This is a genomic window from Pseudomonas fragi (assembly GCF_900105835.1).
Classification (GTDB): Bacteria; Pseudomonadota; Gammaproteobacteria; order Pseudomonadales; family Pseudomonadaceae; genus Aquipseudomonas; species Aquipseudomonas fragi.
Window position 1 is genome coordinate 2,592,003 of sequence record NZ_LT629783.1, and the last position, 57,671, is coordinate 2,649,673.

Here is a 57,671-nt window from a genome sequence, read left to right on the forward strand (position 1 = left end):
TTCGGGAGAGGGTTGGGGTGAGGGCAGGCTTTGCGGCTACAATCGCGCTCCCCAAAGGAGCCTGCATGTCATCTTCCCTTCTAGCCGACTGGCGCGACCGCCCGACCCATCGCCGGGTGTGGGCGCTGGCGGCACCCATGATCCTGTCCAATATCTCCGTGCCGCTAGTCGCGTTGGTCGACAGTACCGTCATCGGCCATTTGCCCCATGCCCACCAGTTGGGTGCCGTTGCCGTGGGCGCCAGCCTGTATATCTTCCTGGCCTGGATGATGGGCTTTTTGCGCATGGGCACCACCGGCTTCGCCGCGCAAGCCGCCGGGCGCGGTGATGGCACCGCTCTGCGCCAGATTCTCCTGCAGGGCCTGTTGCTCAGCGTGCTGCTATCGATGCTGCTGGGGGCCATCGCGATTCCTTTCAGCGGCGTGGCCCTGAGCCTGATGCAGCCTTCCACCGAACTGCATGCCCTGACCCTGGAGTTCTTCCACATCCGGCTGTTTGGCCTGCCCGCTGCCCTGGCCAGCTACGCATTGGTGGGCTGGTTTCTGGGGACGCAAAACGCCCGCGCACCACTGGCGATTTTGCTCACCACCAATCTGGTCAATATCGCCCTGAACCTGTGGTTCGTCCTCGGCCTGGACTGGGGCGTGGCCGGCTCGGCCCGGGCCTCGGTGATTGCCGAATGGAGCGGTGCCCTGCTCGGCCTGTGGCTGACCCGCGGTGCGCTGCGCCGATTCCCCGGCACACTGGTATGGGCCGCCTTGCGCGCCTGGCATAACTGGCAACCGCTGCTGGGGGTCAATCGCGATATTTTTATCCGCAGCCTGATGCTGCAACTGGTGTTTTTCTCCATCACCCTGCAAGGCGCCCGCCTGGGCGATGCCACGGTGGCGGCCAATGCGCTGTTGCTCAACGGCCTGCTACTGGCGGCCCATGCCCTGGACGGTCTGGCCCATGCTGTCGAGGCGCTGTGCGGGCATGCCATCGGCGCCCGTGACCGTGAGGCCTTGCGCCGTTCGATGGTGGTGGCCTGCGGCTGGTCGCTGCTGGCCAGCCTGGGGTTTGCGTTGCTGTTCATGTTCGGCGGGCATCTGTTTGTACAAATGCAGACCGATATCCCCAGCGTGCGCGAAACCGCATTCCAGTACCTGCCGTATCTGGCCCTGCTGCCGCTGATTGCGGTGTGGAGCTACTTGCTCGACGGCCTGTTTATCGGTGCCACCCGCGCCCGGGAAATGCGCGATGCGATGGTCATCAGCGTGGTCATCGCCTTCCCCGCCGCCTGGGCCCTGCACGGCTATGGCAACCACGGCCTGTGGATAAGTTTCCTGCTGTTTATGGTGCTGCGCAGCCTGACCCTGGCCGTGTATGCATGGCGCATGCAGCGCAAGGACCAGTGGTTCGGCGCCTGATCCTGCGGCCAAAAAAAACGCCGGCGCGTGCAATGCACGCGCCGGCGTTTTTCAGTCAGCACTGAGGCCCGGAGGCGATCAGTGGCTCGACAGGTACGACGAGCGGGTCAGGCCCAGGCGCAGTGCGTCAAGGTACTGGGTACGCTCCTTGGCACTGATGCTGGCGCTGGCCACTTTGTCACGGTAGTGGTTCATCAACTCCTCGGGCGACAAGTGCACGTAGCGCAGCATGTCTTCGATGGTGTCGTGGGTCTCGATACCGGCGTGGTACACGCTGCCGTCTTCGTTCTGGTAGATGTTCACCGAGTCGGTATCACCGAACAGGTTGTGCATGTCACCCAGGATTTCCTGGTACGCGCCCACCAGGAAGATACCCAGCAGGTAGTCTTCGCCTTCGTTGAGCCCGTGAACCGGCAGGCTGGTCTCGATGCTCTGCTCGTCGACGTATTGCTTGATCTTGCCGTCGGAGTCGCAGGTCAGGTCTTGCAGCACGGCACGACGCAGCGGCTCTTCGTTGAGACGATGCAGCGGCAGGATCGGCAGTACCTGGCCAATCGCCCAGGTATCCGGCAGGCTCTGGAATACCGAGAAGTTGCAGATGTACTTGTCGGCCAGCTTGTCGTTGAGCTCGTCCAGCACCTGACGATGAGAGCGCTGACGCGCTTTCAGCGAGTTGTGCAGGCGACGGCACACGGCAAAGTAGCACTGTTCGGCCAGGGCTTTTTCCGCCAGGGTGATTTTGCCATCGGCGTACTGGGCAGCGATGTCGCTCATGTAGTGCGTGGCGCGCCAGTAGGTTTCGGTGACCATCTCAATGTCGGTCGGACCCAGCAGGTCCACCAGCCACTGCACGGTTTCTGGCAGGCTTTCCTTGTTTTCGATGACCGGCACGTCGTCGTTGTGTTTCTCGACGTCAGTCACTTGCACCACCAGCATGGCGTGGTGCGCAGTCAGGGAACGGCCGCTTTCGGAGAAGATATGCGGGTGCGGCAGGCTCTGCGCGTCGCAGAATTCCTTGAGCATGCCCACAACCACACCGGCGTAGTCGTCCATGTCGTAGTTGATCGAACTGGCGTTGCGCGAGTGGGTACCGTCGTAGTCCACACCCAGGCCGCCGCCCACGTCGATATGGTCAACCGGCAGGCCGAGGTTGCGCAGTTCGCCGTAGTAGCGGATCGCTTCCTTGAAGCCGTGCTGGTAGTCCGCCAGGTTGGCGATCTGCGAGCCCATATGGAAGTGCAGCAGGCGGATGCCCTGATCCAGGCCCGCCGCACGGAAGCGCTCAACAACCGACAGCAGTTGCGCGGCCGACAGACCGAACTTGGATTTTTCACCGCCGGTGTCAGCCCACTTGCTCGACGCCAGGGACGACAGGCGCACGCGCAGGCCGACCTGCGGCTTGACCTTGAGCGAGGCCGCTTCTTCGATCACCAGGTCTACTTCGGATTCTTTCTCGATCACGATAAAGACGTTGTGACCCAGCTTCTGGCCCATCAGCGCCAGGCGGATAAACTCGCGGTCCTTGTAACCGTTGCAGACAATGGTGCCGCCCTTGGGTGCCAGGGCCAGTACGGCCAGCAGCTCGGGCTTGGAACCAGCTTCAAGACCGATCGACACGTTCTTGGTGGCGATGATGTTTTCGATCACCGCTTCCTGCTGATTAACCTTGATCGGGTAGAGGGCGGTGTACTGGCTCTGGTAGTCCAGGCGCGCGATGTTGGCATCGAACGCGCCGGTCAACTGGCGTACACGGTCTTGCAGGATATCCGGGAAACGCACCAGCAACGGCAAGGACAAACCGCTGGTCTTGCGCAGTTCGTCGACCTGCTCGTACAGATCGATGGGCGAGCTGTTCGGGCCGTTCGGACGGACTTCTACGCGACCGGCTTCATTGATCGCGAAATACCCGGCCCCCCAATGGCGAATCCCGTAAACACTGCGGCTGTCCGCAACTGTCCATTGGCTGCCATCGTCTTTGCGTGTGCGTCGTACGGACATCGAAGTCCCCTATAAATAAGTCAAATAGCCCAGCCTGAAAGCAGGCTGGTGCAGTCTAAAGTGTGAAAGTGACGATTAGTCAGACCCTGACAACAGCGCCGAGTTTAGAAACCGGTGATAACAGGCTCTGTGAAAACCATGGCAAGCGCGCCCTGGCCAGCCCGCGAGGGGCGCCGGAGCGGCGTTGCGGTGGCTTTCACAGAGGCTGCTAGCCGCCGGACTTCTTGGCCTTGAAACCGTGCTTGACCAGTTCGGCCAGCAGCAGCTCGACGTGATCGCCCTGGATCTCGATGATGCCGTCTTTCAACGCGCCACCGGTGCCACAGCGTTTTTTCAACGTCGTGGCCAGTTCCTTGAGTGCGTCTTCAGCCAGCGGCACGCCGGTGATGGTGGTCACCGTCTTGCCGCCACGGCCTTTGCTTTCGCGGCGCACGCGGGCGATGCCATCACCTTCGGGGATCAGGGTTTGTTTGCAGGTACAGGCGTCCACCGGCTGGCGACAGTCCGGACAGTGACGACCTGCGTCGGTGGAAAATACCAGGCCACCCAGGGCGGCGAAGGATGCGGCTTTTTTGGCCACCGGCAATCCTCATTCGGAGGACAAATAATTGGCCGGTGCCTGACGCTGTTGCGCCAAGGTGTACCGACCGCGAAGCCCCACTCTGGCAGGGGCAGCGCAACTCAGGGGGAAACCCGCCTGAGCCTGAAAAAGGTCGCGCAGTGTAACGACAAAATCGCTGCATCCCAATAGCCAATCGGCGGCATTTTCTAAAGCGCCAGCCACGAACTTGTGGGAGCGGGCTTGCTCGCGATGGGATCGCAGCGGTGCAACTGAAAAACCGGGTCGCCTGAATCGCGAGCAAGCCCGCTCCCACAGGGGGAATCAACGTCAGCCCTGGGCCAGATAGCGCTTGAGCGCATCCAGTGAGTCAGGGCAGTAGTCCCGTTGCATACTCAGGCGCAGCGCCTCGGCCACCGGCATAAAACACGCTTGCTGGACTTCTTCAGGCTGCACCTGCAACGGACCATCCCACACCGCTGAAAACACTGCGCACCACAGATGGTTTTGCGGAGCCTCGAAGTAAAAGCGCTCATGGGCCGTCAGCGGCACACCACGCACACCCAGTTCTTCGGCCAACTCACGGGCCGCCGATTCGGCGTAGGTTTCATCCACCCCGACCATGCCGCCCGCCGCCACATCCCAGAACCCCGGGTACAGCGCTTTGCTCAGGGTGCGTTGATGCACGCACAGCTCCCCGGCAGAGTTGAACAATAAAATGAAAGTGCCGCGCCCAATCAGGCCGCGCTCGCGCAGTTCATGGCGGGGCAGGCCGCCCAGCAAGCGATCATCGCGATCGACCCAGGCAACTTGTTCGACATCAGAGGCCGCACGGTGCGCAGCCTCCAAAGCTGAGATAACCATCGCTTAGCCTTGCGACAGCAGTTGGCGCAGGTCCATGACCGCGGCGTTGGCGCGGGAAATGTAGTTGGCCATGACCAGCGAGTGGTTGGCCAGCACGCCATAGCCGCTGCCGTTAAGGATCATCGGGCTCCAGACCGGTTCCTGCGCTGCTTCCAGCTCGCGAATGATCTGACGCACGCTCACCGTGGCGTTTTTCTTGGCCAGTACATCGGCAAAATCCACTTCGATGGCACGCAGCAGGTGCGACAGAGCCCAGGCCTGACCGCGTGCTTCATAGAACACGTTGTCGATCTGCATCCACGGGGTTTCGACCACTTCCTCGTCCACCACCGGCACCTGGCCCGGTTGCAGGCTTTCGGTTTTCAGCGCGCTGTTGAGCTTGACCCGGCCCACGCTGGCCGACAGGCGTTGCGACAGGGAGCCCAGACGGGTACCCACATCGCCCAGCCAGTTGTTCAGGTTATCGGCGCGGGCATAGAACAGGGCGTTTTTCTGATTCGGGTCAGACAGGCGCGCCTGATAACGGCTCAGGGAATTGATGCCTTCCTGGTATTCGGATTCGCTGGACGGCAGCATCCAGCTCTTGTTGTCGAAATTGAAACGCGGTTCGGCCTTGGCCAGATCCGCATCTTCAGCCGACTGTGACTGCGAACGGGCGAAGTCTTTGCGCAGGGCACGGGTCAGGTCGCGCACCTGTACCAGCACGCCGTATTCCCAGCTCGGGATGTTGTCCAGGAAGATGCCCGGCGGAAAACGGTCATTGGACAGGTAGCCGCCCGGCTTGTTGAGCAAGGTACCGGCAACGGTCTTGAGGGTTTCGACGGTGGTGAAGCCCGGCACCATTTGCTTGCCTTCTTTCTCGGCCGCCAATTGTGCGTTTTGCTGCACCGGGAACAGGTCAGGTTCCTGGCTCCAGTACCAGCCCAGGCCCAGGTTGACCACGATAAAAATCGCCACCAGCACCGCGATGGAGCGGCTCAGCAGGATGCTTTTGAAATAGCCACGCGACTGTGTTTTGGGCTCTTTGACCGATTCGCGGGCTGTGCCCTCACGTTTTTTCCAGTCCAGCATGGCTATATCCTTTCATCTGCTTGATTCAACGGTTCGACCACAACCCTAACCCATCGTGCCTTGCATGCACGCTTTTTATCTCAGGGGGCCACTACGCCCGGCACTATAGAACAAGCGCGCAGGTGATGGGCAATATGGCTGCCCCACAGTTAATTTCAAGGAGAAACTCGTACATTTGCAATGAGCTGCTAGCATAGAGCCATCATTCGACTTCAGCATGCTTCACTACCCAGCAGCCAGGTTATGACCGAGCAAGAAGACCCCAGTCGCGAGCGCCTGAAAAACCACTTTGCCCAGCGTGTCACCCACCAGGCTCGCCAGATTCTTGAGATCTGGCAGCGCCTGCAGACCAATCAATGGTCGCCTGCCGGCCTGGCCGAGCTTGATGACGCCAACCTGCGCCTGCTGCGTTTTGCCGAGCGCTTCGAGCAGCCGGAGCACTCCGAGCTGGCGCGGGCCATCGACCTGACGCTACGCGACATGGCCGCCAACCAGAGCCGCTTGAACAGCCCGATCATCACTGAACTCAACCGCCTGATGCAGCGCCTGTCACGCACCGGCCTGCGCCAGGGTGACCTGGCAGCCAATATCAGCCTGCCCCCCCTGCGCAAGCCGGTGTATATCCTGCTCCAGGACCTGGAGCGCGCCGACCGGCTGGCCCGCCAGCTGGAGTTTTTCGAACTCAGCGCCCAGGCCTTCAGCAGCCCTGCCGGGTTTCGCCTGGCCATGACCGAGCGCCACCCGGCCGCCATTGTCATGGACGTGGACTTCGCCGGGGCCGGCGTTGGCCTGACGCTGGCCGCAGAAGCCCAGATCGGTCTTGAGCAAAAACTGCCGCTGCTGTTTTTCAGCCTCCATGAGGCCGATACCCCTACCCGGCTGGCGGCCGTGCGCGCAGGCGGGCAAGGTTTTTTGACCGGCACCCTCGAAGCCTCAAGCTTGATGGAAAAAATCGAGGTGCTGACCTGTGTCGCCCAGTACGAACCCTTCAAAGTGCTGATCATTGACGACTCCCGGGCCCAGGCCCTGCATGCCGAGCGCCTGCTCAATGGCGCCGGGATTGTCACCCGCACCCTGATCGACCCGATTCAGGCCATGACCGAGCTGGCGGAATTCCAGCCCGACCTGATTATCCTCGACATGTATATGCCGGGCTGCACCGGCACCGAGCTGGCCAAGGTGATCCGCCACAACGACCGCTATGTCAGCGTGCCGATCATTTACCTGTCGGCCGAAGACGATATGGACAAGCAGCTCGATGCCATGAGCGAGGGCGGCGATGACTTCCTCACCAAGCCGATCCAGCCGCGCCACCTGATCACCACCGTGCGCAATCGTGCAGCCCGCGCCCGCCATCTCAAGGCGCGGATGGTGCGTGACAGCCTGACCGGGCTGTACAACCACACCCATATCCTGCAATTGCTCGAAGACTGCACCTTTCGCGCTCGCCGCGAGAACCGCCCCCTGAGCTTTGCCATGCTCGACCTCGATCACTTCAAGCACGTCAATGATGGCTATGGTCACCCGATGGGCGACCGGGTGATCAAGAGCCTGGCGCTGTTCCTCAAGCAACGCCTGCGCAAAACCGACTTTATTGGCCGCTACGGCGGTGAAGAATTTGCCATTGTCATGCCCGACACCGACCAGGAGTCGGCCCACAAAGTGCTCAATCAGATTCGTCAGCGCTTTGCCGAAATCCACTACCCGGCACAACCCGTGGACCTGTCGTGCTCCTTCAGCGCGGGCGTGGTGCAGATGCATGGCGATGCCGACAGTCTGTTGATGGCCTCCCAGGCCGACGAAGCCCTGTACCGCGCCAAGAACAGCGGGCGTAATCAGGTACACGGCTTTCACCAGACAAGGCCAATTGCCACTATTTGTTCGTAACCCGTCTTTCCGTCACACCGCTGTAACTTAAGTGCAATAACTTTTGCCGCTTCTGACTGTGTAGTAGGCAAAATCCCACATGCGCCTGAAGCTGCTAACCAACCTCAACACCCTGTTGCTGGTCGCCGTATGCCTGGCCCTGGGGGCAACCCTGTGGTGGTCGCAACAAGCCCTGGAGCGGCCGTTTCTGTTAATGGAGCGCTACTTGAGCCTGTCGCAGCAGTTCCAGAACAACGTGGCGCGCAATATCGAGGACTATCTCGCCAGTGGCGACGCCCTGCGTCTGAGCGATGCCAACAGTGCGCTGGACAGCCTCAAAAGCGAACTAGGCCCTTTGCCCCCCGCACTGGCCGATACGCTGCGCCCCAGCCTGGAAAACCTGAGCACCTACAGCAATACCGAACTGCTGGCCGCCGGCAAACTGGCCGGCGACCCCCAGGCCTTGCTGCTGCAGGCCGAGCGCGAGCTGGGTGCCAGCTTGGAACAACTGGGCCAATACGCCAGCGACGCCTCTTCCAACGAGGCCCGCGCCTACCTGCCCTTGCTGCTCAGCGCCTCGCAACACCTGGCCAAGCTGTCCCTGGCCCGGGACAAACTGGTGAGCAGCGGGCGCAGTGAACTGGCCGGCGACGTCGAGCGCGAACTGGACAGCATTGCGCTTCAGGCCAGGCAAATCGACGCCCTGCCCCTGCTCGGCGTGAACAGCACAAGCGCCTCGGGCACTGACGATTTTGCCGCGATGATGGGCCTTGATGCCACCGACACCGCCAAGGCCGAAGATGCTGGAATTGGCCTCAAGCGCGAACTCAACAGCCTGCTCAGCCGCTACCCCGCCGAACTCAAGCGCACCCAGAACCAGATCGAACAACGCAGCCAGCTCAGCGCCGCCACCCACCTCAAGCTCGATGCCGTGCAGCAGGCCATCGCCGAACTGGAGCCGGTGGTACGCGCCGAGCACGCGCACATCCAGAATGAAGTGCGGCTGATCCAGGGCCTGATGATTGGCCTGATCCTGCTCATCGCGCTGTTGATCGATACCCTGCAGCGCAAGCTGGCGCGGGTGCTGACCTACCTGGCGCCGCTGCTGTCGACCTGGGCCGAAGGCGACTTCAGCCGCGATATCCAGCTGGGCAAGACCAATCGCGAATTGCGTGACATCGAGTCCTCACTTAACCGCCTGCGCAGCTACCTGGTGAACCTGGTAGGCACCCTGCGCCTGAATGCCGAACAAGTGGCCGGCAGCAGCCAGACCCTGGCCGAGCTGAGCACTGGCCTGCACGGTGGCGCTGAACGCCAGGCCGCAGATACCGCGCAAATCCGCGACGCCCTGGGTGAACTGGAAGCGACCATCTCGCAAGTGGCGGGCGATGCCAGCCAGGCCGCCGATGCCAGCCGCAGCGCCGGGCTGGCGGTGGCCCAGGGGCAACGGGTGATCGGCCAGAGCCTGACCGGGCTGCATGCCCTGGTGGGTGAAGTGCAGGGCAACGCACAGACCATCGAACGCCTGGCCGAAGAGTCGGCCACCATCGGTGGTGTGCTTACGGTGATTCGCTCCATTGCCGACCAGACCAACCTGCTGGCGCTCAACGCCGCCATCGAAGCCGCCCGTGCCGGCGAAATGGGCCGTGGCTTTGCCGTGGTGGCTGAAGAAGTACGCTCGCTGGCCCAGCGTACTGCAGGGGCCACCAACGAGATCCAGACCCTGATCGGCGGGCTGCAACTGGCCGCCCGCCAATCGATGGAAGGCATCCGCGCGCAAGTGACCCACGCCCAGGCCACCGCCCAGCAAGCCCAGGATGCCGACGGCGCGCTGGATGAAATTGTCGGCGCCATTGCCACCATCTCCGATACCGCCGTGCGCATCGCCGATGTGACCGCGCAGCAGACCGGGGCGGTGAGCGAGATTCGCGACCACAGCGAACGCATCCATGTGCTGGGCGACGAAAACCTGCAACGCATCGGCATTGCCCGCGACCAAAGCCAGCAACTGCTGGAGCTGGGTTCGCAGCTCAACACCGCGGTACAGGCCTTCCGGGTGTAACCCCGCACACCCTGTGGGAGCGGGCTTGCCCGTGATTGCATCTGCGCAGTCATGCAGGAAGACCGCGCCGCCTGCATCGCGAGCAAGCCCGCTCCCACCCCCCACCCACGACAGGGGTTGCTGCACCCCATCCATTCACCGCGCTATCATGCCCGCACGTTTGCTTTGCGAGATTCCTATGCGCCGCCTGTTTCTGCTCCTGTGTTTGCTGTTTGCCATGCCTGCCCTGGGCGCGGGGTTGCTGGATAACCGACCCAGTGCAACCCTGGGCGCAATCAATAACAGCAGCGACTTTTTACCGGTACGCGAAGCGTTCAAGCTCAACCTGATCAGCAGCACTCCCGAGTCAATCAAGCTGCGTTTTGTGCCCACCGAAGGCTATTACCTGTATCGGCACCGGTTCGCCTTCAAGACCGAACCCGCCGACATCGCCCTGGGCACCGCGCAACTGCCCCCCGGCGAAGCCAAGCACGATGAATACTTTGGCGATGTCGAGGTCTATCACGGCATTCTCGACGTAGATATCCCGCGCCCGGCCAACGATTCGCGCCCCTTCACCCTGGTGGTCAGCTACCAGGGCTGCGCCGACAAGGGCCTGTGCTACCCGCCTGAGACCGAACGCCTGAGCATTGATGGCACTACCGTCACCAGCACCGGCACGCCGGCAAAAGCGTGGAACTGGCGCGAACTGGCGCTGTTTTTCCTTGCCGGGCTGGGCCTGACCTTTACCCCTTGCGTATTGCCAATGCTGCCGATCCTGTCGGGCGTGGTGCTACGCGGCCAGGTGGGTGGGTTGCGGGGCTTCAGCCTGTCGCTGGCCTATGTGCTGCCAATGGCGGCGTGCTTTGCCCTGCTGGGCGCGTTGATGGGCATGTTCGGTGCCCAGCTCAATCTGCAGGCGCGCCTGCAGTCGGTGTGGGTGCTGGTGCCCTTCGCGCTGTTTTTCGGGATTTTCGCCCTGGCCATGTTCGGCGTATTTGAGCTGAAACTGCCGCAAGCCATCAGCAATCGCCTGGATCGTGTCGCCAACCGCACCCAAGGTGGTTCGCTGTGGGGCGCAGCGGTGCTGGGCGTGGTGTCCAGCCTGCTGGTATCACCGTGCGTATCGGCGCCGCTGGCCGGGGCGCTGCTGTATATCAGCGCCAGTGGCGATGCGTTGGGGGGCGGCCTGAAGCTGTTCGCCCTGGGCCTGGGCATGGGTGCGCCGCTGTTACTAGTAGCCACTGGTGGCGCGGCCTGGCTGCCGAAAAGCGGGCCGTGGCTGGTCAGTGTAAAAAATGCCATCGGCGTGCTGCTGCTCGGCCTGGCCATCGGCCTGCTTAGCCGCGTGCTGCCCGGCCCGGTCACCCTGCTGTTGATCGGCGCACTGGCCGCAGGCGTAAGCCTGTTCCTGGGCACCCTGGAGTTCACCCACAAAGCCCCGCGCCAGCGTCTGGCTCAGCTGCTGGGCCTGTTTTTGCTGGTCTACGCGCTGGCCTGCTGGTACGGCGCCCTGAGCGGGCAAAGCGATCCGTTCAACCCCATCGGCAACGTACAACCGGCTGCCAGCGCAGTAACCGGCAACGCACAACCGGCAGGCCAGTGGCTCACCGTCAGCACCCCGGCCGAACTGGACAGCGCACTGGCCCAGGCCAGGGCTGCTGGCCAGCCACTGTTGCTGGACTGGTACGCCGACTGGTGCATCAGTTGCAAAGTGATCGAGCACGAAGTCCTGAACAACCCCCGCGTGCTGGAGTTGCTCAAGGGTTACCGGCTGGTGCGCTTCGACATCACGGCCAGCAATGCCGAGCAACGTGCCCTGCTCGATCAGTACAAATTGTTCGGCCCGCCAGCCCTGATGTTCTTCGGCAAAAACGGCAGCGAAATAAGTGACCAACGGGTCATCGGCGAGATCAATGCAACGGACTTCGCCGAACGTGTCGCCATCGCGAATGACCAGATCTAGAGCACCAGTCACAAACTTTTCGCGAACATCGGTCATCGTGCTGGCTATTGCAGTTAACTGGACAGCGAATCCGCTTTTCGGCATAGTCGCCCGGCACTGACAACTGCACACAGATAATAAGGAACAGCAGATGGCGACTTTCCTGGTACTGCACGGCCCCAACCTGAACCTGCTCGGCACCCGCGAGCCGGGCGTCTACGGCGCGACAACCCTGGCGCAAATCAATCAGGACCTGGAACAAAGAGCCCGCGATGCCGGCCACCATTTGCTCTACCTGCAAAGCAATGCCGAGTATGAATTGATCGACCGCGTACACGCCGCCCGCAACGAAGGGGTGGATTTTATTCTGATCAACCCGGCGGCTTTTACTCATACCAGCGTGGCATTGCGTGACGCGTTGCTCGCGGTGAGCATCCCATTCATCGAAGTGCATTTGTCCAACGTGTACAAACGCGAACCTTTCCGCCATCACTCCTACTTCTCCGACGTTGCGGTAGGCGTGATCTGCGGCCTTGGCGCCAGCGGTTATCGACTGGCCTTGGAGGCCGCCCTGGAACAGCTTGAACTACAAGCTAAACGCCCCTGACAGACCCATTGGGAGTTGACGATTCATGGATATCCGTAAAGTTAAGAAACTGATCGAACTGCTGGAAGAGTCCGGCATCGACGAGCTGGAAATCAAGGAAGGCGAAGAGTCCGTACGCATCAGCCGCCACAGCAAGACGCCTGCCCAGCAGTACTACGCACCAGCGCCGATGCAAGCGCCTGCTGCAGCGCCGGTTGCTGTTGCTCCGGTTGCCACTGTGACCGAAGCGCCTGCCGCGCCAAAACTGAACGGTTTTGTGGTCAAGTCGCCAATGGTCGGTACGTTCTACCGCACTCCGTCGCCAACTTCGCCTGCCTTCGTTGAAGTGGGCCAGAGCGTCAAGGTCGGCGACACCATTTGCATCGTTGAAGCGATGAAAATGATGAACCACATCACGGCCGAAAAAGCCGGTGTTATCGAATCCATCCTGGTAGAAAACGGTCAGCCGGTTGAATTCGACCAACCGCTGTTCACCATCGTTTGAACCACGGGGAGCCAACGATGTTGAAGCCTCAGAAGCTGGAAAAAGTCCTGATCGCCAACCGTGGCGAGATTGCTTTGCGCATCCTGCGGGCGTGCAAGGAAATGGGGATCAAGACTGTCGCGGTGTACTCCACTGCCGACAAAGAGCTGATGCACCTGGGCCTGGCAGACGAAACCGTCTGCATCGGTCCGGCACCGGCCAACCTGTCTTACCTGCACATTCCGGCCATCATCGCGGCCGCGGAAGTGACCGGTGCCACGGCGATTCACCCGGGCTACGGCTTTTTGGCTGAAAACGCCGATTTCGCCGAACAGGTCGAAAAATCCGGTTTTGCCTTCATCGGCCCGAAAGCTGACACCATTCGCCTGATGGGCGACAAGGTTTCGGCCAAGCACGCCATGATCGCAGCTGGTGTTCCGACCGTTCCAGGTTCTGACGGCCCGCTGCCGGAAGATCCTGAAACCGCCCTGCGCATTGGCCGTGAAGTCGGCTACCCGGTGATCATCAAGGCCGCTGGCGGCGGCGGTGGTCGCGGCATGCGCGTGGTCAACCGTGAAGAAGACCTGATCGAAGCTGCCAAGCAGACCCGCGAAGAAGCCGGCGCCTGGTTCAGCAACCCGATGGTCTACCTGGAAAAATACCTGACCAACCCGCGTCATGTGGAAGTTCAGGTTCTTTCCGACGGCCAGGGCAATGCGATCCATCTGGGCGACCGCGACTGCTCGCTGCAACGTCGTCACCAGAAAGTACTGGAAGAAGCGCCAGCACCGGGCATCGACGAAACCGCACGCGCCGAAGTTCTGGCCCGTTGCGTACAGGCCTGCGTGGACATCAACTACCGCGGCGCGGGTACTTTCGAGTTCCTGTACGAGAACGGTCGCTTCTACTTCATCGAGATGAACACTCGTGTGCAAGTAGAGCACCCGGTATCCGAGATGGTCACTGGCATCGACATCCTCAAAGAGATGTTGAGCATTGCCGCCGGCAACAAGCTGTCCTTCACCCAGGCGGACGTGAACATTCACGGTCACTCGCTGGAGTGCCGGATCAACGCTGAAGATCCGGCGACGTTCATGCCAAGCCCTGGCATGGTCAAGCACTTCCACGCTCCGGGCGGCAACGGCGTTCGCGTCGATTCGCACCTGTACAGCGGCTACAAGGTTCCGTCCAACTACGACTCCCTGATCGGCAAGCTGATCACCTGGGGCTCGACCCGTGACGAAGCCATGGCGCGCATGCGCAATGCCCTGGACGAAATCGTGGTCGACGGCATCAAGACCAACATCCCGCTGCACCGCGACCTGGTGAATGACGAAGGCTTCTGCGAAGGCGGCGTCAACATTCACTACCTGGAACACAAACTGGCTAACAAGTAAGTTTGTAATTCCGTCAACAAAGCCGCTTTCGAGCGGCTTTGTTGTTTCTGCAAGCCAGGCAACTGCCCTTGTGGGAGCGGGCTTGCTCGCGATGGCATCACACGGGCCAACCTGCCAGACCAGGTCGCCTGTATCGCGAGCAAGCCCGCTCCCACCAGGGATCCGTTGCATTCATCGCTTTTTGATTACCCGCCAAGCCCCTGCTCGCGTAAACTTGCGCGCTTCTCGCAGCCCCCCTCGGCTGCACACTCCTATTTTTCAAAGGTGCCCGCCATGCCTTGGCTGCAAGTACGCCTCGCCATCAGCCCGGAACAAGCCGAAACCTACGAAGACGCGTTCCTCGAAGTCGGTGCTGTCTCGGTTACGTTCATGGACGCCGAAGACCAACCGATCTTCGAACCTGAACTCAACACCACCCCGCTGTGGTCGCACACCCACTTGCTGGCACTGTTCGAAGGCGGCACCGAAGCCGAACTCGTACTGTCCCATCTGGAACTGCTGACCGGTTCGCCACTGCCTGAACATCATGCCGAAGTGATCGAAGACCAGGATTGGGAACGCAGCTGGATGGACAACTTCCACCCGATGCGTTTCGGCCAGCGCCTGTGGATCGTGCCAAGCTGGCACGCAGCGCCCGAGCCGGATGCCGTCAACCTGCTGCTGGACCCGGGCCTGGCCTTCGGCACCGGCACTCACCCGACCACCGCGCTGTGCCTGGAATGGCTGGACGGCCAGGACCTGAAAGACTGCACCGTGCTGGACTTCGGCTGCGGCTCGGGCATTCTGGCCATCGCCGCCATGCTGCTTGGCGCCAAGCACGCGGTGGGCACCGACATCGACGTCCAGGCGCTGGAAGCCTCGCGCGACAACGCCAACCGCAACGGCGTCGATCCGCAGCTGTTCCCGCTGTACTTGCCTGAAGACATGCCACAAGTGCAGGCCGACGTCGTAGTCGCCAACATCCTCGCCGGCCCGCTGGTTTCCCTGGCCCCGCAACTGTCCAGCCTGGTCAAGCCGGGTGGTCGCCTGGCACTGTCGGGCATCCTCGCCGAACAGGGCGAAGAAGTGGCGGCAGCTTACGCCCAGGACTTCGATCTGGACCCGATTGCCAATCGCGATGGCTGGGTACGCATCAGCGGCCGTCGGCGCTAGAATAAAACCATGCCCAATCCGGATGGCCGCATGAGCGATAGCTTCGTTACCCAGTGCCCACATTGCCAGACCAGCTTTCGCGTCAGCCACGCCCAGTTGGGCATGGCACGCGGCGTGGTGCGCTGTGGCGCCTGCCTGCAAGTGTTCAATGCCGCCCAGCAACTGCTGAACCAGAGCACTGAAACAGGGCAGCCGCCCGCCGTGGATGCGCCTGCCGTCACCACGCCCGAAGCGAGCGAACCGGCACCCGTCGAGGCAACCGCCCCGGCCGTACCGGTCAGCCCGCCAGCGTGGCAGGCACACACGATCGACCTCGACCATCTGGATCTGGACGAAGAACTGGCCAAGCTCGAAGAGCGTGAAATCCAGCCCAGCAAAAGCTTCGGCCAACCGCACACGCCAAAAAGCACGTCCCTGAGCGCTCGACGCGAAACCTCTGATGCCGAAGAAGGTGAATGGTCTGACAGCCTGTTCAGTGACTCTGCCGCAGACCGCGCCGAACACGCCAAGGTTGCCGAAGGCGCTGCCGAGCTGGCTGAAACCGGGCGTACCGAGCCGTCGCTGTCACTGGACCTCGACGAACCGGACGACACCCCGCCGCTCCAGCTGTCCCTGGACGACGACCTCGAACCACCGCTGGCGGGCGAACGCCTGTCTGCCACCGATGACGAGGACGACGAACTCCCTGAGCTTGCGCCCGTGAGCAAGGACAGGCGCAAGCGCAGCGAGCCGGCCATGCGCGAAGACCCGCTGCTGGATCTGGTGGACGACCCGCTGCAACTGGACTGGCAAAAGCGCCGCACCCCCTGGGGCAAGCGCCTGCTCTGGACGCTGCTGGTGCTGCTGGCTGCCGCAGCCCTGGCCGGGCAGTACATCGCCAATCACTTCGATGAGCTGGCGCGCCAGGACCAGTACCGCCCGATCTTCCAGCAGTTATGCCCGCAGATCGGCTGTACGGTGCCGTCCAAGGTTGATATCGACCGGATCAAGAGCAGCAACCTGGTGGTGCGCAGCCACCCCGAATTTGCCGGAGCGCTGGTGGTGGATGCCATCCTCTACAACCGCGCGCCGTTCTCCCAGCCCTTTCCGCTACTGGAACTGCGCTTTGCCGACCTCAACGGCAAAATGATCGCCAGTCGTCGGTTCAAACCCGGTGAATACCTCAGCGGCGATATGGCCAAAGCCGAAATGCCGCCGCAAACCCCTATCCATATAGCCCTGGACATCCTCGACCCAGGCCCGAAGGCCGTGAACTACAGCCTGAGTTTTCATTCTCCTGAATAAGCGCGCTACGCTTTAGCGACACGTTGGCCGCTAAACGCAGCTTTTTTGCGCTCTGCAGCTTGTCGCATGGCACTTGCAACTGACTGCAAGCCTCAATTGTTCAAAAATCATCCAATTGCGACTTTAACCAGTCATCGAGAGCGGGTATCATGCCAACCCTTTTTCGAACTCCCCAGATCCGGCCCCACAACAGGGAAGTCCTATGTCGGCGGTACGCATCGGCCCATATACATTGCACAACGGTTTGATTCTCGCCCCTATGGCGGGTGTCACCGACCAGCCCTTTCGTCAGCTTTGCCGACGCATGGGCGCAGGCCTGGTTGTTTCGGAAATGGTCACCAGTGACATGAGTCTCTGGAACAGCCGCAAATCGCGCCTGCGCATGATTCACGACGGTGATCCCGAGCCACGCTCGGTACAGATCGCCGGAGGCGATGCGCAAATGCTGGCAGACGCCGCCAGGGCCAATGTGGAACTGGGCGCACAGATTATTGATATCAACATGGGGTGCCCGGCAAAGAAGGTCTGCAACAAGGCCGCCGGCTCCGCGTTGCTGAAAGACGAAGCACTGGTAAACGAGATCCTGCAGGCCGTCGTGGCTGCGGTTGATGTGCCGGTTACCCTGAAGATCCGCACCGGCTGGGACCGGGACAACAAGAACGGCATCACGGTGGCAAAGATCGCCGAACAAGCCGGGATTACCGCCCTGGCGGTGCACGGCAGAACCCGCGCCGACCTGTACACCGGTGAAGCCGAGTACGACACCATTGCCGCGATCAAGCAGGCCGTGTCGATACCGGTGTTTGCCAACGGCGATATCGATTCACCCCACAAGGCCCTGCACGTGTTGAACGCGACCGGGGCCGACGGGCTGTTGATTGGCAGGGCGGCCCAGGGGCGGCCCTGGATTTTCCGCGAAGTCGATCACTTTCTGCGTACCGGGCAGCTGTTGCCGGCACCGGAGATGGTCGAAGTGGAACGTATTCTGCTAGAGCATCTGGCTGCATTGCATACCTTCTATGGGGAGGTACTGGGCGTACGCATTGCCCGCAAGCATGTCGGGTGGTATCTGGCAACCTTGCCGGGCGCCAAGGAGTTTCGCGCCCACTTCAATCGTTTAGAAGATACGGAAGCACAATGCGCCAACGTTCAGGCGTTTTTCGCCGAACGACACAAGAGCCTGGTAACAGGGGACGAAGGATGGGTGGCCGCATGACGATGATGACCGAGACATTAGTGAGTGGAACAACGCCCGTGAGCGACAACGTCAACTTGAAACAGCACCTCAATACACCGAGCGAAGAAGGTCAGACCCTTCGCGGGAGTGTCGAAAAGGCGCTGCACAATTATTTCGCCCACCTGGAGGGCGCTGAAGTCACGGACGTCTACAACCTGGTACTTTCCGAAGTCGAGGCTCCCCTTCTCGAGTGCGTCATGAACTACGTCAAGGGCAACCAGACCAAGGCCTCCGAGCTGCTGGGCCTCAATCGCGGCACCTTGCGCAAAAAGCTCAAACAGTACGATCTGCTGTAAGCATTCAATCAAACCTGAAAGGCGTCCTGGTAAAACGGGCCGCCTTTTTTGCTGACTCCTTTGCTTTTGATGGAAATCGAGATGACCGATCAGACTACCCGCCTGCCGATCCGCCGCGCTCTAATCAGCGTTTCCGACAAAACCGGAATCCTTGATTTCGCCCGTGAACTGGAAGCCCTCGGCGTCGAGATCCTGTCCACTGGCGGTACGTTCAAGCTGCTGCAAGACAACGGCGTTGCCGCTGTTGAAGTCGCGGACTACACCGGCTTTGCAGAAATGATGGACGGTCGGGTGAAAACCCTGCACCCGAAAATCCACGGTGGCATCCTGGGCCGTCGCGGCATTGACGATGACATCATGAGCGAGCACGGCATCAAGCCGATCGACCTGGTCGCGGTTAACCTCTACCCGTTCGAAGCCACCATCTCCAAGCCGGGTTGCGACCTGCCGACCGCCATCGAGAACATCGATATCGGCGGCCCGACCATGGTTCGCTCGGCAGCGAAAAACCACAAAGACGTGGCCATCGTGGTCAATGCCAGCGATTACGCCAACGTGCTGGAAAACCTCAAGGCCGGTGGCCTGACCTACGCACAGCGTTTCGACCTGATGCTTAAGGCGTTTGAACACACCGCCGCCTACGACGGCATGATCGCCAACTACCTGGGCACCGTGAACCAGGCCGCTGAAACACTGAGCACCGAAGACCGCGGCCTGTTCCCGCGCACCTTCAACAGCCAGTTCATCAAGGCCCAGGAAATGCGCTACGGCGAGAACCCGCACCAGAAAGCGGCGTTCTATGTTGAAGCCAAGCCGACCGAAGTCAGCATCGCGACGGCAACCCAGCTGCAAGGCAAGGAACTGTCGTTCAACAACGTGGCCGACACCGACGCCGCGCTGGAATGCGTAAAAAGCTTCGTCAAGCCAGCCTGCGTCATCGTCAAGCACGCTAACCCGTGCGGCGTGGCCGTAAGCCCGGACGCCGAAGGCGGCATCCGCCAGGCCTACGAGCTGGCGTACGCCACTGATACCGAATCGGCATTCGGCGGCATCATCGCCTTCAACCGTGAACTGGACGCCGAAACGGCCAAGGCCATCGTTGAGCGCCAGTTCGTTGAAGTGATCATCGCCCCATCGGTTAGCGAAGAAGCTCGCGCCATTGTGGCTGCCAAAGCCAATGTGCGCCTGCTGGCCTGTGGCGAGTGGAGCGCAGAGCGCACCCCGGCCTGGGACTTCAAACGCGTTAATGGCGGTTTGCTGGTTCAAAGCCGCGACATCGAAATGATCGGCAGCGAAGACCTCAAAGTCGTGACCAAGCGTGCCCCGACCGAGCAAGAGATCAACGACCTGATCTTTGCCTGGAAAGTAGCCAAGTACGTCAAGTCCAACGCCATTGTCTACGCCAAGGGCCGTCAGACCATCGGTGTCGGCGCAGGCCAGATGAGCCGCGTAAACTCGGCCCGTATCGCTGCGATCAAGGCTGAACACGCCGGCCTGCAAGTGCAGGGCGCTGTGATGGCATCGGACGCATTCTTCCCGTTCCGTGACGGCATCGACAACGCCGCCAAGGCCGGTATCACTGCTGTGATCCAGCCGGGCGGCTCGATGCGTGACAACGAAGTGATTGCTGCCGCTGACGAAGCCGGCATTGCGATGGTGTTCACCGGCATGCGCCACTTCCGTCACTAACAGCACGATCCCATGTAGGCACCGGCTTTTGTGGGAGCTGGCTTGCCTGCGACAGCAACACTTCGGTAGGTATGAAACCCCGAGGTGCCTGTATCGCGGGCAAGCCCGGCTCCCACAAAAGCCCGGCCTTCAGGCACCTCAGCGGTGCTTATCAGAATTCAGCGTCATCCGAGGTTTTTGAAATGAATGTTTTGATCATTGGCAGCGGTGGCCGCGAACACGCACTGGCCTGGAAAGTAGCTCAGGACCCACGTGTCGCCAAAGTATTCGTTGCCCCGGGCAACGCCGGCACCGCCATTGAAGCCAAGTGCGAAAACGTCGCCATCGACGTGCTGGCCCTTGAGCAACTGGCGGACTTCGCCGAGAAGAACGTTTCCCTGACCATCGTCGGCCCGGAAGTGCCGCTGGTTGCCGGTGTGGTTGACCTGTTCCGCGCCCGTGGCCTGGACTGCTTCGGCCCGACCGCTGGCGCCGCCCAGCTGGAAGGCTCCAAGGCGTTCACCAAGGACTTCCTGGCGCGTCACAAGATCCCGACCGCCGACTACCAGAACTTCACCGAAATCGAACCGGCCCTGGCTTACCTGCAGAAAGTCGGCGCGCCGATCGTGATCAAGGCTGATGGCCTGGCTGCCGGCAAAGGCGTAATTGTCGCCATGACCCTGGGAGAAGCCGAAGACGCCGTGCGTGACATGCTCGCAGGCAATGCCTTTGGCGAAGCCGGTTCGCGCGTAGTGATCGAAGAGTTCCTCGACGGCGAAGAAGCCAGCTTTATCGTAATGGTCGACGGCAAGAACGTATTGCCGATGGCTACCAGCCAGGACCACAAGCGCGTCGGCGACGGCGATAGCGGCCCGAACACCGGCGGCATGGGTGCTTACTCCCCTGCCCCGGTGGTCACCGCTGACGTTCACCAGCGCGTGATGGACCTGGTGATCTGGCCAACCGTGCGCGGCATGGCTGAAGAAGGCAACGTCTACACCGGCTTCCTGTACGCAGGGCTGATGATCGACAAGGCCGGCAACCCGAAGGTCATCGAGTTCAACTGCCGCTTTGGCGACCCGGAAACCCAACCAGTAATGCTGCGTCTGCAATCGAGCCTGGTGCTGCTGGTTGAAGCGGCATTGGCTCAAGCGCTGGACAAGGTTGAAGCGCAATGGGACCCACGCCCGAGCCTGGGCATTGTCCTGGCTGCTGGTGGCTACCCTGGCGACTACGCCAAGGGCGCGGTGATCCACGGCCTGGATGCAGCGGCCAAGCTGGAAGGCAAGGTGTTCCACGCAGGTACCGCACTCAACACCGCGGGTGAAGTCGTTACCTCTGGTGGCCGCGTACTGTGCGCAACCGCTATGGGCGACACCGTTGAAGCGGCTCAGCACAAGGCTTACGAGCTGGCCAAGGCGATTGAATGGGACGGTTGCTTCTACCGTAACGACATTGGTTACCGCGCCATTGCACGCGAACGCGGTGATAACCAGGAATAAGCACTCCACACGGATAGGCGGGGCCCCTCGGGCCTTGCCTAATTATTCCAGGCCCGCGCATAGTTAACCTCAGGCTTCACTTTACGAAGGGATTTCGCCGTGCGCTGGCTCAGGATCGCCATAGCTTTTACCGCTGCCTTACTGGCCACTGTGCTTGGCATGATGCCTGCGCAAGCCGCTCCGTCTACCAGTTGGTCGGTCTTGTCAGACCCGCAGGCCACGCTGGAACTGAGTGATGTCCGTTCCCCCCGCCTGTCCAGCCAGTTCAGCCCGGTCGACCTTGGCCGCATAGGGGCTGCTGAACCCGGCGAGGCCCTGTGGTTGCGAGTACACCTGCAACCCGACAAGCACGAACAGGTACTGCGGCTATTCGCCCCCGACCTGGCGCGCCTGGACATGTATGTGTTCGATGATCAAAAACTGATCAGCGAAATCAACACCGGCTCAGCATTACCCACCAATAACAAACCGGTGCCCAGCAGTGACTACCTGCTACCCCTGCCCCAAAGCGGCAAACCGCTGGATGTTTACCTGCGCATGGTCTCTGACCACCAACTGCGCCCGCACATTACCCTCGACACTGCCGTGATGCTGGCCGCCAGCCAGAGCAAACCCCTGCTCTATGGCCTGTTGCTGGGCTGCATGACGATGCTGTTGCTGCACAACCTTGTACGCTTTGCCTTTAGCCGTTCGCCCAGCAGCCTGTGGCTGGCGATCTGCGAAGCCCTGCTGATGGCCAGTTCAGTGCTGTTCCTGAATCTGCTCGACCCCTGGCTGGGCCAGTGGCACGGCATGCAAACCCCGGGGGCCTACCTGACCCTGCTGCTGACCGCACCTTGCGGGCTGATGTTCACCTATACCTTTTTCGCCAGTCGCGGCGCCCATCGGCTGCTCAAACTGCTGTTGCTGGACATCCTGATCATCGGCCTGGGCGGCCTGTTGCTGCTGTTTATCGACAACCTGCCGCTGAACCTCATCACCTACGCTCTGGTCGGGCTGGCAAGCGTCAGCATCCTGGCCGTATCGGTCTACCACTGGCAAAAGGGCTACAAGCCAGCGCGCATGTTTGTCATGGCGATGGTGATTTTCAATATCGGTACCCTGGTGATTCTCCCGGCACTGCTGGGCCTGACCCTGATCGCGCCACAGGAACTGGTGCTGGCGCTGATGTGTGTGGTGTGTATCAGCGGCTTGCTGATGAGCTTTGCCCTGAGCGAGCGCAACCGCAGCATCACCCAGGCGCAGTTCAGCATCAGCCGCGAGCTGGCGGCCAGCACGGCCGAGGTCAATGCCAAGGCCGAGTTCCTGGCCAAGATCAGCCACGAAATCCGCACCCCCATGAACGGTGTGCTGGGCATGACCGAATTGCTGCTGGGCACGCCACTGTCGGTCAAGCAGCGCGACTATGTGCAGACCATTCACAGCGCGGGCAATGAACTGCTGACCCTGATCAACGAAATTCTCGACATTTCCAAGCTTGAATCCGGGCAAATCGAGCTGGATGACGTGCAGTTCGACCTCAATGCCCTGATCGAAGATTGCCTGAGCATCTTCCGCACCAAGGCCGAACAGCAAAACGTCGAACTCATCAGCTTTATCCAGCCGCAAGTACCGCGGGTGATCAGCGGTGACCCGACCCGCTTGCGACAGACCCTGCTCAGCCTGCTTGAAAGCTCCCTGAAAAAGACCGACGAGGGCGAGATCCTGATTGTCGTGGCCCTTGAGGAACGCAGTGGCCCGCCGCGCCTGCGCATTGCCATCCAGGACTCCGGCCAGCCGATGGACGAACAGGAGCGCGACGCCCTGTTGCATGCCGAACTGCACAGCAAGAACTTCCTAGCCGCCACCCGCCTTGGCGGCCATTTGGGCCTGGTGATTGCTCGCCAGCTGATCATGCTGATGGGCGGCGAATTTGGCATAAAACCGGGGCAAACCACCGGCAGCAACCTGTGGCTGACCCTGCCCCTGGACCCGCAGCACCTGGAACACCCGACCTCGGACCTGGACAGCCCGCTCAAAGGCGCACGGGTGCTGGTGGTCGACGACAACGATACCTGCCGCAAAGTGCTGGTGCAGCAATGCTCCGCCTGGGGCTTGAACGTCAGCGCCGCCGCCTCGGGCAAGGAAGCCCTGGCCCTGCTGCGTACCAAGGCGCACTTGCGTGACTACTTCGACATCGTGTTGCTGGACCAGAACATGCCCGGCATGACCGGCATGCAACTGGCCGCCAAGATCAAGGAAGACCCGAGCCTGAACCACGACATCCTGCTGGTGATGCTCACCGGCATCAGCAACGCGCCGAGCAAGATCATTGCGCGCAATTGCGGCATCAAGCGCATCCTCGCCAAGCCGGTGGCCGGCTACACCCTCAAGACCACCCTGGCCGACGAGCTGACCCAACGTAACAAGGGCCATGCCACTGCACACACCTCGGCCAATGGCCCCGCCGTCGTGCCGGTGTCAGTGCCGGGCGACTTCCGCATTCTGGTGGCCGAAGACAACAACATCTCGACCAAAGTGATTCGCGGCATGCTGGGCAAGCTCAATTTGCACCCGGACACCGCCTGCAATGGCGCCGAAGCGCTCAAGGCGATGAAAACCCAGCGTTACGACCTGGTGCTGATGGACTGTGAGATGCCGGTACTCGACGGGTTTTCCGCCACCGAGCAACTGCGCGCCTGGGAAGTCAGCCATCAGCGCGTGCGCACTCCGGTGGTCGCGTTGACCGCGCATATCCTCACCGAACACAAGGAACGTGCGCGGCAGGCCGGTATGGACGGGCATATGTCCAAACCCGTGGAGCTGTCACAACTGCGTGAGCTGGTGGAATATTGGGTCGAACAACGTGAGTTGCGTCAATCCAGGACACAACTGTCCTAACAGACCGCCAATCCCCCTGATAGACTTTCGGCGCCTCCCTCGATGTGAGCTCAGACCATGCTCCATATGCTGTTCAGTGTGTACTTGAAGATGCTGGTGCTCTACAGCCCGTTTTTCGTGCTGTCGTGTTTTATCAGCCTGACCCGGGGTTACTCGAACAAGGAACGCCGCCGCCTGGCCTGGAAAGTGGCCCTGGCCACGCTGATCTCCAGCGTGTTGCTGTACCTGTTCGGGCGCATGATTTTCAGCGTCTTCGGCATCACCGTCGATGCGTTCCGCATCGGTGCCGGCAGCGTGCTGTTTATCTCGGCGCTGGGCATGGCCCAGGGCAAATCTGCGGTGCAAACCGACAATGTGCAGCAGGACGTGACCATCGTGCCACTGACCATTCCCCTGACTGTAGGCCCCGGCACCATCGGTGCGTTGCTGGTCATGGGCGTCAGCCAGCCGCACTGGGATGACAAGCTGATGGCGATTGTGAGTATTGCCCTGGCCAGCCTGACGGTGGGCGTGGTGCTTTACCTGTCCAACCGCATTGAGCGGATTCTCGGCGAGCAGGGTTTGCAGATCGTCAGCCGCCTGATGGGTCTGTTTGTCTGCGCCCTTGCAGCGCAGATTATCTTTACCGGGATCAGGGGCTATCTGATCCCCTGATCAACAACTGCGGCTGGCAGGCCTGTGTGGGAGCGGGCTTGCTCGCGATACAGGCGATGCGGTTTGCCTGCCTGACTGCGGCGATGCCTTCGCAGGCAAGCCTGCTCCCACAGGCCATGTGCACTCCCTGAAATCAGCAGCTGGCAAGCCAGCTCCCCCAACAGTCAGGGCTCAAGGCTTTTCGCCATACCAGCGCGGCGTGTACACCCATTGAGTCCCGTCGACACGCGGGAAAGTGCATGTGGTCGACGACCCCACCAGCACCATGGTGCGCATATCCACCTGCTCCGGGGTCAAATCACCCAGGGTCATTGTGCGCAGGGTCTGGCCCGGGCGCCCGATATCACGCCCCAGCACCACCGGCGTTTGCGGCGTGCGATGACGCCTGACGATATCCAGCGCAACGCCCAGTTGCCACGGCCTTGAGCGGGAAATCGGGTTATAGAACGCCAACGCCAGATCCGCTTCGCAAGCCAGGTCCAGCCGCTTTTCAATGATGCTCCACGGCTTGAGGTTGTCCGACAGCGACATCACGCAGAAGTCATGCCCCAGCGGCGCCCCAGCCTGCGCGGCGGTTGCCAGCGAGGCCGACACACCCGGCAGGATTTCCAGATCGACACTGTGCCACTGCGGGTCCACAGACTCATGCAACGCTTCCAGCACGGCGGCAGCCATGGCAAAAACTCCAGGGTCCCCTGAAGACACCACCACCACCGAGCGACCTAGCGCCGCCAGCTCGAAGGCGTGACGGGCGCGCTGCATCTCTTCGCGGTTATCGGTGCAATGCATCACCTGATCGTCGCGGAACGGGCCGGCCATGCGCACATAGGTTTCGTAACCCAGTACATCATTGGCCCGTGCCAGTTCGGCCTTGACCGCAGGCACCATCAGCTCGGCAGCACCGGGGCCCAGGCCGATCACGGCCAGGCGACCACGGGCCCGGCCAATCTGCTCAGGCGCCAATGGCGTGGAGGCCACGCCCAGCGCCACGCCATTGCCCGGCTCACGCCAGGCTACGGGCAGCAGGGCATCATCGCCGCCGACAAACCGCAGCGGCACAGCCAGTTCAAGGGCCGTTTCACGCAACGGCGCACTGGCCATCAAGGTATCGGGCGCAACCACGCAAGCCAGGGACTGGCGAGCCAGCCCAGCCTGCTGCAATGCTTCGAGGATCGTCTGCGGCGAAACCTCGGCACACACCTGTGCCAGTACATTGCGCGGATAAATCAATAACTCGTCAGCGGCAGGCGCACGCTCGGCGTTGCCCACATGAATTGCCAGACGCGCCTGTGCATGTTCGGGCAACTGCGCCCGCGCCAGCCACGGTGCATCGCCTTCGATACGCACTGATTCGCCGGCCAGCAGGTCCGAAACAAAGCGCTTGCCCAGTTCCAGATCGCCCAGGGCATAGCCCGCAGGCGGGTTCAGCAGGCACGTACCAAAGCGCAGTTCGCCGCTGGTGGTGATCGCCGGAGCAATCCCCAGACCCGCCGCAATGACCCGCGCCAGATCATTCACCCCGCCCAGCCCGCCCAGCAGCGGCACCACCGCGCTGGCGTCTTCGGCAACCGCCAGTACCGGCGGCTCGGCGCCTTTTTCCAGCAACAACGGCGCCAACGTGCGGATCACAATACCCGCAGCGCACAGCGCAATAATCGGCGTGTCCTGCTGATAAAGCTGACGCACAGTGTCGCCGAAATCGCTGTAACTACGATCCGCGCCGTCTACCCGCCCTGCCAGCCCAAGGACCGAAGCGCCGGGCAGCAACTGCTGGATACGGCGTGCGGTGTCCAGGCTGCCATTGCCCAGAATGACAATGGCCGGTGCCGGGCGACTCAACCCTGCCACCGTTCGCCAGGGACGATAATCAGCGAGAAATAGGGTGAAGACATCGGTTCCACTTCATTGAGCGGCACGATCTTCTGATTGCTCATGGTGGCGCGCTCGACATACAACGCCCGCTCGGCCAGCCCCAGCTCGCCCAGCACCTCGCGCACTTTATGAAAGTTGCGCCCCAGCTTCATGATCACCGCCGCATCGGCAACTGCCAGGCGCGACTTGAGTTCCTCGTGGGGCAGCACACCCGAGAGCACCGACAGGCTCTGGTTGCGATACACCAACGGCACGCCCAGCACCGAAGCGCCGCCCAGCATCGAGCACACACCTGGTACCACTTGCGCTTCAAAACGCTGGGCCAGACGGTCGTGCAGGTACATATAGGAGCCATAGAAGAACGGATCACCTTCGCAGATCACCGCCACATCGCGACCGGCGTCCAGATGCACGGCCACTTCAACGGCAGCCTGATCGTAGAAGTCGCTGATCACCTGTTCGTACGACAAGGGTTCTGGCAACACCTCGGTGGTCACCGGGTACACCAGCGGCATCTGGGTTTGCGCCTCTTGCAGATGGGCCTCGATGATGCCGAACGCATTGCCCTTCTTGCCCTTGGCCACGAAATACGCCACCACCGGCGATTCACGCAGCAGGCGCAGGGCTTTAACCGTGATCAGCTCGGGGTCGCCGGGGCCTACGCCCAGACCGATCAAACGTCCTGGTTGCGCCATTATTCGATCTCCGTGGCCAGGGCGTTGACGGCGGCTGCCGCCATCGCGCTACCGCCACGGCGGCCTTGCATGATCACAAACGGTACACCACGGCTGTCTGCCGCGAGCATGGCCTTGGATTCGGCAGCGCCGACAAAGCCTACCGGGAAGCCCAGGATCAACGCCGGTTTTGGCGCGCCAGCATCGATCATTTCCAGCAGATAGAACAACGCGGTAGGCGCGTTGCCGATCACCACCACACTGCCTTCCAGGTACGGGCGCCAATGCTCAAGGGCCACCGCCGAACGGGTGTTGCCTTTCTCCAGCGCCAGTTCGGGTACGCCTTCTTCACGCAGGGTACAGATCACCGGGTTGTTGGCCGGCAAACGGGTACGGGTCACGCCTTCGGACACCATGCGCGCATCACACAAAATCGCCGCACCTGCCGCCAGAGCGTCGCGCCCGGCCTTGCCGGCACCCGGCGAAAAGCGCAGGTCTTCGATGGCATCGACCATGCCGCAGGCGTGGATCACCCGCACCGCGAGTTTTTCCAGGTCCGCCGGGATGCTGTCGAGGTTGGCCTCGGCACGAATAATGGCGAAGGAATTGCGATAGATCTCTTGACCATCGCGGATGTAATCAATCATCGGTGTTGCTCCATTGGCGGGCCTCAAACCAGGCACTCGCCGCTTCAATTGTAAGATTGCGCTCGCGCAGAACACCGAAACCGGCATGTTCAGGGCTGCGTAAATAGAGGTCGTAGTGACCGGGCGCCACGGCCAGCAAGGTGACCGGCGCAATGTGGGCTGCCGCGCAGGAGCGCTGGCAGCCGGTCAGGTGAATAGTCATGGGTTTTGGCAGCAACGAGGCCAACTGACGAGCATCCTGCTTGGTGTCCGCCAGCCCTTTGGCACAGGCACTGGAGCCGGTACAGGCGACCAGGTGCGCCAGCGGGCTGCCTGCGTCGCAGATCAAGCCGAGCGCCATCAAGTCGCCCATCAACGCGCTGGCCTGAGCCGTCGCGACGTTGGGCAGCAATACGCTCTGCCACGCGGTGAAACGCAGAGTGCCGTCGCCGAAGCGCTCGGCCAGCCCGGCCAACCCCGCGAGCATCGTTGCATCCAGCCGCCCCAGCGGCGGGGCGGCGCCGACATAAACCCGGCCAGAGGCATGCTGCGGCCAGATGCCGAGGTGCATGGACGCCGAAGCGGCACCCCGTTGCCAGTCGCGAACAGGCAGCAGTGGCACGCTGAGCCGCTGCCCCAACTGCCCGACAAACGACGCAGCGCTGACTTCTTCCAACAGATGGCGCATACGGATGTGCTCGGGCCGGGCCAGATCCAGAAACTGCATCAGCACCGCCATCACCAGTTCATGCCCGTATTCGGCAGGCACGGCAGCCAGTGCCGGATCGTGCGCGGGGCACCCGGCCAGGCCAAAAGCCAGCAGCGTCTGGCCATCGCGCCGGAACGCCGACAACCACAGGTCGTGCGGATGTTCCAGCATGGCCAGGGCTTCGCCGCCGTCCAGTTGCACGGCGAACTTGGCCGACAGCTCGGCGAACCGCGGCGTGCTTTGCAGGCTGGCCAGTATCTGCCGGGCAAGCGGCCAGGTATCGATATGCATCTGCGGGTCGATGCCGGCACTCGGGCTGAGCATCAAGTTGCGCACATCGTCACTGGCCGCCGTGGCAGGCCCGAGCCCGGCCGCCAGCAACGGCTCAATCAGCGCCCGATGCTGTGGCCCGACACCACGGATCTGCAGGTTGCCACGGTTGGTCGCCTCGATCACGCCACTGGCATAGCGTTGAGCCACATCGGCCACCGCACGCGCCTGTAGGGCCGTCATCGAGCCACCGTCCAGCTTGACCCGGCAGATCCCGCCATCCATCGCCTGGACGATACGCAGTAACCCCGGGCAAGCCGAAGGGCGCACAGGCGTCGTGACAGAAAGTTCAGGTGGCAAGGTCAAGGGGCTATCCAGGGCAGGCAATTCGCTATTGCAGGTGGCGCATTATGCCTGCTTTGGGCGAGCGCATGAAAAGCCTGCCGGACGGAATGACTACTCGCTCACCCTCTCCTGCGGCAGCGCAGGCTCAACCCGGCCCAGTCGGGTGAGCAACAACACCACGGTATCAGCATTGGCCAGCATCATATCAATGCGTTTACGCGGATCATTCCTGAAGATCCGCCGCGCCTGGTCCAGGGTCTTTACACCGGCAATGGCTTTGACTTTTGCCTTGCCGGGGCTGGCGGGCATATCCGCCCAGGTTTGAGCTTCAGGGTCGAATTCCTGGAACAGGTGCTCTGTCGGTATTTGCGGTGAGTGGCACCTCTGGACAATCCGGTTGAATGACTTGATATGGCTGCCCAGCGGGGTGCTGTCATCGAGCAGGTCCTCATAGGGAAAGCCGGGGTTCAGGTAGTTGATGTCTTCGGTGCTCAGTACCTGATGGGTCAGCTCGTGCAACAGGAACGTTGCCCGATAATGCACGTTGGTCCTGAAGGGTGGCAGCACGGTTTTCACAAACGACTGGCTCAAGGCATAGGGCGTGTCAAAGATCGTGCTGAAAAAACGGTCGCTCAGGTACACACGCCTGCCCGTGTCCCAGCGGTGTATCCAGGCAACGGCGTCGTCCCTGTAGCGGGCACGACACACCACATACTTGCCCGAGGTCTGAGGTGACAGGTCGGGATGCAGGAGCCGGGTCAGCAGTGGCTCGACCGTTTCGCCCAAACGCTCCAGCAAGGGCTGGCTGACCTCCTCCACATCAAAAAACCCGGCGACGAGCGCCCGGTTGCGGGCATTTTCAGGGCCGGGTCCAAGCAGCCCATGCAGGGCACTCTGGCAGCGCTGCAGGTAGGTCACGGCCTGTGCATGGGCCTCGCGAATGGCCAGCGCCTTGTCGGGAAAGCGTCGCTCGATGTTGACCATGCCCACAGCCTGGATTTCATGGGTCAAGTGGTCGGCCACCCGCGCCGTGACCGACAGCACCGGGCCGCCTCCCAGCAGCGGCTCCTTGAGGTCGAGGGCCCACTGCCCGTCCTCATTGAGCCTGACCAACGGCCCTTCACGCTGCTCGCCGAGATAAATCCGCCAGCGCTCACGCCATGCCTGCACCCGAAATACATGCCCCGCCAGCAGCACATACTGGCGGCCCGTACCGGGGTGGAGGTACAGCCGGGTCGAAGGGGCCAGTTCCAGATCCTGCAAGGCCACATCATGGGTTTGAAAGGGCTGCAGTCCGGCCTCCTGCTCAGGTGTAAGCCGTACCCGGGACCGGACTTCAGGCTGGTGCAGGGCTGCAGGCTCGATGCGCGGCGTGCGATAACCTGTTCCGATCTGCGCCAGTGACGACGCAAAGCCGGCCACGGCCTCCCCCCAATCGCCCTTTAGCGCAGATTCAACCCCCTGTTGCAGGCTGCCCAGCGACTGCCAGACCACCATCGGGATGCTTAACCTGGCAGGCAAGAACATCAGCGCCGTCGACGCAATCAGCGAGAACAGGTACTTGAACGACTCCCAGTCGGCCTCGGCCGTGGTCCTGGACTGTGCAGCGGCCATATCGAGCAACAGGTGGTAGTTGTCGGTGTACAACTGCTCGAACAGATTACCCGCGATCGGCGACAGGCCCAGGGTTGGGGGTGCAGGCCTGGGCACATAGCCACCTGGCGAAGCATCGACATAACGGGGCACATGGGGTTCGGTAAAACCGCCGTAGTTGTAGGTTTTGCGTGCCTCGGGCTCAAGGCGCTGCAGCACCAGAGCCTGAAACGGGGTCGAGACGCGCAAGTCTTCGAGCAAGGCAGGCTCATCGCTATAGGCCCTGAACGTATAGTGCTCGCTGTAGCTGACCCACAGCACCTGCGGCCCGCCGCCGGAGTGCGCCGGGCCAATGAGATACAGGCCCCGGGCACGATCGGGGGCGGCATCCGGTTCGGCCAGCAGCTCAAACGGGCGGACAATGATGGCCTGCCCGTTCAATGGCAGCCGGGCCGCACCATCGGGCATGCTGATCACATGTTTCACATAACCACAGGCCAGCTCCTTGCCCGGCTCCATCAGTTTTTCCCGCAGCACCTGCTCCATGACCTGAACCGATAACAGTTCGGCAAACTGCTGTTGGCGCTCGGCAACCCCCGTGTTACCAGGGGTCAGCTTGTCCTGCAACAAGGCCCGGTAATGCGCGCCGATATCCAGCTGACGCGTGACTCGCCGCACATAGGTGGCGTTGAGGGCCTCGGGCAACGGAGTAGCGTTGCTGGCCCGTAGCGAGAGAACCCCGTCATTGAGCCGATAGAAGCCATTGAGCGAAAACTGCGTCAGGGTCTGGACTGTGCGGGTGGTTGCCGCCGGCAAATATGAGGGCGTGTTGCCCACCGGTACCGTCGAGGCCAGGTAGGTATCGATCACCACCTCAATGGCGTCCGGGCCAGGTACCAGGCCCGGGAAGTCGAGTTCCAGACGCAACGTCAGCATGCTGCGGGCATAGTTGATGATGGGCGGGATGTCATGCAGGTAGTTCTGCGCTGCCTGCCCGGCATGTTGATAGCGTTGCAGCAGGCCGGCGTAGGCCAGTTGATCGGCGGCCGGGGCGCTTTTCAGCCAGGGCGCCAACGAGGCTTTGAACCGTTGCAGGTGAACCGCTTCAAGCGCAAGCTCCGGCGTCACTCCGGCGTGGCCATGAACCAGCGCACTCTGCACCAGGTTCTCAAACGCCTGCGCTGACAAGGGTATGGCCCGGGCCTGACGACAAGCCTCACCAGCGTCGGCCAGCACTTTGGCAATCACCCGCTGCTGGGCCTCGCGGGTGAAGTCGTGCTCGTAGCGCTCAAAAAACAGCCATCGGTTCTGCTCTCCGGGCATTCTGTCCAGCCAGGCGCTCGTCTGCGGCTGCGCAGCCAGGCTGACGTGGGCCAGCAGCTCCCAGCGCAGTGCCTTGTCCATCAGGTGCGCTTGCAACCAGGCCCGGCATGCGTCCAGCGAGGCGAAACCTTCAAAACCTGAGCCCGGGCTCCAGAAGATGGCGCGGCCGGCGTTTACCGACTCCAGCCCGCCGCGCTGGGTAAACAGCAGGCAATTGACCATATCCACCGCCCCCTGGACCCCGGGGATCGACAGCGCAACACCGAACACGTCGGGTACAAAATGTTGCCAGGCAGGTCGCCGGGCGCTGATCGGCTGCCCGAGCACGGTGGTGAGCACCGCCATGTCCGTCGCCTCAAGCGGATGATCCTGTTGCCTCAAGTGCAACTGGGCACGCAGCAGCGCAAGCCTCAGGGTGCCCAGCCTGTCGATCCGGGTATCGGGCCGCGACAGGGCCAGCGAAGCATGGAAAAACTCGCTGAGATGGGCAACAAACCCCGGAAAGAAATCCGACGCCGCTTGCTCCAGCAGGTTGAGCAGCTTGGTCCCCGGCAGCGATCTCTGTGGTTTCCAGTCACCGCTCCCATAGCCGTACAGGCCCGCTTCGATCTGCTGCGGATCACGCGGCAGCGGCAGGTACCCGGTAGCATGCTGCAGCAGCCCCGCGACCAGCGTGACCGGCTCCCGGGCACCGGGGTGGCGCAGCAGGATGCGCTCGATATCCAGCGCCTCATGGCCGGCCCGGGCCAGCGCTTCCAGCAGGCGCAAGCGCGCATACGACAACGGCGCAGGCCACGCCCGCAACAGCTCGTCACGCTGGGCTGCGACACTCGCCAACCTCGCCGCCAGCCTGTCGATCGGCCAGCCATTGACCGGGGCCACAGGAGGACGGGCGTGGGGTTCGTAGCGGCTGCTCCAGCGTCCGCCACTGTCGAGCGCCAGCAAACGCCCGTCCACCAGCAGGCGCACATCCAGCCCGTGATCCGCCGCCGCCAGGGCTACCCCCCGGGCCGGCAACGTGCGCAACAGATAGGCGAAATCATCAGCTTGCTTGCTCAGGATCGAGTCGATACTGGCTGCAAAAGGATCAGAGGACAGGTGCTCGACGCTCAGGTCCAGCTCGACCCTGTCGAGCAGAAATGCCTGTTGCGCCAGCGCCACATGCCGGGCCAGGTGTTCAAACGTCGCCGGTGCCCGCAAGGCCGAAAGCAGCCGCGCCTTGAGCCGTGACCTCGATGAATACTGCTGCAGCCCGTGCGGCCCGCCAAACAGAAATACCGGCCCGTCCTGTTGCACAAAAAACACCCCCAGCAACCCTGCCAGGTTTACCGCGCCGTTGTTTGGATCAAATACCGACAGGCGTAAGACATGCATCTGCCCACCCCCCCCGGCAGCGGAAACCACGCTTTCCAGCAGATCGAACTGCACCGGGGTGACCTGCCTGTCGTAAAGGGCCTGCAGGCACTGCTGGTAATAACGGTCGCCTTGCAGCGCCACGCAGCAGGCATAGGGGCTGGGGCCAGGCCCCAAGGGCGTGTGCCACCATTGCTGCAATGCGACCTGCATACGCTGCGGTATCTGTTCCATCAACTGCAGGTCGTCAGGAGCAGGCGCTTGCCCGACCGTTTTACGCGCCAGGGCGGCAAGCTCCCGAGCCTCGACCACCGCGTGCAACGAGGGTACCGACACCAGGCTGGCCAAGGTCGTTTCCTGACAGCGCTGCACAAAATCGCCGACTTGCCGGCTGACCCCGGCCAGGGCCGCAGAAGCCACTGCCTGTACCTGAACCAGTAGCGAACCGGCCATGCTCAGGCGTTGGCGCACATCCAGCGGGGTAAATCGCAGCAGCCGGTGGCGCTCGGCCGGGGAATCCAGCAACTGTTCGAGGCCCTGGCGCAATGCGTCCAGGCTGGCAAAGCGCTCAAGGCTGCCCGGCAGCCTGAACAGGAACAGGTCGGGGCCGTCGGCCCTGCACAGCAAGGCACCCGCCCACAGCACAAGACGGCTGCCATTGCGCGCCAGAAACAGCTGGCAGGCCTGCACCGGCGACGGCAGACCCAGAAGAATCGCCCGCAGACCCTTGGTTTCAAGCTCGCCGACTTCACCCGCTTGCCCGGCGCGCGCCAGGCAGGCGGTAAACATCTCGCGCAGGGCGGGCTCTGAATAAAATGCACTATCACTGGTTTTCATGAGTCATCCCTCCGGGACCCCGAACAATGCCCGACACGCTATCGCAAGCCCGCGCCGCCAAGGCACTACATAGATATGCAGGTACAAACGGTGGATCAAACCGATGTGCCGGCCCGGGGCTTGAAATAGCCGAAGCGGGTGAGCGCCTGTGCCTGATTGAACATCACCTGCGGGCTGAGGTACTCGCGGATCTTGCGTCCACAGGCACTACCCGGCTACCACCCGTAAAGATCGACTCTGGTGCAGGGCAAGGCGCGTTATCATGCTCACCTGTCTCCGCAGGGCGTTCGCCCGGCAGCGGGGGAACAACCTGGCGTTTATCAAGAGGATCGGCATGTCGCCCTGGCTAACAGTTGTGGGAATAGGTGAGGACGGCTTTGCCGGGCTGGGCAAGAATGCGCGCCGCGCCTTGTTGGGCGCGAGCCGGGTGATTGGCAGCCAGCGCCAGCTCGACCTGCTGCCCGCCTGCATCCGCGCCGAGCGCCAGACCTGGCCCAGGCCGTTTGCCCTGGCGCCGGTGCTGGCCGAGGGCAACACGCCGACCTGCGTACTGGCCAGCGGCGACCCCATGCTGTTTGGCGTCGGCGCCAGCCTGGCGCGGGTAGTGGCGCGAGAAGACATGCAGGTACTGCCGGCGCCTTCGTCGTTTTCCCTGGCGGCTGCGCGGATGGGCTGGCCCCTGCAGGACGTGGTCACGCTGTCGGTGGTGGCACGCCCCGTCGCCGCGCTCAATGCCCACCTGCACAGCGGCGTACGCCTACTGGTGCTGAGCAACGATGCCAGCAGCCCGGCCATCATCGCCCGACTGTTGCGCGAACAGGGCTTTGGCCCCAGCCGCCTGACGGTGCTGGAGCATCTCGGCGGCCCGGCGGAGCGGCGGGTGGAGGCCAGCGCCAGCGACTGGAAGGACCCGCCCGTCGCCGCCCTCAACCTGATCGCCATCGACTGCCTGGCCGACGCCAGTGCACGGCCGCTGTCACGCATTGGCGGCCTGCCCGACAGCGCGTTCGAGCATGACGGCCAGTTGACCAAACGCGATGTGCGCGCCGTCACCCTCGCCCGCCTCGCCCCCTTGCCCGGCCAGTTGCTTTGGGACGTGGGCGCGGGCAGCGGCTCGATCGGCATCGAGTGGATGCGCACCTGGCCCAGTTGCCGCACATTGGCGATTGAAGCCGATGAAGGGCGCCAGCAACTGATCGAACGCAACCGCGATGCCCTGGGCGTGCCCGGCCTGCAACTGATTCGCGGCAAGGCGCCACAAGCCCTTGCCGGGCTGGAGCGCCCGGATGCGATTTTTATCGGCGGCGGCGTCACCCGCGAAGGCGTGCTCGACACCTGCTGGCAACAGCTCAAGCCCGGCGGGCGGCTGGTGGCCAATGCCGTCACCCTGCAAAGCGAAATGCTGCTGATGAGCTGGCGCGAACGCCACGGCGGCGAGCTGACCCGCATCCATATCGCCCAGGCCCAGCCCCTGGGTGAATTCGACACCTGGCGCCAGGCGTTGCCCATTACCCTTCTGGACGTGACCAAGCCCCTCGATGCGTGACGAAACCGCCGAACAACCCGCCCCCCTGCGCAGCGGCCTGACCACCGGCAGCTGCGCCACCGCCACCAGCCTGGCGGCTGCGCGCCTGCTGCTGGGCGGCGTGTTTAACGACGCAGTGCAAATCACCTTGCCCAAGGGCAAGCAGGTGCAGATGCGCCTGGAGTTCTGCCGCCTGTGGCAAGACGGTGCCGAAGCGGGCACGATCAAGGACGCCGGCGACGACCCCGACGTGACCCACGGTGCGCTCCTCTACTCACGGGTACGCCTGCGGGCCGAGCCGGGCATTTGCTTTGTCGCCGGGCAAGGCGTCGGCACCGTGACCCGCCCGGGGCTGGTGCTGAACGTGGGCGAACCGGCAATCAACCCGGTGCCGCGCAAGATGATCACTGACCACTTGCAGCAACTGGCAACCGAACTGGGTTACGGCGGCGGCTTTGAAGTGACCGTCAATGTGCAGGACGGCGAAGCCCTGGCCCTGAAAACCATGAACCCGCGCCTGGGGATTCTCGGCGGGCTGTCTATCCTGGGCACCAGCGGCATCGTGCGGCCGTTCTCCTGCGCGGCCTATATCGCCTCGATTCACCAGGGCATCGACGTGGCCAAGACCAACGGCTACCTGCACATCGCCGCCTGCACCGGCAACGCCAGCGAAGACACCATGCGCCGGGTCTACAACCTGCCGGAAATCGCCCTGATCGAAATGGGCGACTTTGTCGGCGCAGTGCTCAAGCACCTGCGCAAAGTGCCTGTGGATAAATTGAGCATTTGTGGCGGCTTCGGCAAGATCAGCAAACTGGCCGCAGGCCATATGGACTTGCACAGTCGCCACTCCAGCATCGACCTGCCGCAACTGGCTGAGTGGGCCGCCGCCATCGGTGCCGACAGCCAGTTGCAGGAAGCCATCCGCCAGGCCAACACCAGCCAGCAGGCGCTGGCGATGGCCAGTGCGGCGGGTGTCGCGCTGGGCGATGCGGTGTGCCAGCACGCGCTGGACTTTGCCCGCAGCGTGGTGCCCGCCCAGGTCCAGGTTGAAGTGTTTGCCATCGACCGCCAGGGCGGGATTGTCGGCCACGCCGGAGCCTTTGCATGAAGCGTATCTTGTTATTGGGCGGAGTCACCGAAGCGCTGGCCATCGCCCGCACCCTGGGCCCGCAGCATGTCTACAGCCTGGCCGGAGTTGGCCGGGTGCCGACGGACCTGACCTGCGAGGTACGGGTGGGCGGTTATGGCGGTGCTGAAGGTCTGGCTCGATACATTCGCGACGAGGGTATCGATTTGCTGCTGGACGCCACCCACCCCTACGCTGCGCAAATCAGCCAGAACGCTGCCCTCGCCGCGGTCGCCAGCAATATTCCGTGCTGGGCCCTGCGCCGCCCCGCGTGGGTTGCGCAACCGGATGATGACTGGCGCGAAGTGGCAGATTGGAGCGAACTGGTCGAAGCGCTCGCCCCCTTCCAGCGCCCCTTGTTCACCCTGGGCCGTGAGCCGCTGGAGCACCTGCACGAAATCCCGCCTGAGCAGTTCTGGACCCTGCGCGCCCTCGACGCTTACCCCGGCACTGCACGCTGCGACGTGATCGGCGCACGCGGGCCGTTCCTCATTGATGACGAACGCAAGTTGTTTGCACAACGGCGCATCGACGTATTGATCAGCAAAAACAGCGGCAGCAGCGCCACCGAACCCAAGCTGCAAGTCGCCCGCGAGCGCGGGGTGCCGGTGTTGATCCTCAAGCGGCCGACGCTGGCGCAGGTGGATAGGGAGTTCCGGACGGTCGAGGATGTGCTGGAAGGGTTGGCACAGGAAAGTTATTTGTGAATGTGTAAAAGCTGGCGATGATGTATCCTTAAGAATACGATCATGCTCCATGATCACTTTCGAACAAACACGCGAATTCGCCAAATGGTTGAGCGCGCTTAAAGACAAAACCGGCCAGGCCCGCATTCTTGCTCGCCTGAAAGCGGCCGGTTTGGGTCACTTCGCCGACTGCGAGTGCGTCGGTGGAGGTGTTTACGAAATGCGGATTCACTGCGGGCCCGGATACCGGGTCTATTACACCCGCAAAGGCGAAGTGTTCTACCTGCTGCTTGTTGGCGGCGACAAAACCACCCAGACACGAGATATAAAACGCGCAAAACAAATGGCACACACACTGGGTAATGAGGACTGACGCATGACCGAGCAACTTACCCGTTTCGATACCGTTGACTACCTGAAGTCCCCGGAGGACATGGCGGCTTACCTGGACGCCTGTTTCGAAGAGGACCCCGGCGACGGCAGTCTGATCCGAGCGGCGCTCAACGATATCGCCCGCGCCCAAGGCATGACTCAAATCGCCCGCGATGCCGGGCTGGGCCGTGAAAGCCTGTACAAGGCCCTGGGCAGCAAGGGCAACCCCGAGTTCGCGACTATCATCAAAGTGATGAAGGCGCTGGGGCTCAAGCTGCATGCCACAGCAGCCTGAAATTTGCGCGGACTGGCCGATCGCGACACTTCGCCACACCCGCACTTTTTACTTACGCCGAGCATTCAGGCTAAATAGCCCCTTGATCGCTCCACTCACGGAATTCGTCATGTCCCGACAACGGTTTGCATTTGCCTGGATCGCCTGCTTTGCAGTGCTGTTCAACATGCTCGCCATGCCGATGGCCGGGGCGACCCAATCCGTTGAGCGAGGGCCCACCGAGCAATTCATGTGGAGCAGCTTCTGTTCCTCTACCGGCACCAAGATGGTCGCCGTATCGCTGGGCAAGTTCGAGCCCGCCGACAGCCAGCCTGACGATCACTCCACCATGCAGCATTGCTGGTGCTGCTCGGGCGCCGCGCCGGTGGTGGCGCTGCCCGCGCATATTCCCAAGCTATACTTTGCCGCCATCGAGCGGGGCCACAGCCTGGTCCCCGATCATCTCAAACGCCCCACACCGCGCCAGCAATGGCCCAGCCTCAACCCCCGCGCATCGCCCCTGGTCTGATTCTTCCTCGCAACCCCTTTGCGTTTTGAATCGTTCCGGAGAATTGCCATGTTGAACCTTTCCCTGTTCAAGCACGTCGTGATTGCGGCGGCTGTGTTGCTGCCTGCCTGTTTTGCCAACGCCCACGAATACAAAAGCGGCGACCTCGAAATCGCCCACCCGTGGTCCCAGGAACTGCCGCCCAACGCGCCCACCGTGGCCGCGTATTTCATCATTCACAACACCGGCAACACGGCCGATCGCCTGGTCAGTGTCGACACGCCGATTGCCGATAAGGCCGAACTGCACCAGCACATCATGGAAGGCGACTTGATGAAGATGCTGCCCGTGGCCAGCGTCGAAGTGCCGCCTGGTGGTACCGTCACCTTTGCGCCCATGGCGTACCACGTGATGATGTTCGGCCTCAAGGACCGCAGCCTGCTGCAGGACGGCAAGCACTTCCCGCTGACCCTGCATTTTGAAAAAGCCGGCGCCGTGCCGGTTGAGGTCAATGTGCAGAAGCAGGCACCTGAAGACAGCATGGAACACATGCACGCCCACTAACGGCCAAGGTTGCTGACCCCCGTGCGCGCACCACGCGCCAGGCACTCCATGTCGCATATTCGCGGCAGTTGGCTGAGCCTGTTTGCCATGTTGATGATCTTTATCGGCCCGCTGATTTCCCAGGCGATGCCGATGGACCATCACGCCTCCATGCCAATGCCCATGTCGATGGAGATGGGCATGGACATGCCGGCGCACGCGGATCATGAACACCCCGCCAGCGACCATCATGCCATCTGGGAAAAGTGCGGCTACTGCACCCTGCTGTTCAGTTGCCCGGCGCTGCCCGGCACCCCGAACCTGACCCTTTACGGCGCGCCTAAACTCAACAGTTACCTGGCCGCCAACCCCCGCCTGGGCCACGCCCGGCAACCGGTCTTCCCCGGCGCACGCTCCCGCGCGCCTCCCACATTCCTTTAAGCACCGACACAACACATCACCTGGCCGACCTGCAAGCGCTGCTTTAGACAGCCGCAGGTGCGTGGCCGCGTTGTATTCGCCTGACTATTGGAATGTCTATGTCCCGCTTTACTGCTGCCTCCCGTTTGCCTTTTGCCCTCAGCACCCTGTGCTGCGCCGTCCTGGCGTCCACCGCCGTGGCCGACGAACATGCCGCGCACAGCAATGAACTGAGCCCGCTGGTGATCACCGCCATCGCCCCCAGCTCACCGCTGACCATCGTCACCAACCCCAAGGACCCACGCCAGCCCGTGCCTGCCAGTGACGGCGGCGACTACCTCAAGACCATCCCCGGCTTCGCTCTGATCCGCAACGGCGGCACCAATGGCGACCCGGTGTTGCGTGGCATGTTCGGCTCGCGCCTGAATATCCTCACCAACGGCGGCGAAATGCTCGGTGCCTGTCCCGGGCGCATGGATGCCCCCACCTCGTATATCTCGCCGGAAACCTACGACAAGCTCACCGTGATCAAAGGCCCACAAACCGTGCTCTGGGGCCCGGGCGCCTCGGCGGGCACCATCCTCTTCGAGCGCGAACCCGAGCACTTCGGCGAACTGGGCACCCGGGTCAATGCCAGCTTGCTGGCGGGCTCCAACGGCCGTTTCGACAAAACCATCGACGCCGCCGCCGGTGGCCCGCTGGGCTATGTGCGGGTTATCGGCAACACCGCCCATGCCGATGACTACAAGGACGGCAACGGCGACACCGTGCCCTCGCGCTACGACAAATGGAATGGCGACATCGCCCTGGGCTGGACCCCGGATGCCGACACCCTGCTGGAACTCACCGCCGGCAAGGGCGACGGCGAAGCACGCTCGGCCGGGCGTGGCATGGACGGCAGCCAGTACCAGCGCGAAAGCCTGGGCCTGCGCTTTGAAAAGTCGAATATCGGCGACGTTCTCGACAAAATCGAAGCCCAGGTCTACTACAACTACGCCGACCATGTAATGGACAACTACACCCTGCGTACCCCGTCGGGCACCGGCATGATGGCCGGGCCGATGGCGTCCAATGTCGACCGCCGCACCCTCGGCGCACGGATCAAGGCCACCTGGCGCTGGGCCGACTACCAGTTGATCAGCGGCATTGATGCCCAGACCAATGAGCACCGCAAACGCTCGGGCATGGGCATCGATACCTATAAGGATCAAAACTGGAGCAAGGACGCCGATTTCCACAACTACGGAGCCTTTGGCGAGTTGACCTGGTACGCCGCCGAGCGTGACCGGCTGATTACCGGCGCCCGCCTGGACCGCGCATCCGCCAAGGATTACCGCGCCCGACTTGGCTCGGGGATGATGAGCAAGCCCAACCCGACCCTGGACAAGACCCGTGCCGATACCCTGCCCAGCGGTTTCGTGCGCTACGAGCATGACCTGAACGACAGCCCGACCACGGTGTACGCAGGCCTGGGCCACAGCCAGCGTTTCCCGGATTACTGGGAGCTGTTTTCGCCGAGTTCCGGCCCGGCCGGTTCGGTGAATGCGTTCAATGCCATCAAACCGGAGAAAACCACCCAGCTGGACGCGGGCCTGCAGTACAAAACCGACACTCTGGAGGCCTGGGCCTCGTTGTACGCCGGTGAGATCCGCGACTACATCCTCTTCGATTACGCCAAAGGTTCCTCACAAGCGCAAAACATCAACGCCCGGGTCATGGGCGGCGAGCTGGGCGCGGCGTACCAGTTGACCTCCAACTGGAAAGCCGATGCCACCCTGGCTTACGCCTGGGGCAAGAACACCAGCGACGGTAAAGCCTTGCCGCAAATGCCACCACTGGACACCCGCCTGGGCCTGACCTACAGCCAAGACGACTGGAGTGCCGGTGCCCTGTGGCGCATCGTGGCGCGCCAGGACCGCATCGACCGCAACGCGGGCAACGTGGTGGGCAAGGACTTCGACAAAAGTGCCGGCTTTGGCGTGTTCTCGTTGAACGGTGCGTACCGCATCAACAAAAACCTCAAGGTCAGCGCCGGGGTCGACAACCTGCTGGACAAAAACTACAGCGAGCATCTGAACATGGCGGGCAACGCCGGTTACGGCTACCCGGCCAACGACCCGCGCGCCATCAATGAACCGGGTCGCACGCTGTGGACCAAGGTGGATGTGAGTTTCTGACACCAGTCGCCCCCTGTGGGAGCGGGCTTGCTCGCGATTGCATCAGCGCGCTCGACCAGACAGACCGCGCTGCCTGCATCGCGAGCAAGCCCGCTCCCACTCAAAACAACAAACACTAAACCTTGCTACCTTGCGGAGCCGCTCACATGAGCCGACCAACACCGTCTTTCTACAACCTGGCCTGGCGCTGGCATTTCTACGCCGGGCTGTTTGTCGCCCCGTTCATGATCCTGCTGGCCCTGACCGGGATCATCTACCTGTTCAAGCCCCAGCTCGACCCCCTGCTCTACGACCACCTGCTCACCGTCACCCCGACCCATCACGGCCTCAGCGCCGACGAGCAACTGAGCCGCGTGCAGACCGCTTACCCCCAGGGCCATATCAGCCAGTACCTGCCGCCGATCAACCGCGAACGCAGCGGCCAGTTCGTACTCAGCAGCGCCGGGCGCGAGCTCAATGTGTTTATCAACCCCTACACCGGCCAGATACTGGGCGAGCAGGATGCCAAGCTCAACCTGCAAGCCGTGGCCCGTGCCCTGCACGGCGAGCTGATGATCGGCACCCTCGGTGACCGGCTGGTGGAACTGGCCGCCGGCTGGGGCGTGGTGCTGGTGGTGTCCGGCCTGTTCCTGTGGTGGCCGCGCGGGCAGTCGGCGGCCGGTATCTTATGGCCGCGCCTGAACCGGCGCGGGCGCGTGCTGTGGCGTGACCTTCACGTTGTCACCGGGTTCTGGGGCGCGGCCTTGCTGCTGTTTATGCTGATCAGCGGCATGACCTGGACCGGTTTTTGGGGCAAGCAATACGCCGACCTGTGGAACCGCTTCCCGGTGGCCATGTGGAACGACGTGCCCAAGTCCGATATCGAGGCCCGCAGCCTCAACAACGCCACCCGCCAGACCGTACCCTGGGCAATGGAAAACACACCGATGCCGGTCTCCGGCGCCCACGCCGAACATATGGCCCACGCCGCCCACAGTTCAGGCCCCGCAGCCCCCGGCATCACCCTGCAAGCCGTGGTCGACACCGCCACCGCGCGCCAGGTCGAACCCGGCTACAGCATCACCCTGCCGACCACCGCCAGCGGCGTGTTTACCATAGCCGTGTTCGCCGACGACCCGCGCAATGACGCCACCCTGCATGTCGATCAATACACCGGCACGGTGCTGGCCGACGTGCGCTGGCAGCATTACGGCAACGTCGCCCGCGCCACTGAAATGGGCGTGATGCTGCACGAAGGCAAACTGTTCGGCCCACTCAACCAGATCGTGATGCTGCTGGTGTGCCTGATGATCCTGCTCAGTTCCGTAAGCGGCCTGGTGATCTGGTGGAAGCGTCGCCCGCAAGGTGGTTTGGGGGTACCGCCGCTGCGTCACGACCTGCCGACCTGGAAAACCGGCGTTGCCATCATGCTCGCCCTGGCCATCGCGTTCCCGCTGGTGGGCGCCTCGTTGATCGCCGTGTGGGGGCTCGACCGGTTACTGCTGATGATCCGCAAACTGCGGCCACATGAGCGCCTCTCATGATCAGCATTAGGCATCCGAGAGGCGCATTCTAGAGCCTTGGCTATAATGGCACGCCAGTAACACGCCCGAAATTAATGTTACTGTATAACAAAACAAGTTAAGCTCCATCACCCGCCGCCAGGAGGCAGCGGGGACACCCTCTGAAATAAGCGACTCACTGCCCCGATGAACAAGTACTTTTTGTCCAGCCTCTGCCTGCTGGCGCTGAACAGCGCCCAGGCCGATGACACCGCCCCGTCCCTGATGCTGCCGGCCGCGAGCATCACCGCCCCTGAAGTCGAAATCGAAAGCATCGACCTCAAGACCGTCACCAGCGCCGGCTCACGCCTGAACCTCAACAGCCTGGAAACCCCGGCCAGCGTTGAAAGCCTGACCGGTGCGCAAATCCGCGCCCGGGGCGACCGCAGTGTGCAGGACGCCGTGACCCGCACCACTGGCATCAGCAATACCGGCACGCCGGGCAACGGTGGCTCGGCCTACTCGGCCCGGGGCTTCGTCGGTGAAGGTTCGGTGATGCAGCTTTATGACGGCGTGCGCATGTACAGCGGCGCGGGCACCGTGACTTTCCCGGTGGACGACTGGTCGGTTGAGCGCATCGACGTACTGCGCGGCCCGGCCTCGGTACTGTATGGCGAAGGCGCCACCGGCGCGGTGATCAACGTGATCCCGAAAAAGCCTTTTACCGGCGCAATCGAAAACCACCTGCGGGTGGGCTACGGCTCCTACGATACCCGCCAGCAGGCGCTGGACAGCGGCGGCTCGCTGACCGACACCCTGAGCTACCGCTTGAACATCAACCACGTCCAGAGCAACGGCTGGATCGACCACGGCGACTCCGAAAACACCTTTGTCAGCGCTGCCCTGCGCTGGCAGGCCAGCGACGACCTGGCGTTCACCCTCAGCCACGACTACGGCGACCAGCAGCCGCAAAACGACTTCGGCGTGCCGCTGATCAATGGCCGGTATCACGAGAGCCTGCGCGACAAAAACTACAACGTGCGTGATGCCAAACTGCATTACAACGACCAGTGGACGCGCCTCAATACTGAATGGCAGATCAACGACGACCTCAGCGCCAACAACGAGCTGTATTACCTCAAGGCCCAGCGTCGTTGGCAGAACGCCGAAAACCATGCGTGGAATGAAAGCCAGCAGACCTTGCTGCGCAGCGGTTACTACAGCATCAAGCACGAGCAGGAGCAGGTCGGCGACCGTCAGACCTTCACCCTCAACCACGACCTGTTCGGCCTTAAAAGCAGAACTCTGGTGGGCGCGGATTACAACCGCATCCACTTCAACCTGCACAGCAACTCGCCGTATAAAGACGTGAATGAAAACGGTCAACCCATTGATCTGTACCACCCGGATCGTGGCGAATTCGAAAGCCAGTCGCCGTACCGCGATCAATACACCACCACCACGCAACAGGTTTCGCTGATTGCAGAAAACCGCACCGAGCTGAGCGATCAACTGTCGCTGGTGACCGGCGTGCGCCGCGATATCGTGCATCTGGACCGCGATGACTTTGCCGCCAATGGCGACGCTACCCGTAGCGACCGCAGCCTGTCGGCCAACAGCTGGAAAGTCGGGCTGGTCTACGAGCTGACCCCGGACATGTCGATTTATGCCCAGCAAGCCACCAGCGTGGATGGCGTGGGCGGCTTGATCAGCCTGAGCGAGAAGCAGCAAAACTTCGAACTGGCCCATGCACGGCAGACCGAAATCGGCTTCAAGCAGATGTTCTGGGACCAGCGCGGCGAGTGGACCCTGGCGGCGTATCACATCGTCAAAAAAGACCTGCTGACCTCCGACCCGAATATCCCGGGCAATTCGCTGCAAGTGGGCGAGCAGTCCTCCAGCGGCCTGGAAGCCAGCCTCGACCTACAACTGCCGCAGCGCTGGGCGTTACAGGCCAACGCTTCGGTGGTGCGTGCGCAGTACGACAAATTCGACGACGAAGGCGTCTCGCGCAAAGGCAACCGCCCCACCGACGTACCGCGTCGCACCGCCAACCTGTGGTTGAGCAAGGCCATCACCGATGATGTAAGTGCCGGTGCCGGCGTGCGCTATGTCGACTCGCGGTATGCCGACATGGCCAACAACGTCGAACTGCCGAGCTACACCGTGGTCGACGCCACTGTGAGCTGGAAAGCGTTGCCCAAAACCACCCTGGGTTTGCGTTTGAACAATTTGTTCGACCGCCAGTACGCCGTAACCCAATACAATGGCGGCCAGCAATGGATCATGGGCGAACCGCGTTCGTTTTTCGTGACTGCCGATTACACCTTCTAACCCTGTGGGAGCGGGCTTGCTCGCGATGCAGGCGGCGCGGTCTGTCAGGCAGACTGCGGCGATGTCATCGCGAGCAAGCCCGCTCCCACACACTGGAAATGCACCGGATTTTATGACCCGCCTCACCCTCACCCAGCTCGCCTGGACCCCTCTGGGTCACGGCCATTGCCATCACCAGTTCCAGCTGCGTGATGCCAACCTGCATGTCGCGGCGGGTGAGTTCGTGGGGCTGATCGGCCCCAACGGCAGCGGCAAGACCAGCCTGCTGCGTTGTGCCTACCGCTTCAGCAAGCCCGAGGCCGGCCAGGTTCACCTCGGCACGCACAACCTCTGGCAGCAATCACCCCGCTGGTGCGCGCAACGCATCGCTGTGGTGTTGCAAGAATTCCCCGACACCTTCGGTCTGACCGTGGACGAAGTGGTCGCCATGGGTCGCACGCCGCACAAGGGCCTGTTCGACGGCGACACCGACGCCGATCGCCAGCTGGTCAAAAACGCCCTCGCTTCCGTCGGCCTGCAGGGCTTTGAAGACCACGCCTTCGCCAACCTCTCGGGGGGTGAAAAACAACGGGTGATCCTGGCCCGCGCCCTGACCCAGCAGCCCGAACTGCTGATCCTCGACGAGCCCACCAACCACCTCGATCCGCGTTATCAGCTGGAGTTGCTGCAACTGGTCAAGCGCCTGAATATCGGCACCCTGGCCAGCATCCACGACCTCAACCTGGCTGCCGCCTTTTGCGACCGCCTGTATGTGATCGACCACGGCAAGATCATCGCCAGCGGCACGCCCCGCGAAGTGCTGACCGTCGAATTGCTGCGCGATGTGTTTGGTGTCGCGGCCCTGATCGACGACCATCCGCTGTCCGGCTACCCGCGCATTACCTGGATAACCCAAGCATGAACCTGATCCGTTTTGCCCTCGGCCTGTGCGCCGTGCTCGCCTCGCCCCTGGCCTTTGCCGAGAGCACCCATTACCCGTTGACCATCAAGAGCTGCAACCGTGAGGTGAGCTTCATCGAAGCCCCCAAACACGCGGTCAGCCATGACATCAACATGACCCAGATGATGCTCGCCCTGGGGCTCAAACCACATATGGCCGGCTACAGCGGCATCAGCGGCTGGAAGGCTGTCACCCCGCAAATGAAGGTCATCCTGGAGGGCCTGCCGGAGCTGGCAAGCAAGTACCCGTCGGTGGAAACCCTGCTCAATGCCAATGTCGACTTCTTCTTCGCCGGCTGGGATTACGGCATGCGCGTGGGCGGTGACCTTACACCGCAAACCCTGACGCCGCTGGGCATCAATGTGTATGAGCTGACCGAGTCCTGCGCATTTGTCATGAAACGCCCGCCCGCCAGCATGGAAGACACCTACAACGACCTGCGCAACCTGGGCAAAATCTTCGACGTGCAGGACCGCGCCAATGCGCTGATCGCACAAATGCAGGCAAAAATTGCCGACGTACAAAAGACCCTGCCCGCTGCCAAACCCCGTGTATTCCTGTACGACAGCGGCGAAGACCGGGCCATGACCTCGGGCAAGCTGGGCATCCCCCACGCCCTGATCGAAGCTGCCGGCGGCAACGACATCCTCAGCGATATCGACGCCAGCTGGACCCGCATCAACTGGGAAACCGTGGTCGAGCGCAACCCCGAAGTGATCGTGATCGTCGACTACAGCGAAGTAAGCGCCGAGCAAAAACAGCGCTTCCTGGAGAACAACCCGGCGCTGCAATCGGTAGACGCGATCCGCAACCAGCGCTTTATCGTTATCCCTTATGTGCAGGCCACGCCGGGTATCGACAACGTGCTCGCCATCGAAACCCTGGCCAAAGGCTTTCACCCACAATGATCGCCCGCCGCTATGCCCTGTTGCTGATTGCCCTTGGCGCGCTGCTGCTGGTGTCGTGCGTGGTTTCGCTGGGTTTTGGCCCGGCGCGGGTGCCGGTGGACGTGGTGTGGCAGATTTTGCTGAACAAGCTGTTTGGCATCGGTGACAAGAACTGGAGCGCCGGGCAAGAGCACATCGTGTGGCTGATCCGCGTGCCGCGCATGCTGCTCGGCGCATTGGTGGGCGCCGGGCTGGCGTTGATCGGTGCGGTACTGCAAGCGGTGACGCGCAACCCCCTGGCCGACCCGCACCTGCTGGGCGTGACCAGCGGCGCCACCCTGGGCGCAGTGATTGTGGTGCTGCATGTGGGTGAAATCGTCGGCCTGCTGACCCTGCCCATCGCCGCCTTTATCGGCGCGCTGCTGAGCATGATCCTGGTGCTGGCCATCGCCAGCCGCCACGGTCGCCTCGACAGCGACCGCCTGCTGTTATGCGGGGTTGCCGTGTCATTCGTGATGATGGCCGTGGCCAATACCCTGCTGTTTCTGGGCGACCACCGTGCCAGTTCTGCCGTGCTGTTCTGGATGCTCGGCGGCCTGGGGCTGGCACGCTGGGAACTGCTGGCCATCCCCAGCGCCAGCGTGCTGCTGGGGCTGGTGTTGCTGCTGGGCATGGCCCGCCCGTTAAACGCATTGATGGCCGGTGAACAAACAGCGGTGACCTTGGGTTTGAATGCACGCAACGTGCGCTTGCGGGTGTTTCTGATCGCCTCACTGATGACCGGCGTGCTGGTGGCCATCAGCGGCTCGATCGGCTTTGTCGGCCTGATGATCCCGCACATTGCCCGGCGCCTGGTGGGGGCCGAGCACCGGCGCCTGCTGCCGGTCTCGGCCTTGCTGGGCAGTGTGTTCCTGGTGTGGGTCGACGTGGCGGCGCGCACCCTGATCGCCCCCGAAGACCTGCCCATCGGCGTGGCCACGGCGGCGATCGGCGGGCTGTTCTTTATCGGCCTGATGCGCAAGCGCTGATCCTGACGGGCACAGCTATGGGTCGGCTAAAGCTCATCCCTGTCCCGCGTTGCAGGTGAAGGTGCCCACGGCAATACCGGCATCCGCGTAACGGGCTGCTGGTTTTTCCAGTCAGGCGTCACCCACCCGGTGCGTGGCCAGTTACTGCTGGTATGCACCACCACCAGCTCACCGGCTTTGAGCAACCTGGCAGTGTGCTGGCCTTCGTTGTCGAGCCCGCTGTCGATCCATTGCCGGTTCAAACGCCGCACTTCGTCGTAGTCGGCCCCGCCCAGGGCCTGGCACAACACACCCAGCTCCCGGCTCGAGCCGCGCACATATTTGAGCAACGCACCGTCATTGCCGCTCAGGTAGGCAATATTCATCGTAAAGCCCAAACCGACAAGGCCCTGGGTGACATAGCAAATGTCCATTGGCCAGAAGCTATGGTCGATCCATTGGCCAATGCGCGAGCGAACCAGAATCGGGGGCTCGGGGCGATGGGCAAAACACAGGCCCCACGGTGTGCTCTGGGGCGCCAGCACGGGCTGAGGCCGCATGCGGCCGCTGCTGTGCTCAAGGTCGGGGTTTATCAGCACCTGTTCCTGAGCCACAAAACGGCCGTAATAGTCGCGACGGAAAATCACCCCCAGGGTCTCGGCCACATGCGGCCGGGCCAGCCGGCGATGGAAATACAGCGCCGCATCGTCGATATGCACGAACTCCGGCCCCAGGGCCACCACGTTGGGCAATGGCGCTACGGGCTGCGCATCAAAGGCATCCGGCCGCCATTGTTCGGTCACTCGCCCCAGGGTTGCCCAGGTACTGCTCTTGAGCACCACCTCCAGCTGGCCACTGCCAGCAATATGCCGCACATATTCGGTGGGGCTGATCTTGCCGTTGAGCAGCCCGATGAGCATCGAGCTCTGGGACGAAAACGGCCCCTCCAGATCCAGCAGCTTGCCCAGGCTCAAGGTGCGATAGCTCAACAGGGCGCCGTCGCGGGTCGAGATAAACAGTGGCGGATACACCGACGTTCCAGGCATCTGGTCACGCACCGTACTCATCAGCACCGCACTCTGGGACAGGTCCACAGGGGCGATGAAGTCAGCGTAGACGGAACCGGGCACCTGATCTTTAGGCACACTGGGCGCGGCGATATACACCGCGTGGAACCTGAACCCCCGGGGCAGGCTGTACCCCAGCAGGCCAAAGGGATGAGGAAAAATACGCCCCAATTGCATGCCCAGGCGCCCGGCAACAAACGGCTGGGTGACGACAAATTCATCACGGTCGGTTTTTTTCAGGATGACCCCGAACTGACGGTATTTACGCTCGCCCATACGCTCGTGGGCATAACGCATGGCGTCCTGGGCCTGGGCAAAAATCGGGCTCAATGGCGGCTGCACCTTGACCTCGTAAATTCCGGCGCGTACTTCGCAGGGTTTCCACTTGGGCGTCACTTGCCCCGGGTTGCCCCACAGTGCGCTGCCCATCACCACATGCAGACCGCAGGCCTTGCTGATCCGGGCGACATAATCGCTGGGCATCAGGGCATTGGCGCGCAGCTGCATTTGCAGGGTGTTTTTGCGCACCTGCTCCGGGTGCTCGGCCGGCGGCGCCAGGCTGGCCATAAACGCCTGCTCTTCTGCCGAACCCCGGGGGGTGAGCTTGAGCAATGCGCCATCCCGGATCGAGAGGTAGCGCGAAGCAATTTCGACCCGGTCCTGAATGGCCATGTACAGCTCGTGGGGCTCAAACACATTGCGGATCAACTGTTCCTCGCTCGCCGGGCGCCACAGTTGCAGCGGCTGCACCCGATGGCTCTGATACGCCGCGACCACGCTGCCCCCGGGCGGCGCCAGGGCCGCCATCTCTGGGGGGATAACCTGCTGCGGCTGAAAGATCTCGGTGTGAACGGCCAGCGGTTCGGTGGCGAAATACCTGTGGTTCTGGTCCTGGTAAATCAACCCGCCATAGACCGCATCCACACGCCCGGCGATCAGCTCGTGAGCATGGCGTGCGGCATCGTCGGCGGTGACAAATGTCGGGCCCAGGTTGCGCCGCACAAACCCCCGATACGGCTGCCAGTCCACTTGCACCCGGCCGACCTGGCTCCACAGTTCACTGCTATGCACCACACTCAACTCACCGCAGTGGGCCACCCGATGAATAAACGACAGCGTCGGTTCAACATCGGCCAGCAAGTTGCGGATCAGCTCCATGCCCCCGCCTTCGGCTTCGGACAACTTGGCAAACAGGGTCTTTTCATCGGCCGAGTAACGGGACACATACTTGAGCATCGCGCCATCACGGGTCGCGATAAACAGGGGTAAAGCCTGGCGTTGCGCTGGTCTGCCCAGCAGTTGGGCGACCACGATACCGTTCTCCAGGGATTGCGGGTGCAGGAAGTTCTTGTACAGCGAGGCCTGCTCGGCCGGGATCAGCGTGGGGTCTCGGTATTCGCCATCACAGCCATACAAGGCATGCAGCTGATAGCCCGGCAGCAGCACCGGCACCCCTTCCCGGGACTTGAGAAACACCCGGTTCAGGGAGAAATCCATGTGCGTGGTGATCGGTTCGGACACCACGAACTCGTCGCGTTCGTTGTGCCTGAGGATCACCCCGTAATGCTCGTCGGGCGTCTGATCAGTACGGCTGCGCACGTATTGCAGGGCCAGCGCCTCAGTGCTCACAATCGGGCCGAAGGCCGGGCGCTGGATAATCACGCGCTCGATATCCAGCAGGCTCTGGGGCGTCCAGGGGGTAAATGAGCCATCCAGCGCACCGACCTTTTTGTCCCAGCACTCACTGGACTGGATCACGCTGAGCGTGCCGAGCTTTATCAGGATCAGCGCAGCCTTGCGTGGGGAGTCGATCGTCTCCACCGAGCGCTCCCTGGCGTTGCCCAGCAACTGGGTGAAGTGCTTTTCCTCATCCGAGCCACTGCACTCGTATTTAATCAGCGAACCATTGAGCCCCGACAAATAGCTGACCGCCACAAATGGCTGCATAAGCATCATGGTGTAGATATCGATCGGCGAGAACAGGTTGACCCGGGCAAACAGGCTTTCGCTCGGCCAGCCTTCGTACAGGGTCTGGACCTGCTCATAGATATCGGCATGGGAGTGATAAAAGGCAACGCAGGTGTAGCCCGGCGGGTGCTTGAACGTGCCTGACTGATTGGTCGACATGACCCGCTCGGGCCTGAACAGCGCGCCATGCCCCGTCACCGGGCGCGTGGCAAAAAACTGCTCCAGATTGTTTTTCACAATTGCCCCGCCGTATTGCACGTCACGGTGGTCGCCAATCAGCTCATGGGCAAAGCGCGCCGCATCGTCCGCGCTCAAAAACGGCGGGCTCAGGGTGGGCAATTCAACGAACACATTGGGTGGGGCCCAGCCTTGCTGGGTGGCTTGTGGCTGTTGCATGGGCATTGGTCTCGTTCGGCTAAAAGGAATGGCGGGTACACGGCCTGCCTGCATCCTTGCCCGGATCCCCCTGCCTGCTGCGGTAATTAAATATTTCCTGTTTAAAGGTGCCCGGCACCACAGCGGAGCGCACAACGCACCTTGCTGGCATCTGCAGCCCCAAACTGGGGCATCAAAACGCCAGATTTTCGCGCAAAGCCACGACACAGAGCGGTTGCGCAGTCTCGGCACAGCCCTTGCAAAAGCCCCGGTACCGTTCGTATCTGCCCCTGATAAACATCATGTTCCCGGAGATCGCACCATGAAGCGTCGTAGCTTGCTCAAGGCTTTCACCCTCTCTGCCTCCATTGCCGCCATGGGTATGACCTGGACGGTACAAGCCGCCGAGACCATCAAGGTGGGGATTCTGCATTCGCTGTCCGGGACCATGGCCATTTCCGAAACCTCGCTCAAAGACATGGCGCTGATGACCATCGACGAGATCAATGCCAAGGGCGGCGTCAACGGCAAGATGCTTGAAGCGGTGGTCGTGGACCCGGCCTCCAACTGGCCGCTGTTTGCCGAAAAAGGCCGGCAGTTGCTGACCCAGGACAAGGTCGCCGTGGTGTTCGGCTGCTGGACCTCGGTGTCGCGCAAGTCGGTATTGCCGGTCTTTGAAGAACTCAACGGCCTGCTGTTCTACCCGGTGCAATACGAAGGCGAAGAGATGTCGCCCAACGTTTTCTATACCGGCGCCGCACCGAACCAGCAGGCGATCCCGGCGGTGGAGTACCTGATGAGCGAAGATGGCGGCAGCGCCAAACGCTTTGTGCTGCTGGGCACTGATTACGTGTACCCGCGCACCACCAACAAGATCCTGCGGGCGTTCCTGCATTCCAAGGGTGTCGCCGACAAGGACATCGAAGAGGTCTACACCCCGTTTGGTCACAGCGATTACCAGACCATCGTGGCCAATATCAAAAAGTTCTCGGCCGGTGGCAAGACCGCGGTGATTTCCACGGTCAACGGCGACTCCAACGTGCCCTTCTATAAAGAGCTGGCCAACCAGGGCCTGAAAGCGACCGACGTGCCGGTCATCGCATTCTCGGTGGGTGAGGAAGAACTGCGCGGCATCGACACCAAACCGCTGGTGGGCAACCTGGCGGCGTGGAACTACTTCCAGTCGGTGGAAAACCCGGTCAACGCCAAATTCGTCGCCGACTGGAAAGCCTACGCCAAGGCCCACAACCTGCCGGGCGCCGACAAGGCCGTGACCAACGACCCGATGGAGGCCACCTATGTGGGCATTCACATGTGGGCCCAGGCGGCGGAAAAAGCCAAGTCCACCGATGTCGACAAGGTGCGCGAAGCGCTGGCTGGCCAGACCTTTGCCGCACCGTCGGGCTACACCCTGACGATGGACAAGACCAACCACCACCTGCACAAGCCGGTGATGATCGGCGAGATCCAGCCCGACGGGCAGTTCAGCGTGGTGTGGCAGACCGAAGGGCCGATCCGCGCCCAGCCGTGGAGCCCTTATATCCCGGGTAACGACAAGAAGCCCGATTACGCGGTGAAGAGTAACTAAAGCCTGACGCATCATTGTGCTTTTGTGGGAGCGGGCTTGCTCGCTCCCACAGGTGTGTTGAATTGCTTCTATCTGTGCAAGGCCATGATTATGCCCACTGCCCTTTACCGTCTTATCCTCAGCTGCCTGCTGTTGCTGCCATTGGCCGTCTTCGCCGATGACGCCAGCGACTTCGCAGCAGCCAACAATTCCGCACAGGCCCAACTGCTGGAAAGCTGGGCGGCCCAACCGGTTCCCGCCCGCGTAGAGCTGATCAACAGCCTGCAACAGGGCCAGGTCACAGTAGACGGTCAGGTTAAAACCCTGCGCCTGAACAACCGCCTGCGCGGCCTGATCGACACGGCACTGGCCAGCCATCAGTTGCTCGCCAGCGATCCCAAACTGCGTTTAAGCGCCGCGCAGCAACTGCAAAAATCCGCCAAACCGGCACAACTCCACTTCCTCGACCGACAACTGGCCGGCGAAACCGACAGCGATGTACACAGCGCCCTGAGCCTGGCGCTGGCCAATCTGCAACTGGTCGACCCCGACCCGGCCGTGCGTTTGGCAGCCGTGCGCCTGCTGGGTGAAACCGGCGAGCCGCTGGCCCGTACCCGTCTCGAAAACCTGCTGCAACCGGGCGCAGAAGCCGATGCCGGGGTGCGCACCGCCGCCGAAACCAGCCTGGTGCAAGTCAAACGCAAACTGCTGATCGGCGATTTGCTGGGGCAGGCGTTCAGTGGTTTGTCCCTGGGTTCGATCCTGCTGCTGGCGGCCCTGGGGCTGGCCATTACCTTCGGCCTGCTGGGCGTCATCAATATGGCCCACGGCGAGATGCTGATGCTCGGCGCCTATTCCACCTACTGCGTGCAGTTGCTGTTCCAGCGCTTTGCCCCCGGCGCCATCGAGTTCTACCCGCTGCTGGCCCTGCCGGTGGCGTTCTTCGTCACCGCAGCCGTGGGCATGCTGCTGGAGCGCACCATCATTCGCCACCTCTACGGCCGCCCGCTGGAAACCCTGCTCGCCACCTGGGGCATCAGCCTGATCCTGATCCAGCTGGTGCGTGTGTTGTTCGGCGCGCAAAACGTCGAAGTGGCCAACCCGGCCTGGCTGTCGGGCGGCCTGCAAGTGCTGCCCAACCTGGTGCTGCCGTACAACCGCCTGGTGATCATCGTCTTCGCCCTGGCCGTGGTGGTGCTCACCTGGCTGCTGCTGAACAAGACCCGCCTGGGCCTCAATGTGCGCGCCGTTACCCAGAACCGCAACATGGCCGCCTGCTGCGGCGTGCCCACCGGGCGCGTGGACATGCTTGCCTTTGGCCTCGGCTCGGGAATTGCCGGGCTTGGTGGCGTGGCCCTGAGCCAGGTCGGCAACGTCGGCCCGGACCTGGGCCAGGGCTACATCATCGACTCGTTTCTGGTGGTGGTGCTGGGCGGCGTCGGCCAATTGGCCGGCACCGTGTATGCAGCCTTCGGCCTGGGCATTGCCAACAAGATTCTTGAACCGCAGATCGGTGCCGTACTGGGCAAAATCCTGATTCTGGGACTGATCATTCTGTTTATCCAGAAGCGTCCGCAGGGGCTCTTCGCGCTTAAAGGACGGGTGATCGACTGATGAATCAGCCTCTGATGGTCACTGCTGCACAAAAGGCCGGGCCCACGGTTACTACGCTGGCGGGCGCGTTGGTGTTGCTGGTGTTGCTGGCCCTGCCGCTGCTGTCGCTGCTGCCCGCCGACAGCCCGTTACAGGTCTCGGCCTACACCCTGACGCTGGTGGGCAAGATCCTCTGCTACGCCATTGTCGCCCTGGCGCTGGATCTGGTCTGGGGTTACGCCGGGCTGCTGTCGCTCGGCCACGGCCTGTTCTTCGCCCTGGGCGGCTACGCGATGGGTATGTACCTGATGCGCCAGGCCTCGGGCGATGAGCTGCCGGCCTTCATGACCTTTTTATCGTGGACTGAATTACCGTGGTACTGGGTCGGCACCGAGCATTTCTGGTGGGCCATGTGCCTGGTGGTATTGGCTCCCGGCCTGCTGGCTTTGGTGTTCGGCTTTTTCGCCTTTCGCTCGCGGATCAAGGGCGTGTATTTCTCGATCATGACCCAGGCCCTGACCTTCGCCGGGATGCTGCTGTTCTTCCGCAACGAAACCGGCTTTGGCGGCAACAACGGCTTTACCAACTTTCGCAGCATCCTGGGCTTTGGCATTACCGAACCGGGCACCCGCGCCGCGCTGTTTTTCGCCACCGTGTTGCTGTTGGTGGCCAGCCTGTTCCTTGGCTGGCGGCTGGCGCGCAGCAAGTTCGGCCGGGTGCTGACGGCGCTGCGCGATGCAGAAAACCGCCTGATGTTCTGCGGCTACGACCCGCGCGGTTTCAAGCTGTTCGTGTGGGTATTGAGCGCGGTGTTGTGCGGTCTGGCCGGGGCCTTGTATGTGCCGCAGGTGGGCATTATCAACCCGGGTGAAATGTCGCCGACCAACTCCATCGAAGCCGCCGTATGGGTCGCCCTCGGCGGGCGCGGCACCCTGATCGGGCCGTTGCTGGGCGCCGGTGTGGTCAACGGCATGAAGAGCTGGTTTACCGTGGCCTTCCCCGAATACTGGCTGTTCTTCCTGGGCGCGCTGTTTATCGTCGTGACCCTGTACCTGCCCAAAGGCGTGATTGGCCTGCTGAAAAAAAGAGGCGAACAATGAGAATCACACCGACCGCCGAATTCATGCTCGAACCCGTGCTGGACGCTGGCAGCAGCCGCGACGCCATTGGCCTGGGGCAAGCCGCCGGGTCGGGGCTGAACACCCGCCACGGCACCATCCTGACCCTGGAAGACATCAGCGTCAGCTTCGATGGCTTCAAGGCCCTGAACAACCTCAACCTGTATATCGGTGTCGGCGAACTGCGTTGCATCATCGGCCCCAATGGCGCGGGCAAGACCACCATGATGGACGTGATTACCGGCAAGACCCGGCCCAGTGAAGGCCAGGCCTGGTTTGGCGAAACCCTCGACCTGCGCCAGATGAGCGAAGTGCAGATCGCCCAGGCCGGTATCGGCCGCAAGTTCCAGAAGCCTACGGTGTTTGAAGCCCTGAGCGTGTTCGAAAACCTGGAACTGGCACAAAAGACCGACAAGTCGGTATGGGCCAGCTTGCGCGCGAAGCTGTCGGGCGAGCAAAAGGACCGCATCGGTGAAGTGCTGCACACCATCCGCCTGAGCGGCTCGGCCCATCGGCCTGCGGGGCTGTTGTCCCACGGCCAGAAGCAGTTTCTGGAAATTGGCATGTTGCTGGTGCAAGACCCGCAACTGCTGTTGCTTGACGAGCCGGTAGCGGGCATGACCGATGCCGAAACCGAATTCACCGCCGAGCTGTTCAAGAGCCTGGCGGGCAAGCACTCGTTGATGGTGGTGGAGCATGACATGGGCTTTGTCGGCTCGATTGCCGACCACGTCACCGTGCTGCATCAGGGCAGCGTATTGGCCGAAGGCTCGCTGGAACAGGTGCAGGCGGATGAACGGGTGATCGAGGTCTACCTGGGTCGCTGAAAGCCTGCCTTGGGTGGGAGCGGGCTTGCCCGCGATTCAGGCGATGCGATCTGTCAGTCAATCCGCGGTGATGCCATCGCGGGCAAGCCCGCTCCCACAGGGGCATGGGGAGAATCTGAACATGCTTAACGTCGAAAAACTGCATCAGTACTACGGCGGCAGCCATATCCTGCGCGGCCTGTCATTCGAGGTCAAAGTCGGCGAAGTCACCTGCCTGCTGGGCCGCAATGGCGTGGGCAAGACCACGCTGCTCAAATGCCTGATGGGTTTGCTGCCAATCAAGGAAGGCAGCGTGCAGTGGGAAGGCCAGCCAATCACCACGCTCAAACCCCACCAGCGGGTACATGCCGGGATCGCCTATGTGCCCCAGGGCCGGGA

At 62.3% G+C, this 57,671-nt stretch carries 44 protein-coding genes (1 of these 44 only partly in view); 34 read left to right on the forward strand and 10 right to left on the reverse strand.

Annotated elements, in window-relative coordinates:
• The first annotated feature begins 65 nt into the window (after positions 1-65).
• The gene (locus BLU25_RS11875; RefSeq protein WP_016783401.1) at positions 66-1,409 is read left to right on the forward strand and encodes an MATE family efflux transporter; all 1,344 of its coding nucleotides are present in this window, start codon (positions 66-68) and stop codon (positions 1,407-1,409) included.
• A gap of 78 nt (positions 1,410-1,487) precedes the next feature.
• On the opposite strand, the gene speA is transcribed toward BLU25_RS11875, so the two are convergent.
• From speA to BLU25_RS11895, 4 genes are all read right to left on the reverse strand, one after another.
• Entirely contained in the window at positions 1,488-3,407 is a 1,920-nt protein-coding gene (gene speA / locus BLU25_RS11880) for an arginine decarboxylase (protein WP_016783400.1), read from the reverse strand.
• 208 nt (positions 3,408-3,615) lie between these two features.
• The gene (locus BLU25_RS11885) at positions 3,616-3,987 is read right to left on the reverse strand and encodes a translation initiation factor Sui1 (protein WP_016783399.1); all 372 of its coding nucleotides are present in this window, start codon (positions 3,985-3,987) and stop codon (positions 3,616-3,618) included.
• A 309-nt stretch (positions 3,988-4,296) separates the two neighbouring features.
• On the reverse strand, positions 4,297-4,830 hold the full coding sequence (locus BLU25_RS11890; protein WP_016783398.1) for an NUDIX hydrolase: 534 nt from the start codon (positions 4,828-4,830) through the stop codon (positions 4,297-4,299).
• A 3-nt stretch (positions 4,831-4,833) separates the two neighbouring features.
• Entirely contained in the window at positions 4,834-5,901 is a 1,068-nt protein-coding gene (locus tag BLU25_RS11895) for a DUF2333 family protein (RefSeq protein ID WP_016783397.1), read from the reverse strand.
• Between the two features lie 243 nt (positions 5,902-6,144).
• Between BLU25_RS11895 and BLU25_RS11900 the strand changes: the two genes are divergently transcribed.
• The 14 genes from BLU25_RS11900 to BLU25_RS11965 all read left to right on the forward strand — a co-directional run bounded on the left by BLU25_RS11900 (position 6,145) and on the right by BLU25_RS11965 (position 24,893).
• Positions 6,145-7,788 (forward strand): response regulator, encoded by a 1,644-nt coding sequence (locus tag BLU25_RS11900; RefSeq protein WP_016783396.1) that lies wholly within the window; start codon positions 6,145-6,147, stop codon positions 7,786-7,788.
• A 997-nt stretch (positions 7,789-8,785) separates the two neighbouring features.
• Positions 8,786-9,829, forward strand: a complete 1,044-nt coding sequence (locus BLU25_RS23960; protein ID WP_414860512.1) for a methyl-accepting chemotaxis protein — start codon at positions 8,786-8,788, stop codon at positions 9,827-9,829.
• Between the two features lie 178 nt (positions 9,830-10,007).
• Complete coding sequence (locus BLU25_RS11910; RefSeq protein WP_016783394.1) at positions 10,008-11,774, forward strand: protein-disulfide reductase DsbD; 1,767 nt, start codon at positions 10,008-10,010, stop codon at positions 11,772-11,774.
• Positions 11,775-11,904: 130 nt separating this feature from the next.
• Entirely contained in the window at positions 11,905-12,360 is a 456-nt protein-coding gene (aroQ, locus tag BLU25_RS11915; RefSeq protein WP_016783393.1) for a type II 3-dehydroquinate dehydratase, read from the forward strand.
• Positions 12,361-12,385: 25 nt separating this feature from the next.
• Positions 12,386-12,844, forward strand: a complete 459-nt coding sequence (gene accB, locus BLU25_RS11920) for an acetyl-CoA carboxylase biotin carboxyl carrier protein (protein WP_016783392.1) — start codon at positions 12,386-12,388, stop codon at positions 12,842-12,844.
• Positions 12,845-12,861: 17 nt separating this feature from the next.
• Positions 12,862-14,220 (forward strand): acetyl-CoA carboxylase biotin carboxylase subunit, encoded by a 1,359-nt coding sequence (gene accC / locus BLU25_RS11925; RefSeq protein WP_016783391.1) that lies wholly within the window; start codon positions 12,862-12,864, stop codon positions 14,218-14,220.
• Positions 14,221-14,493: 273 nt separating this feature from the next.
• Complete coding sequence (gene prmA / locus BLU25_RS11930) at positions 14,494-15,372, forward strand: 50S ribosomal protein L11 methyltransferase (RefSeq protein ID WP_016783390.1); 879 nt, start codon at positions 14,494-14,496, stop codon at positions 15,370-15,372.
• A 30-nt stretch (positions 15,373-15,402) separates the two neighbouring features.
• Positions 15,403-16,656, forward strand: coding sequence for a DUF3426 domain-containing protein (locus BLU25_RS11935; RefSeq protein ID WP_083369866.1), 1,254 nt, complete (start codon positions 15,403-15,405; stop codon positions 16,654-16,656).
• A 202-nt stretch (positions 16,657-16,858) separates the two neighbouring features.
• Positions 16,859-17,872 (forward strand): tRNA dihydrouridine synthase DusB, encoded by a 1,014-nt coding sequence (gene dusB, locus BLU25_RS11940; RefSeq protein ID WP_016783388.1) that lies wholly within the window; start codon positions 16,859-16,861, stop codon positions 17,870-17,872.
• Positions 17,869-18,189 carry a DNA-binding transcriptional regulator Fis gene (gene fis, locus BLU25_RS11945; protein ID WP_003439210.1) on the forward strand — a complete coding sequence of 107 codons (321 nt, stop codon included), beginning with the start codon at positions 17,869-17,871 and terminating at the stop codon, positions 18,187-18,189. Before dusB ends, fis begins: the two co-directional genes overlap by 4 nt.
• Positions 18,190-18,270: 81 nt before the next feature.
• The gene (purH, locus tag BLU25_RS11950) at positions 18,271-19,878 is read left to right on the forward strand and encodes a bifunctional phosphoribosylaminoimidazolecarboxamide formyltransferase/IMP cyclohydrolase (RefSeq protein ID WP_016783386.1); all 1,608 of its coding nucleotides are present in this window, start codon (positions 18,271-18,273) and stop codon (positions 19,876-19,878) included.
• 182 nt (positions 19,879-20,060) lie between these two features.
• Entirely contained in the window at positions 20,061-21,359 is a 1,299-nt protein-coding gene (purD, locus tag BLU25_RS11955) for a phosphoribosylamine--glycine ligase (RefSeq protein ID WP_016783385.1), read from the forward strand.
• Between the two features lie 99 nt (positions 21,360-21,458).
• Positions 21,459-24,239 (forward strand): hybrid sensor histidine kinase/response regulator, encoded by a 2,781-nt coding sequence (locus BLU25_RS11960; protein WP_016783384.1) that lies wholly within the window; start codon positions 21,459-21,461, stop codon positions 24,237-24,239.
• A 57-nt stretch (positions 24,240-24,296) separates the two neighbouring features.
• On the forward strand, positions 24,297-24,893 hold the full coding sequence (locus BLU25_RS11965; RefSeq protein WP_016783383.1) for a MarC family protein: 597 nt from the start codon (positions 24,297-24,299) through the stop codon (positions 24,891-24,893).
• Positions 24,894-25,064: 171 nt separating this feature from the next.
• On the opposite strand, the gene cobJ is transcribed toward BLU25_RS11965, so the two are convergent.
• The 5 genes from cobJ to BLU25_RS11990 all read right to left on the reverse strand — a co-directional run bounded on the left by cobJ (position 25,065) and on the right by BLU25_RS11990 (position 34,495).
• Positions 25,065-26,732, reverse strand: coding sequence for a precorrin-3B C(17)-methyltransferase (gene cobJ / locus BLU25_RS11970; protein WP_016783382.1), 1,668 nt, complete (start codon positions 26,730-26,732; stop codon positions 25,065-25,067).
• Positions 26,729-27,460: a precorrin-2 C(20)-methyltransferase gene (locus BLU25_RS11975; RefSeq protein WP_016783381.1), complete on the reverse strand. Its 732-nt coding sequence runs from the start codon at positions 27,458-27,460 to the stop codon at positions 26,729-26,731. The genes cobJ and BLU25_RS11975 overlap by 4 nt, the downstream gene beginning before the upstream one ends.
• Complete coding sequence (locus BLU25_RS11980; protein ID WP_016783380.1) at positions 27,460-28,086, reverse strand: precorrin-8X methylmutase; 627 nt, start codon at positions 28,084-28,086, stop codon at positions 27,460-27,462. The genes BLU25_RS11975 and BLU25_RS11980 overlap by 1 nt, the downstream gene beginning before the upstream one ends.
• Positions 28,079-29,410, reverse strand: coding sequence for a precorrin-3B synthase (cobG, locus tag BLU25_RS11985; protein ID WP_304362898.1), 1,332 nt, complete (start codon positions 29,408-29,410; stop codon positions 28,079-28,081). The genes BLU25_RS11980 and cobG overlap by 8 nt, the downstream gene beginning before the upstream one ends.
• 90 nt (positions 29,411-29,500) lie before the next feature.
• Positions 29,501-34,495 (reverse strand): dermonecrotic toxin domain-containing protein, encoded by a 4,995-nt coding sequence (locus tag BLU25_RS11990; protein WP_083369654.1) that lies wholly within the window; start codon positions 34,493-34,495, stop codon positions 29,501-29,503.
• 334 nt (positions 34,496-34,829) lie between these two features.
• Between BLU25_RS11990 and BLU25_RS11995 the strand changes: the two genes are divergently transcribed.
• The 14 genes from BLU25_RS11995 to BLU25_RS12060 all read left to right on the forward strand — a co-directional run bounded on the left by BLU25_RS11995 (position 34,830) and on the right by BLU25_RS12060 (position 48,799).
• Positions 34,830-36,041, forward strand: coding sequence for a bifunctional cobalt-precorrin-7 (C(5))-methyltransferase/cobalt-precorrin-6B (C(15))-methyltransferase (locus BLU25_RS11995; RefSeq protein WP_029611713.1), 1,212 nt, complete (start codon positions 34,830-34,832; stop codon positions 36,039-36,041).
• Complete coding sequence (locus tag BLU25_RS12000; RefSeq protein WP_016783375.1) at positions 36,034-37,131, forward strand: cobalt-precorrin-5B (C(1))-methyltransferase; 1,098 nt, start codon at positions 36,034-36,036, stop codon at positions 37,129-37,131. Before BLU25_RS11995 ends, BLU25_RS12000 begins: the two co-directional genes overlap by 8 nt.
• Positions 37,128-37,856, forward strand: coding sequence for a cobalt-precorrin-6A reductase (locus BLU25_RS12005; protein WP_016783374.1), 729 nt, complete (start codon positions 37,128-37,130; stop codon positions 37,854-37,856). The genes BLU25_RS12000 and BLU25_RS12005 overlap by 4 nt, the downstream gene beginning before the upstream one ends.
• 49 nt (positions 37,857-37,905) lie before the next feature.
• The gene (locus BLU25_RS12010; RefSeq protein ID WP_016783373.1) at positions 37,906-38,208 is read left to right on the forward strand and encodes a type II toxin-antitoxin system RelE/ParE family toxin; all 303 of its coding nucleotides are present in this window, start codon (positions 37,906-37,908) and stop codon (positions 38,206-38,208) included.
• Between the two features lie 3 nt (positions 38,209-38,211).
• Entirely contained in the window at positions 38,212-38,502 is a 291-nt protein-coding gene (locus BLU25_RS12015; protein ID WP_016783372.1) for an addiction module antidote protein, read from the forward strand.
• Between the two features lie 109 nt (positions 38,503-38,611).
• Positions 38,612-39,010: a DUF2946 domain-containing protein gene (locus BLU25_RS12020; protein ID WP_016783371.1), complete on the forward strand. Its 399-nt coding sequence runs from the start codon at positions 38,612-38,614 to the stop codon at positions 39,008-39,010.
• A gap of 48 nt (positions 39,011-39,058) precedes the next feature.
• The gene (locus BLU25_RS12025; RefSeq protein ID WP_016783370.1) at positions 39,059-39,553 is read left to right on the forward strand and encodes a copper chaperone PCu(A)C; all 495 of its coding nucleotides are present in this window, start codon (positions 39,059-39,061) and stop codon (positions 39,551-39,553) included.
• Positions 39,554-39,601: 48 nt separating this feature from the next.
• On the forward strand, positions 39,602-39,973 hold the full coding sequence (locus BLU25_RS12030; RefSeq protein ID WP_016783369.1) for a DUF2946 domain-containing protein: 372 nt from the start codon (positions 39,602-39,604) through the stop codon (positions 39,971-39,973).
• 98 nt (positions 39,974-40,071) lie between these two features.
• Complete coding sequence (locus BLU25_RS12035) at positions 40,072-42,129, forward strand: TonB-dependent copper receptor (protein ID WP_016783368.1); 2,058 nt, start codon at positions 40,072-40,074, stop codon at positions 42,127-42,129.
• Between the two features lie 146 nt (positions 42,130-42,275).
• Entirely contained in the window at positions 42,276-43,652 is a 1,377-nt protein-coding gene (locus tag BLU25_RS12040; protein WP_016783367.1) for a PepSY-associated TM helix domain-containing protein, read from the forward strand.
• 165 nt (positions 43,653-43,817) lie between these two features.
• Complete coding sequence (locus BLU25_RS12045) at positions 43,818-45,944, forward strand: TonB-dependent receptor (RefSeq protein WP_016783366.1); 2,127 nt, start codon at positions 43,818-43,820, stop codon at positions 45,942-45,944.
• A gap of 112 nt (positions 45,945-46,056) precedes the next feature.
• Complete coding sequence (locus tag BLU25_RS12050; RefSeq protein ID WP_016783365.1) at positions 46,057-46,845, forward strand: ABC transporter ATP-binding protein; 789 nt, start codon at positions 46,057-46,059, stop codon at positions 46,843-46,845.
• Entirely contained in the window at positions 46,842-47,792 is a 951-nt protein-coding gene (locus BLU25_RS12055; RefSeq protein ID WP_016783364.1) for an ABC transporter substrate-binding protein, read from the forward strand. Before BLU25_RS12050 ends, BLU25_RS12055 begins: the two co-directional genes overlap by 4 nt.
• Entirely contained in the window at positions 47,789-48,799 is a 1,011-nt protein-coding gene (locus BLU25_RS12060; protein ID WP_016783363.1) for a FecCD family ABC transporter permease, read from the forward strand. Before BLU25_RS12055 ends, BLU25_RS12060 begins: the two co-directional genes overlap by 4 nt.
• A gap of 26 nt (positions 48,800-48,825) precedes the next feature.
• Here BLU25_RS12060 and BLU25_RS12065 read toward each other — a convergent pair whose 3' ends face one another.
• Complete coding sequence (locus tag BLU25_RS12065; RefSeq protein ID WP_016783362.1) at positions 48,826-52,209, reverse strand: DUF4329 domain-containing protein; 3,384 nt, start codon at positions 52,207-52,209, stop codon at positions 48,826-48,828.
• A gap of 301 nt (positions 52,210-52,510) precedes the next feature.
• On the opposite strand from BLU25_RS12065, the gene urtA reads away from it, so the two are divergent.
• From urtA to urtE, 5 genes are all read left to right on the forward strand, one after another.
• Entirely contained in the window at positions 52,511-53,776 is a 1,266-nt protein-coding gene (gene urtA, locus BLU25_RS12070; protein WP_016783361.1) for an urea ABC transporter substrate-binding protein, read from the forward strand.
• 90 nt (positions 53,777-53,866) lie between these two features.
• On the forward strand, positions 53,867-55,369 hold the full coding sequence (gene urtB, locus BLU25_RS12075; protein WP_029611712.1) for an urea ABC transporter permease subunit UrtB: 1,503 nt from the start codon (positions 53,867-53,869) through the stop codon (positions 55,367-55,369).
• On the forward strand, positions 55,369-56,448 hold the full coding sequence (gene urtC / locus BLU25_RS12080) for an urea ABC transporter permease subunit UrtC (RefSeq protein ID WP_016783359.1): 1,080 nt from the start codon (positions 55,369-55,371) through the stop codon (positions 56,446-56,448). The genes urtB and urtC overlap by 1 nt, the downstream gene beginning before the upstream one ends.
• Complete coding sequence (gene urtD / locus BLU25_RS12085) at positions 56,445-57,293, forward strand: urea ABC transporter ATP-binding protein UrtD (protein ID WP_016783358.1); 849 nt, start codon at positions 56,445-56,447, stop codon at positions 57,291-57,293. The genes urtC and urtD overlap by 4 nt, the downstream gene beginning before the upstream one ends.
• Positions 57,294-57,414: 121 nt before the next feature.
• On the forward strand, positions 57,415-57,671 hold the 5' end (the start) of the coding sequence (gene urtE / locus BLU25_RS12090; protein WP_016783357.1) for an urea ABC transporter ATP-binding subunit UrtE. 442 nt of this gene lie beyond the right edge of the window; the window shows 257 of its 699 coding nt (coding positions 1-257); the start codon lies at positions 57,415-57,417; the stop codon falls past the right edge of the window.

Bases quoted from the DNA above. Each gene is read 5' to 3' on its own strand.
- BLU25_RS11875 (WP_016783401.1), top strand. From the start codon at position 66: ATGTCATCTTCCCTTCTAGCCGACTGGCGCGACCGCCCGACCCATCGC.
- speA (WP_016783400.1), bottom strand. From the start codon at position 3,407: ATGTCCGTACGACGCACACGCAAAGACGATGGCAGCCAATGGACAGTT.
- BLU25_RS11890 (WP_016783398.1), bottom strand. From the start codon at position 4,830: ATGGTTATCTCAGCTTTGGAGGCTGCGCACCGTGCGGCCTCTGATGTC.
- BLU25_RS11895 (WP_016783397.1), bottom strand. From the start codon at position 5,901: ATGCTGGACTGGAAAAAACGTGAGGGCACAGCCCGCGAATCGGTCAAA.
- BLU25_RS11900 (WP_016783396.1), top strand. From the start codon at position 6,145: ATGACCGAGCAAGAAGACCCCAGTCGCGAGCGCCTGAAAAACCACTTT.
- BLU25_RS23960 (WP_414860512.1), top strand. From the start codon at position 8,786: ATGATTGGCCTGATCCTGCTCATCGCGCTGTTGATCGATACCCTGCAG.
- BLU25_RS11910 (WP_016783394.1), top strand. From the start codon at position 10,008: ATGCGCCGCCTGTTTCTGCTCCTGTGTTTGCTGTTTGCCATGCCTGCC.
- aroQ (WP_016783393.1), top strand. From the start codon at position 11,905: ATGGCGACTTTCCTGGTACTGCACGGCCCCAACCTGAACCTGCTCGGC.
- accB (WP_016783392.1), top strand. From the start codon at position 12,386: ATGGATATCCGTAAAGTTAAGAAACTGATCGAACTGCTGGAAGAGTCC.
- accC (WP_016783391.1), top strand. From the start codon at position 12,862: ATGTTGAAGCCTCAGAAGCTGGAAAAAGTCCTGATCGCCAACCGTGGC.
- prmA (WP_016783390.1), top strand. From the start codon at position 14,494: ATGCCTTGGCTGCAAGTACGCCTCGCCATCAGCCCGGAACAAGCCGAA.
- BLU25_RS11935 (WP_083369866.1), top strand. From the start codon at position 15,403: ATGAGCGATAGCTTCGTTACCCAGTGCCCACATTGCCAGACCAGCTTT.
- dusB (WP_016783388.1), top strand. From the start codon at position 16,859: ATGTCGGCGGTACGCATCGGCCCATATACATTGCACAACGGTTTGATT.
- fis (WP_003439210.1), top strand. From the start codon at position 17,869: ATGACGATGATGACCGAGACATTAGTGAGTGGAACAACGCCCGTGAGC.
- purH (WP_016783386.1), top strand. From the start codon at position 18,271: ATGACCGATCAGACTACCCGCCTGCCGATCCGCCGCGCTCTAATCAGC.
- purD (WP_016783385.1), top strand. From the start codon at position 20,061: ATGAATGTTTTGATCATTGGCAGCGGTGGCCGCGAACACGCACTGGCC.
- BLU25_RS11965 (WP_016783383.1), top strand. From the start codon at position 24,297: ATGCTCCATATGCTGTTCAGTGTGTACTTGAAGATGCTGGTGCTCTAC.
- BLU25_RS11975 (WP_016783381.1), bottom strand. From the start codon at position 27,460: ATGGCGCAACCAGGACGTTTGATCGGTCTGGGCGTAGGCCCCGGCGAC.
- BLU25_RS11980 (WP_016783380.1), bottom strand. From the start codon at position 28,086: ATGATTGATTACATCCGCGATGGTCAAGAGATCTATCGCAATTCCTTC.
- BLU25_RS11990 (WP_083369654.1), bottom strand. From the start codon at position 34,495: ATGAAAACCAGTGATAGTGCATTTTATTCAGAGCCCGCCCTGCGCGAG.
- BLU25_RS11995 (WP_029611713.1), top strand. From the start codon at position 34,830: ATGTCGCCCTGGCTAACAGTTGTGGGAATAGGTGAGGACGGCTTTGCC.
- BLU25_RS12000 (WP_016783375.1), top strand. From the start codon at position 36,034: ATGCGTGACGAAACCGCCGAACAACCCGCCCCCCTGCGCAGCGGCCTG.
- BLU25_RS12005 (WP_016783374.1), top strand. From the start codon at position 37,128: ATGAAGCGTATCTTGTTATTGGGCGGAGTCACCGAAGCGCTGGCCATC.
- BLU25_RS12010 (WP_016783373.1), top strand. From the start codon at position 37,906: ATGATCACTTTCGAACAAACACGCGAATTCGCCAAATGGTTGAGCGCG.
- BLU25_RS12015 (WP_016783372.1), top strand. From the start codon at position 38,212: ATGACCGAGCAACTTACCCGTTTCGATACCGTTGACTACCTGAAGTCC.
- BLU25_RS12020 (WP_016783371.1), top strand. From the start codon at position 38,612: ATGTCCCGACAACGGTTTGCATTTGCCTGGATCGCCTGCTTTGCAGTG.
- BLU25_RS12025 (WP_016783370.1), top strand. From the start codon at position 39,059: ATGTTGAACCTTTCCCTGTTCAAGCACGTCGTGATTGCGGCGGCTGTG.
- BLU25_RS12030 (WP_016783369.1), top strand. From the start codon at position 39,602: ATGTCGCATATTCGCGGCAGTTGGCTGAGCCTGTTTGCCATGTTGATG.
- BLU25_RS12035 (WP_016783368.1), top strand. From the start codon at position 40,072: ATGTCCCGCTTTACTGCTGCCTCCCGTTTGCCTTTTGCCCTCAGCACC.
- BLU25_RS12040 (WP_016783367.1), top strand. From the start codon at position 42,276: ATGAGCCGACCAACACCGTCTTTCTACAACCTGGCCTGGCGCTGGCAT.
- BLU25_RS12045 (WP_016783366.1), top strand. From the start codon at position 43,818: ATGAACAAGTACTTTTTGTCCAGCCTCTGCCTGCTGGCGCTGAACAGC.
- BLU25_RS12050 (WP_016783365.1), top strand. From the start codon at position 46,057: ATGACCCGCCTCACCCTCACCCAGCTCGCCTGGACCCCTCTGGGTCAC.
- BLU25_RS12055 (WP_016783364.1), top strand. From the start codon at position 46,842: ATGAACCTGATCCGTTTTGCCCTCGGCCTGTGCGCCGTGCTCGCCTCG.
- BLU25_RS12060 (WP_016783363.1), top strand. From the start codon at position 47,789: ATGATCGCCCGCCGCTATGCCCTGTTGCTGATTGCCCTTGGCGCGCTG.
- BLU25_RS12065 (WP_016783362.1), bottom strand. From the start codon at position 52,209: ATGCAACAGCCACAAGCCACCCAGCAAGGCTGGGCCCCACCCAATGTG.
- urtA (WP_016783361.1), top strand. From the start codon at position 52,511: ATGAAGCGTCGTAGCTTGCTCAAGGCTTTCACCCTCTCTGCCTCCATT.
- urtB (WP_029611712.1), top strand. From the start codon at position 53,867: ATGCCCACTGCCCTTTACCGTCTTATCCTCAGCTGCCTGCTGTTGCTG.
- urtC (WP_016783359.1), top strand. From the start codon at position 55,369: ATGAATCAGCCTCTGATGGTCACTGCTGCACAAAAGGCCGGGCCCACG.
- urtD (WP_016783358.1), top strand. From the start codon at position 56,445: ATGAGAATCACACCGACCGCCGAATTCATGCTCGAACCCGTGCTGGAC.